At 50.8% G+C, this 57,671-nt stretch carries 52 protein-coding genes, 1 tRNA gene and 1 riboswitch; of the genes, 29 read left to right on the plus strand and 24 right to left on the minus strand.

Annotated features, from left to right (window positions below):
• Positions 1–325 precede the first annotated feature (325 nt).
• From thiH to EYB30_RS13210, 8 genes are all read right to left on the minus strand, one after another.
• On the minus strand, positions 326–1,474 hold the full coding sequence (thiH, locus tag EYB30_RS13175; protein WP_166839380.1) for a 2-iminoacetate synthase ThiH: 1,149 nt from the start codon (positions 1,472–1,474) through the stop codon (positions 326–328).
• Positions 1,471–2,238, minus strand: a complete 768-nt coding sequence (locus EYB30_RS13180; RefSeq protein WP_166839381.1) for a thiazole synthase — start codon at positions 2,236–2,238, stop codon at positions 1,471–1,473. The genes thiH and EYB30_RS13180 overlap by 4 nt, the downstream gene beginning before the upstream one ends.
• A 2-nt stretch (positions 2,239–2,240) precedes the next feature.
• Positions 2,241–2,441 (minus strand): sulfur carrier protein ThiS, encoded by a 201-nt coding sequence (gene thiS / locus EYB30_RS13185; RefSeq protein WP_166839382.1) that lies wholly within the window; start codon positions 2,439–2,441, stop codon positions 2,241–2,243.
• The gene (gene thiE / locus EYB30_RS13190; RefSeq protein WP_166839383.1) at positions 2,425–3,927 is read right to left on the minus strand and encodes a thiamine phosphate synthase; all 1,503 of its coding nucleotides are present in this window, start codon (positions 3,925–3,927) and stop codon (positions 2,425–2,427) included. Before thiE ends, thiS begins: the two co-directional genes overlap by 17 nt.
• A complete protein-coding gene (gene thiC / locus EYB30_RS13195; RefSeq protein ID WP_166839384.1) occupies positions 3,917–5,692 on the minus strand; it encodes a phosphomethylpyrimidine synthase ThiC in 1,776 nt (591 codons plus the stop codon). The genes thiE and thiC overlap by 11 nt, the downstream gene beginning before the upstream one ends.
• A 97-nt stretch (positions 5,693–5,789) precedes the next feature.
• A riboswitch (TPP riboswitch) is annotated at positions 5,790–5,900 on the minus strand.
• Positions 5,901–6,076: 176 nt separating this feature from the next.
• Positions 6,077–7,510 (minus strand): exodeoxyribonuclease I, encoded by a 1,434-nt coding sequence (sbcB, locus tag EYB30_RS13200; protein ID WP_166839385.1) that lies wholly within the window; start codon positions 7,508–7,510, stop codon positions 6,077–6,079.
• 93 nt (positions 7,511–7,603) lie between these two features.
• On the minus strand, positions 7,604–10,111 hold the full coding sequence (locus EYB30_RS13205) for an EAL domain-containing protein (protein ID WP_166839386.1): 2,508 nt from the start codon (positions 10,109–10,111) through the stop codon (positions 7,604–7,606).
• Between the two features lie 105 nt (positions 10,112–10,216).
• The gene (locus tag EYB30_RS13210; protein WP_166839387.1) at positions 10,217–11,050 is read right to left on the minus strand and encodes a LysR family transcriptional regulator; all 834 of its coding nucleotides are present in this window, start codon (positions 11,048–11,050) and stop codon (positions 10,217–10,219) included.
• A gap of 108 nt (positions 11,051–11,158) precedes the next feature.
• On the opposite strand from EYB30_RS13210, the gene EYB30_RS13215 reads away from it, so the two are divergent.
• From EYB30_RS13215 to EYB30_RS13225, 3 genes are all read left to right on the plus strand, one after another.
• Positions 11,159–12,340 (plus strand): acyl-CoA dehydrogenase, encoded by a 1,182-nt coding sequence (locus tag EYB30_RS13215; RefSeq protein ID WP_166839388.1) that lies wholly within the window; start codon positions 11,159–11,161, stop codon positions 12,338–12,340.
• Between the two features lie 67 nt (positions 12,341–12,407).
• The gene (locus tag EYB30_RS13220; protein ID WP_166839389.1) at positions 12,408–14,615 is read left to right on the plus strand and encodes a dehydrogenase E1 component subunit alpha/beta; all 2,208 of its coding nucleotides are present in this window, start codon (positions 12,408–12,410) and stop codon (positions 14,613–14,615) included.
• Positions 14,612–15,634 (plus strand): malonyl CoA-ACP transacylase, encoded by a 1,023-nt coding sequence (locus EYB30_RS13225; RefSeq protein ID WP_166839390.1) that lies wholly within the window; start codon positions 14,612–14,614, stop codon positions 15,632–15,634. Before EYB30_RS13220 ends, EYB30_RS13225 begins: the two co-directional genes overlap by 4 nt.
• Here EYB30_RS13225 and EYB30_RS13230 read toward each other — a convergent pair whose 3' ends face one another.
• Positions 15,635–16,813, minus strand: a complete 1,179-nt coding sequence (locus tag EYB30_RS13230; protein WP_166839391.1) for a tetratricopeptide repeat protein — start codon at positions 16,811–16,813, stop codon at positions 15,635–15,637.
• 163 nt (positions 16,814–16,976) lie between these two features.
• Here EYB30_RS13230 and EYB30_RS13235 point away from each other — a divergent pair, with 163 nt between their 5' ends.
• The 4 genes from EYB30_RS13235 to EYB30_RS13250 all read left to right on the plus strand — a co-directional run bounded on the left by EYB30_RS13235 (position 16,977) and on the right by EYB30_RS13250 (position 22,818).
• Complete coding sequence (locus EYB30_RS13235; RefSeq protein WP_166839392.1) at positions 16,977–17,975, plus strand: isoaspartyl peptidase/L-asparaginase family protein; 999 nt, start codon at positions 16,977–16,979, stop codon at positions 17,973–17,975.
• Positions 17,976–18,050: 75 nt separating this feature from the next.
• Positions 18,051–18,470, plus strand: coding sequence for a CBS domain-containing protein (locus EYB30_RS13240; protein WP_166839393.1), 420 nt, complete (start codon positions 18,051–18,053; stop codon positions 18,468–18,470).
• Between the two features lie 37 nt (positions 18,471–18,507).
• A complete protein-coding gene (hrpA, locus tag EYB30_RS13245; protein WP_166839394.1) occupies positions 18,508–22,425 on the plus strand; it encodes an ATP-dependent RNA helicase HrpA in 3,918 nt (1,305 codons plus the stop codon).
• Between the two features lie 93 nt (positions 22,426–22,518).
• A complete protein-coding gene (locus EYB30_RS13250) occupies positions 22,519–22,818 on the plus strand; it encodes a PilZ domain-containing protein (RefSeq protein WP_166839395.1) in 300 nt (99 codons plus the stop codon).
• Positions 22,819–22,878: 60 nt separating this feature from the next.
• Here the strand turns inward: EYB30_RS13250 and EYB30_RS13255 are convergent, their stop codons facing one another.
• Complete coding sequence (locus EYB30_RS13255; protein WP_166839396.1) at positions 22,879–23,448, minus strand: YceI family protein; 570 nt, start codon at positions 23,446–23,448, stop codon at positions 22,879–22,881.
• A 70-nt stretch (positions 23,449–23,518) separates the two neighbouring features.
• Positions 23,519–24,739, minus strand: coding sequence for a class I SAM-dependent rRNA methyltransferase (locus tag EYB30_RS13260; protein WP_410200354.1), 1,221 nt, complete (start codon positions 24,737–24,739; stop codon positions 23,519–23,521).
• A gap of 117 nt (positions 24,740–24,856) precedes the next feature.
• Between EYB30_RS13260 and EYB30_RS13265 the strand changes: the two genes are divergently transcribed.
• Positions 24,857–25,852 carry an NAD(P)H-quinone oxidoreductase gene (locus EYB30_RS13265; protein ID WP_206674645.1) on the plus strand — a complete coding sequence of 332 codons (996 nt, stop codon included), beginning with the start codon at positions 24,857–24,859 and terminating at the stop codon, positions 25,850–25,852.
• Between the two features lie 56 nt (positions 25,853–25,908).
• Entirely contained in the window at positions 25,909–27,378 is a 1,470-nt protein-coding gene (locus EYB30_RS13270) for an efflux RND transporter periplasmic adaptor subunit (protein WP_166839397.1), read from the plus strand.
• A gap of 38 nt (positions 27,379–27,416) precedes the next feature.
• On the opposite strand, the gene EYB30_RS13275 is transcribed toward EYB30_RS13270, so the two are convergent.
• Positions 27,417–28,835 carry an MFS transporter gene (locus EYB30_RS13275; RefSeq protein WP_166839398.1) on the minus strand — a complete coding sequence of 473 codons (1,419 nt, stop codon included), beginning with the start codon at positions 28,833–28,835 and terminating at the stop codon, positions 27,417–27,419.
• A gap of 46 nt (positions 28,836–28,881) precedes the next feature.
• A complete protein-coding gene (metG, locus tag EYB30_RS13280) occupies positions 28,882–30,939 on the minus strand; it encodes a methionine--tRNA ligase (protein WP_166839399.1) in 2,058 nt (685 codons plus the stop codon).
• A gap of 131 nt (positions 30,940–31,070) precedes the next feature.
• On the opposite strand from metG, the gene apbC reads away from it, so the two are divergent.
• The 4 genes from apbC to EYB30_RS13300 all read left to right on the plus strand — a co-directional run bounded on the left by apbC (position 31,071) and on the right by EYB30_RS13300 (position 34,375).
• Positions 31,071–32,135, plus strand: coding sequence for an iron-sulfur cluster carrier protein ApbC (apbC, locus tag EYB30_RS13285; RefSeq protein WP_206674646.1), 1,065 nt, complete (start codon positions 31,071–31,073; stop codon positions 32,133–32,135).
• 1 nt (position 32,136) lies between these two features.
• Positions 32,137–32,727 carry a dCTP deaminase gene (gene dcd, locus EYB30_RS13290; RefSeq protein WP_166839400.1) on the plus strand — a complete coding sequence of 197 codons (591 nt, stop codon included), beginning with the start codon at positions 32,137–32,139 and terminating at the stop codon, positions 32,725–32,727.
• 182 nt (positions 32,728–32,909) lie between these two features.
• Entirely contained in the window at positions 32,910–33,803 is an 894-nt protein-coding gene (locus EYB30_RS13295) for a DMT family transporter (protein WP_166839401.1), read from the plus strand.
• The gene (locus EYB30_RS13300) at positions 33,800–34,375 is read left to right on the plus strand and encodes a glutathione S-transferase family protein (protein WP_166839402.1); all 576 of its coding nucleotides are present in this window, start codon (positions 33,800–33,802) and stop codon (positions 34,373–34,375) included. Before EYB30_RS13295 ends, EYB30_RS13300 begins: the two co-directional genes overlap by 4 nt.
• A gap of 9 nt (positions 34,376–34,384) precedes the next feature.
• Here the strand turns inward: EYB30_RS13300 and EYB30_RS13305 are convergent, their stop codons facing one another.
• Positions 34,385–34,933: a YaeQ family protein gene (locus EYB30_RS13305; RefSeq protein WP_166839403.1), complete on the minus strand. Its 549-nt coding sequence runs from the start codon at positions 34,931–34,933 to the stop codon at positions 34,385–34,387.
• A 150-nt stretch (positions 34,934–35,083) separates the two neighbouring features.
• Between EYB30_RS13305 and EYB30_RS13310 the strand changes: the two genes are divergently transcribed.
• Positions 35,084–36,364 (plus strand): MgtC/SapB family protein, encoded by a 1,281-nt coding sequence (locus EYB30_RS13310; RefSeq protein ID WP_166839404.1) that lies wholly within the window; start codon positions 35,084–35,086, stop codon positions 36,362–36,364.
• Here the strand turns inward: EYB30_RS13310 and EYB30_RS13315 are convergent.
• A complete protein-coding gene (locus tag EYB30_RS13315) occupies positions 36,361–37,356 on the minus strand; it encodes an extracellular catalytic domain type 2 short-chain-length polyhydroxyalkanoate depolymerase (protein WP_166839405.1) in 996 nt (331 codons plus the stop codon). The two genes, EYB30_RS13310 and EYB30_RS13315, sit on opposite strands and share 4 nt — an antisense overlap.
• 107 nt (positions 37,357–37,463) lie before the next feature.
• Here EYB30_RS13315 and EYB30_RS13320 point away from each other — a divergent pair, with 107 nt between their 5' ends.
• Positions 37,464–37,937: a phosphate-starvation-inducible PsiE family protein gene (locus tag EYB30_RS13320; RefSeq protein WP_166839406.1), complete on the plus strand. Its 474-nt coding sequence runs from the start codon at positions 37,464–37,466 to the stop codon at positions 37,935–37,937.
• A 30-nt stretch (positions 37,938–37,967) separates the two neighbouring features.
• Here the strand turns inward: EYB30_RS13320 and EYB30_RS13325 are convergent, their stop codons facing one another.
• Both EYB30_RS13325 and ggt read right to left on the minus strand, forming a co-directional pair.
• Positions 37,968–38,771 carry a type 2 periplasmic-binding domain-containing protein gene (locus EYB30_RS13325; RefSeq protein WP_166839407.1) on the minus strand — a complete coding sequence of 268 codons (804 nt, stop codon included), beginning with the start codon at positions 38,769–38,771 and terminating at the stop codon, positions 37,968–37,970.
• Positions 38,772–38,783: 12 nt separating this feature from the next.
• Complete coding sequence (ggt, locus tag EYB30_RS13330) at positions 38,784–40,451, minus strand: gamma-glutamyltransferase (protein WP_166839408.1); 1,668 nt, start codon at positions 40,449–40,451, stop codon at positions 38,784–38,786.
• 169 nt (positions 40,452–40,620) lie between these two features.
• Here ggt and EYB30_RS13335 point away from each other — a divergent pair, with 169 nt between their 5' ends.
• Positions 40,621–42,324 carry a methyl-accepting chemotaxis protein gene (locus EYB30_RS13335; RefSeq protein WP_241698042.1) on the plus strand — a complete coding sequence of 568 codons (1,704 nt, stop codon included), beginning with the start codon at positions 40,621–40,623 and terminating at the stop codon, positions 42,322–42,324.
• A gap of 107 nt (positions 42,325–42,431) precedes the next feature.
• Positions 42,432–42,902: a DUF4124 domain-containing protein gene (locus tag EYB30_RS13340; protein ID WP_166839409.1), complete on the plus strand. Its 471-nt coding sequence runs from the start codon at positions 42,432–42,434 to the stop codon at positions 42,900–42,902.
• Positions 42,903–42,996: 94 nt separating this feature from the next.
• Here the strand turns inward: EYB30_RS13340 and EYB30_RS13345 are convergent.
• Positions 42,997–43,073, minus strand: a tRNA-Pro gene (locus EYB30_RS13345).
• 154 nt (positions 43,074–43,227) lie between these two features.
• On the opposite strand from EYB30_RS13345, the gene EYB30_RS13350 reads away from it, so the two are divergent.
• From EYB30_RS13350 to EYB30_RS13370, 5 genes are all read left to right on the plus strand, one after another.
• On the plus strand, positions 43,228–44,193 hold the full coding sequence (locus EYB30_RS13350) for a DUF4382 domain-containing protein (protein ID WP_166839410.1): 966 nt from the start codon (positions 43,228–43,230) through the stop codon (positions 44,191–44,193).
• A gap of 129 nt (positions 44,194–44,322) precedes the next feature.
• Positions 44,323–45,195: an EamA family transporter gene (locus tag EYB30_RS13355; protein WP_166839411.1), complete on the plus strand. Its 873-nt coding sequence runs from the start codon at positions 44,323–44,325 to the stop codon at positions 45,193–45,195.
• Positions 45,196–45,272: 77 nt separating this feature from the next.
• Positions 45,273–46,388, plus strand: a complete 1,116-nt coding sequence (locus EYB30_RS13360) for a 1-acyl-sn-glycerol-3-phosphate acyltransferase (RefSeq protein ID WP_166839412.1) — start codon at positions 45,273–45,275, stop codon at positions 46,386–46,388.
• Positions 46,385–47,254 carry an EamA family transporter gene (locus tag EYB30_RS13365; RefSeq protein WP_166839413.1) on the plus strand — a complete coding sequence of 290 codons (870 nt, stop codon included), beginning with the start codon at positions 46,385–46,387 and terminating at the stop codon, positions 47,252–47,254. Before EYB30_RS13360 ends, EYB30_RS13365 begins: the two co-directional genes overlap by 4 nt.
• Complete coding sequence (locus tag EYB30_RS13370) at positions 47,238–47,486, plus strand: DUF2960 domain-containing protein (protein ID WP_166839414.1); 249 nt, start codon at positions 47,238–47,240, stop codon at positions 47,484–47,486. The genes EYB30_RS13365 and EYB30_RS13370 overlap by 17 nt, the downstream gene beginning before the upstream one ends.
• 105 nt (positions 47,487–47,591) lie before the next feature.
• Here the strand turns inward: EYB30_RS13370 and cspE are convergent, their stop codons facing one another.
• On the minus strand, positions 47,592–47,801 hold the full coding sequence (gene cspE, locus EYB30_RS13375; protein ID WP_027670166.1) for a transcription antiterminator/RNA stability regulator CspE: 210 nt from the start codon (positions 47,799–47,801) through the stop codon (positions 47,592–47,594).
• A gap of 309 nt (positions 47,802–48,110) precedes the next feature.
• On the minus strand, positions 48,111–49,229 hold the full coding sequence (ald, locus tag EYB30_RS13380; RefSeq protein ID WP_166839415.1) for an alanine dehydrogenase: 1,119 nt from the start codon (positions 49,227–49,229) through the stop codon (positions 48,111–48,113).
• A 148-nt stretch (positions 49,230–49,377) separates the two neighbouring features.
• On the opposite strand from ald, the gene lrp reads away from it, so the two are divergent.
• The 7 genes from lrp (at position 49,378) to EYB30_RS13415 (ending at position 56,335) form a co-directional block, all read left to right on the plus strand.
• A complete protein-coding gene (lrp, locus tag EYB30_RS13385) occupies positions 49,378–49,866 on the plus strand; it encodes a leucine-responsive transcriptional regulator Lrp (protein WP_166839416.1) in 489 nt (162 codons plus the stop codon).
• A 137-nt stretch (positions 49,867–50,003) separates the two neighbouring features.
• A complete protein-coding gene (locus tag EYB30_RS13390) occupies positions 50,004–52,457 on the plus strand; it encodes a DNA translocase FtsK (RefSeq protein WP_166839417.1) in 2,454 nt (817 codons plus the stop codon).
• An 11-nt stretch (positions 52,458–52,468) separates the two neighbouring features.
• On the plus strand, positions 52,469–53,080 hold the full coding sequence (lolA, locus tag EYB30_RS13395) for an outer membrane lipoprotein periplasmic chaperone LolA (RefSeq protein ID WP_166839418.1): 612 nt from the start codon (positions 52,469–52,471) through the stop codon (positions 53,078–53,080).
• 5 nt (positions 53,081–53,085) lie between these two features.
• Complete coding sequence (locus tag EYB30_RS13400) at positions 53,086–54,435, plus strand: replication-associated recombination protein A (protein ID WP_166839419.1); 1,350 nt, start codon at positions 53,086–53,088, stop codon at positions 54,433–54,435.
• Positions 54,429–54,803 (plus strand): fluoride efflux transporter CrcB, encoded by a 375-nt coding sequence (gene crcB, locus EYB30_RS13405; RefSeq protein WP_166839420.1) that lies wholly within the window; start codon positions 54,429–54,431, stop codon positions 54,801–54,803. Before EYB30_RS13400 ends, crcB begins: the two co-directional genes overlap by 7 nt.
• A gap of 5 nt (positions 54,804–54,808) precedes the next feature.
• Positions 54,809–56,098, plus strand: coding sequence for a serine--tRNA ligase (serS, locus tag EYB30_RS13410; RefSeq protein ID WP_166839421.1), 1,290 nt, complete (start codon positions 54,809–54,811; stop codon positions 56,096–56,098).
• 87 nt (positions 56,099–56,185) lie between these two features.
• Positions 56,186–56,335 (plus strand): hypothetical protein, encoded by a 150-nt coding sequence (locus tag EYB30_RS13415; RefSeq protein ID WP_166839422.1) that lies wholly within the window; start codon positions 56,186–56,188, stop codon positions 56,333–56,335.
• Between the two features lies 1 nt (position 56,336).
• On the opposite strand, the gene EYB30_RS13420 is transcribed toward EYB30_RS13415, so the two are convergent.
• From EYB30_RS13420 to tusD, 4 genes are read right to left on the minus strand one after another with little or no spacing between them, the layout of a single operon-like run.
• Positions 56,337–56,672 carry a TusE/DsrC/DsvC family sulfur relay protein gene (locus EYB30_RS13420; protein WP_166839423.1) on the minus strand — a complete coding sequence of 112 codons (336 nt, stop codon included), beginning with the start codon at positions 56,670–56,672 and terminating at the stop codon, positions 56,337–56,339.
• The gene (locus EYB30_RS13425) at positions 56,660–56,929 is read right to left on the minus strand and encodes a DsrH/TusB family sulfur metabolism protein (protein ID WP_166839424.1); all 270 of its coding nucleotides are present in this window, start codon (positions 56,927–56,929) and stop codon (positions 56,660–56,662) included. Before EYB30_RS13425 ends, EYB30_RS13420 begins: the two co-directional genes overlap by 13 nt.
• Positions 56,929–57,285, minus strand: a complete 357-nt coding sequence (tusC, locus tag EYB30_RS13430) for a sulfurtransferase complex subunit TusC (RefSeq protein ID WP_166839425.1) — start codon at positions 57,283–57,285, stop codon at positions 56,929–56,931. The genes EYB30_RS13425 and tusC overlap by 1 nt, the downstream gene beginning before the upstream one ends.
• Positions 57,285–57,647, minus strand: a complete 363-nt coding sequence (tusD, locus tag EYB30_RS13435) for a sulfurtransferase complex subunit TusD (RefSeq protein ID WP_166839426.1) — start codon at positions 57,645–57,647, stop codon at positions 57,285–57,287. Before tusD ends, tusC begins: the two co-directional genes overlap by 1 nt.
• Positions 57,648–57,671: the final 24 nt, after the last annotated feature.

A 57,671-nucleotide genomic window follows, 5' to 3' on the forward strand; every position in this document is an offset into this window, starting at 1 on the left:
GCGAGAGTAGTTCACCGCCAGGCTCCTCATTCAAGCAAAAGGCCTACCCTAAACGGTAGGCCTTTTTGCGTTGACGCGCCTCGGGGCAGGCCATCCTGGCGGCGCACTACCGTTACATAACAGCTACAGCGCTGCGCGTGTAGCATGGCGAAACACCTCCTGTGTTTCGTCCTGCGGACCGTTGCGTTGCAACGTCCAAAGGTGTCAGGAACACCTTTGTCGCTATGCGAAGTCAGCACACTAGGCAGTTCACCGCTGGATGGCCATCCCCGCAGCCTCCTCATTCAAGCAAAGCCCGCCTCGTAAGAGTCGGGCTTTTTGCGTTTTATCTTCCTAAAAAGCTTTCCCAATCTTTCCAAACAGGTTGCAGGCCTTGCCGCAACAAGGCCTCTGCTACCTGTTGCGGTGAGCGGTTATCATCAATACTAAATTGCTCGAGGTTTTCCGGTTCGACGCTGTAACCGCCTGGCTGGGTTTTCGAGCCGGCGCTGATGCTGCTGATAGCCAGTGGCACCACATGCTGGCGAAACTGTGCAGACTCACGAGTCGACAGGCTAATTTCCAGCTCTGGCGCAAATAGGCGAAAGGCGCAAATTAATTGGATCAGTTCTTTATCGCTAATGGGGTTAGCAACAGTAGCGCCACCGCTACATGGCCTGATCCTTGGCACAGATAAACTAAAACGGCTCTGCCAATAATGCTTTTGCAGGTAACGGATATGCTGGGCCAGTAAGATAGCATCGGTGCGCCAATCGGTCAGCCCCAGCAATATGCCCAGGCCAATTTTGTCAATGCCTGCACGTCCGACCCGATCCGGGGCATCTATGCGCCAGTGAATATCACTTTTTTTACCTTTTAGATGATATTGTTGATAAGCCAATTGGTTGTAGGTTTCCTGATACAGCATCACCGCATCAACGCCGGCCTGTTTCAGGAGGCGGTATTCATCAGTACTCAACGGCTGAACTTCCAGTTGTACCTGGCTAAAGTGACGTCTGACAACCGGTAGGATCTTACAGAAATAGTCGATACCCACTTTACGTTCATGCTCACCACTGACCAGCAGTACCTGATCAATCCCCATTGCTTTAATAGCGCGGCACTCCTGCTCAACCTCGGCGGTTGTAAGAGTACGACGTTTAACTTTTTGACTTAACGAAAAGCCACAGTAAGTGCATTCATTAGCGCAAAGGTTGGACAGGTAAAGTGGCGCAAATAACTGAACGGTGCGGCCAAAGCGCTGTCGGGTTAAGTACTGCGCTTTATTTGCCAGTTGCGGCAGAAAAGGTGCCGCAGCTGGCGAGAGCAAGGTTTGCAAATCACTGAGATTAAGCTGCTGCTTTTGCAGCGCATGCTGTACCTGTATGGCACTAAAGCTACGGCTATACAGCTGTAGCTGCTGCCAATTCTGATGCTGCCACTGCGCAATAAAGCCACCGTCGCAGGACGTTGTTATGTCGGCTACTGCTATCATAGTGCCGCCAGAAAGTCGGTAAAAGGACTGGAAGCGATCGCCTGGCTGCTGTTATGCGCCAAGCCAGCTGTAAAGGCACTGTGCCCGGCCTCAACTGCCAGAGCAAAGGCGTGCGCCATTGCTACCGGGTTGTCACTGCTGGCAATAGCTGTATTTACCAGTACAGCCGATGCGCCCAGCTCCATTGCCGCTGATGCATGCGAGGGGGCACCAAGGCCGGCGTCTATGATCACCGGCACTGTGGCTTGTTCGATAATAATCTCCAGCATAGCGCGGGTTTGTAAGCCTTGGTTTGAGCCAATAGCAGCGCCAAGCGGCATCACGGCAGCGCAGCCAACTTGTTGCAGCCGTTTACACAGTACCGGGTCGGCACTGCAGTAAGGCAGTACGACAAAACCTAATTTAACCAGTTGCTCTGCCGCCCGTAAGGTTTCGATAGGATCCGGCATTAAATAGCGAGGATCGGGATGAATCTCCAGCTTTAGCCAAGGCGTTTGCAAGGCTTCACGTGCTAATTCTGCGGCAAAAACAGCCTCTTTCGCGCTCTTCGCGCCTGAGGTATTCGGCAGTAGCTGAACATTCATAGCTCTAAGTGGCGATAGTAAGTCATCCTGTGGTTTATCAAGCTCAAGCCGTTTTAACGCTAACGTGACCAGCTGGCAATTACTGGCTGCTACAGCTTGTTGCATCAGTTGTGGGCTGGCAAATTTACCGCTGCCAAGTAGCAGACGGCTGTTAAAGGTTTTATCTGCTATGCGTAGCATTTTCAGCCCCCGGTTACGATGTGAAATAGGTTTACACAGTCATTGTCTCGTAGCTGATGCTGTGGCCATTGCTGTTTTGCAATAACAGTATTATTTATTGCCACTGCCAGCCCTTGTGGTTGTATTTGCTGCTGTATCAGCAACTCTGCTACGGTGCAATTGGCAGTGAGTTGCAGCAACTGGTCATTAAATTTGATGTGCATAGTGTTGCTCCACACGCTGTTTAAGGGCTAAAAAAGCCTGTTCAGGCTGTTGTTGTGCCGTTATGGCAGACACCACAGCGACACCGGCTACACCGCAAGACAGAACCATATCCAGTCGCTCAGCATTAATACCGCCGATGGCCACGGTAGGAATGTCGTTGCACAGGGCGGCATAACGTTTTAAGCGGGTGAGCCCTTGAGGTTGGGATGGCATTTGCTTGGTTTGGGTGGCAAATACATGCCCCAGCGCGATATAAGATGGCTTAATCTGCCTGGCCCGCAGTAGCTCGCTATAGCTATGGGTAGAAACTCCCAGGCGTAGACCGGCGGCTGCAATGGCGACTAAATCAGCTTGTGCTAAATCTTCCTGTCCCAGATGCACGCCGTAAGCACTATATTTAATGGCCAGTTGCCAATGATCGTTAATAAACAGCCTTAGTTTATAGTCGCGGCTTAACAGCACAGCTTCGGCGATCTGTTGTTCAATTTCATCTGCGGTTCCATTTTTGATGCGCAATTGGATAACATCAGGCTCAAGCGGCAATAAACGTTTTAGCCAGGCTACACTGTCAATCACCGGATAAAAGCCAATAGGTGCAGTGATGCCGGCAAAGCTCAGGTTGTCATCTATTGTTTCAGCTGCCTGTTGTAACTGCGGGAAATAGCCGGGTGTAACAGGCCAGCCGTGGTGCTGTAAGCTACCGGCACCTTTACCGGTAGCGTAGCTGCAGCTTAGTGCCTGCTGCAGGTACGCCCTGCCGATAATAGTGCTGTCAGCAAGCGCATAGCCATGAGCGCAGGCTGCAGCTATGGCGCTGGACAGTACGCAACCTGTGCCGTGGTTATGTACTGTGTTAAGCCGGGGCAGCTTCAGCCAAAAGTGCCCAGTTGTCGCAATAAACTGATCGGTGACGGTATTGGACTCTGCACTGTGGCCGCCTTTTACCAGCACAGTCTGACAACCAAAGAGCAGCAGTTGCCGGGCCTGCAGATCGTTACTTTGTTGCGGCGTATTACTTAGCAAGGCCAGTTCCGGCAGATTGGGCGTGAGTAAATCTACCTGCGGCAGCAGCTGTTGCCGCCAGATCTGCAGGGTGCTTTGCCGGACAAAGTTGTAGCCGGTGCTGCTACTGAGCACCGGATCGGCGATAACGACAAACTGATACTCAGCTTTGTGTTGTGCCAGCCAAAGCGCCAGCTTTACCAATAGCTCTGCATCAGGAATAAGGCCGATTTTAATCGCCTTGGGCGGCATATCCTGCAACAGGCAGTTCAGTTGCGTAATAAACAGCGCCGGACTTATGCTTTCATAGCCGACCACCTCAGTGCTGTTTTGCGCTGTCACCGCCGCAATAATGCTGCAGCCATGGCAGCCCAAAGCATTGAAAGTGAGTAAGTCGGCCTGAATGCCAGCGCCACCAGCACTGTCGGAGCTGGCGATGGTCCAGACGATCGGTTTGCTGTCAGATAGCGACTCAGGCATCATTTAATGCCTCTTCCTGCTGAATTTGCTGGTTAAGCCGCATTGAGCAAAATTTTGGCCCGCACATCGAGCAAAATGGTTCGCTGTCGGCACCCTCATGGCTTAGCGTTTCATCGTGATAAGCTTTGGCGGTAAACGGGTCCAGCGCCAGGTTGTACTGATCCTGCCAGCGAAACTCGTAGCGCGCCTTGGATAGGGCATTGTCCCTAAGCTGAGCCGCCGGATGGCCTTTGGCCAGATCTGCGGCATGGGCAGCAATTTTGTAGGCAATAAGGCCTTGTTTAACATCTTCTTTATTTGGCAGGCCTAAATGCTCTTTTGGCGTGACATAACACAGCATGGCGCAGCCAAACCAGCCAATCATCGCTGCACCTATGCCAGAGGTAATATGATCATAACCCGGCGCAATATCCGTAGTTAATGGGCCAAGCGTATAGAACGGGGCTTCGTGGCAGTGTTTTAACTGCTCGGTCATATTCTCTTGAATAAGCTGCATGGGCACATGGCCAGGGCCTTCAATCATAACCTGCACATCATAGCGCCAGGCAATTTTGGTCAGCTCGCCTAAGGTGCGCAGTTCGGCAAACTGCGCCGCATCGTTAGCGTCGGCAATGCTGCCCGGGCGCAAGCCATCACCTAAGGAGAGTGAAATATCGTAGGCCGCACAAAGCTGGCAAATTTGCTCAAAGTGCTGATATAAAAAGCTTTCCTGGTTATATAACCGGGTCCACTGCGCCATAATAGCGCCGCCACGCGAAACGATACCAGTAACGCGATTGGCGGTTAGTGCGACATAGTCTTTTAGTACGCCGGCATGAATAGTAAAGTAATCTACGCCTTGTTCGGCTTGCTCTATCAGGGTGTTGTAAAATACCTGCCAGTTCAGCCGGCTGACATCGCCATTTACTTTTTCCAGCGCCTGATAAATCGGCACTGTGCCAATGGGGACCGGGCTGTTACGTAAAATCCAATCACGGGTTTGATGAATACGCCGGCCGGTGGACAGATCCATTACCGTATCGGCGCCCCAGCGGGTGGCCCATACCAGCTTTTCCACTTCTTCTTCAATGCTTGAGGTCACGGACGAGTTACCGATATTGGCATTTACTTTTACTTTAAAGTTGCGGCCAATAATCATTGGTTCAGCTTCCGGATGATTTATATTGGCCGGAATTATTGCCCGTCCGGCTGCGACTTCCTGCCGCACAAACTCTGCCGTGATCTGTTTAGGAATTGCAGCGCCAAAACTTTCGCCCTTATGGTGTCTTACGCCATCATCTGCTGCGGCCATGTTTTCCCTCAGCGCAATAAAGTGCATTTCCGGTGTAATAATACCGGCACGGGCATAGTGCAATTGGGTCACTGTTTTGCCAGGCTTAGCTTTAAGCGGCTGATGGTCGAATTCGGTTATTTGCTCGTCCAGCGCAATATCTGCAAACGGTAACTCAGGCGAGGGTGTTACATCACCGCGGGCGTGAATCCAGTTTAGCCGTAATTTAGGCAAGCCTTTAAGCACATCTAACGGCTGCATGGGGTCGCCATAAGGGCCTGAGGTGTCATACACCGGCAGGCAAGGATTAGGCAGCTCACGGCCATCGGCTAAACGGCTGGGGCTAAGGTGGATGTCGCGCACCGGCACTTTAACGCCACTTTGCCCGCATTCAAGGTAACGACGGCTGGAGCCGGGAAAGGTTTCGCCTTGCAGCGCCTGAATATAGGCTCGGGCATGGGCGCGTAAATCACGTTTTGATAAAGGTGTAGCAGACATAGCAAGCTCCGGTTAACAAGTTGAGGTTGCTTGTCCGGAGTGGGGGCAGGTTATAACAGTCAGTCAATCCGACGGGCGGATTTGGCTTGGGTTAAATGCTGTATTTCCCCTTGTTTCCCTTCGCAGGTATTAGCCTGATCAGGTTCAACGGATCCCGTTTTCACGGTCTCAGCCCGCTGCAAACAGCTGGGCACTCCGACAAGATGGCGCTAAGTATTCACTTATTACTAACGAAATTCAATAGCGATGTTTAAAAGCTTGAGCCGCTAACACCCGTTGTGCTCGCCACAGCAACTCGCCCTAATGCCTACGGCAGGGCTCAGACACTCTGTGGCTGCGCAAACGGGGTTACCGGCTTCGCTTTGCGCAGCATGATGGATAGCGTTATAAGCCCTGCACATACAGATAAAGTGATTTAAGAATTTTCATCTTATGCTCATCACTGGCATGTTCATGCGCCAAATTTTCCAATGCCAGGCTAAAATCTTCCATAGTTAAATTGGGGTTATCAAGGCCGTGCATGAGTTTATCTGTACGATAGCGCTGCCACTTTTGCTGTTCGCTGTCGGTCAGGCTGTAGGGGTAATTACGGGCACGGTATAAAAACAGCAGGCTATTTAAGCGTTCGTCACTAAATACCGGCGCATCCACCGCTAACTGCTCCGGTGTGAGCTGATGCAGCCGCGCCATTTTTTGTTTATCGCCATCGCTGATAAAACCATTGTACAGCTGATAATCCGGGTTGGTTTCGGCTGGGAACTCATTGAGCTGCTGATACAATTCAATGACTTTGGCCTGGGTAGCACGATGCTGGCGTAAAAAATCCAGATGTTTCAGGCATTGGGTACGGTCAATACCAAACTGGGCGGCGCGCTCTTCAGTTAAGGTTTTTGCCGGTGCCAATACCGGGCATTTATTCAAATGTATTAGCTTTAAACCCAGCCTGTGCTCGCCATCGGCCAGATCGGCTGTTTTGGTGTAAAGCTTTTGCTGCAAGGTGGCGATATCGTCTTCCAGCAGCGGTGTCGGATCAGCCTGTAAGTTGTAGCAAATCAACGCGTTTTTATTACTTGGGTGAAACGCCAGCGGCACTATCCAGCTAACACAGCCTTGGGTAGCAGGAAATTTAGACGACACGTGCACCAGCGGCGTCATACCTGCGACATCAATCAGCTCGGCCACTTTGGCTTTTTTACGTAGTTCAAATAAATAACCAAATAGTTTCGGCTGCTTTTGTTTGATCAGTTTTGCCATAGCAATGGTGGCATACACATCGGATAACGCATCATGGGCGTTTTCATGCGCTAAGCCGTTCGCGCGGGTTAACTCTTCCAGTTTAAAGCTGGGGCTGCCGTCCTCGCGCAGTGGCCAGTTGATGCCGTCCGGGCGCAGCGCATAGCAGGCGCGAACCATGTCGATTAAGTCCCAGCGGCTGTTGCCGTTTTGCCACTCGCGGCCGTAGGGTTCGTAAAAGTTGCGGTACAGGCTGTAACGGGTCACTTCATCGTCAAAGCGCAGGTTGTTGTAACCCAGCACACAGCTGTTTGGCGCACTGAAGCGTGAGAGAATGCGCTGCATAAAGTCAGTTTCGCTTAGGCCTTTTTTATTGCACAGCTGTGGTGTTAGGCCGGTGATCAGTGCCGCCTGCGGGTGCGGCAGATAATCATTGGCCAGCTGGCAATACCAGACGTCGGGCTCGCCGATAATATTAAGGTCTAAGTCGGTGCGAATGCCGGCAAACTGCGCCGGGCGGTCGCGTTTGGGATCGGCACCCCAGGTTTCATAGTCGTGAAAGTAAAAACTGGCGTGTTGAGTCATGTGTTTTTATACGTAAGTTGACGCTGCAGACATGTCGCCAGTGTAGCAGCATCTGCTTGGATACTCACGGTTTTCGCTATGACAGCCAGGCGATTAGCGGCTTAACAAAGCTGTTATTTGTGCAGCGGGTAGCGGCGCAGATACCAGATAACCTTGCCCTTGATCGCAGCCTGCGTTGAGTAAAAAGCCCCGTTGTTGCGGGGTTTCTATACCTTCGGCTATCACATTTAAGCCCAGCGCTTTGGCCATGGCAATAATAGCACTGGCGATTTGGCAGGCTCCGGTATTGCCGGGTAAATCGCGGACAAAACTCTGGTCAATTTTTAAGGTATCCAGCGGTAGCCGACGTAAATAAGACAATGACGAATAGCCGGTGCCAAAATCGTCAATTGACAGGCTAAACCCCAGCGCTTTTAAAGCGGTAAGCTGGGCTAACGTTTGCTCGGCTTGCGCTGGAATTAAGCAGCTTTCGGTAAGTTCAAGTTCAAGCAACTCGGGTGCTATGCCGGCTTGCTGCACTATATGCTGCAAGCGCGAGACAAAGTCAGTATCGGCCAGTTGCAGGGCTGAGATATTGACCGACACCGGCAGTGCCAAATGCTGCCATTGTTGTTGCTGCTGGCATACCTGCTGCAATACTTGCTCCCCCAGCGCAGAAATTAAGCCCAGCTTCTCTGCCAGTGGAATAAAACGGGCAGGCGAGACCTGGCCCAACTGAGGGTGCTGCCACCGTACGAGCGCTTCAAACCCTACTATGTGGTTACTGGCCAGGGCGAATTTTGGCTGATAATGCACTTGCAACTGCTGTAGTTTTAATGCTTCACGCAGGGCCTGCTCTAGTTTTAGTTCATCGGCATTTTGCTGACCGGCACTGGCCTGGTAAAAACAAAACTGGTTACGACCACTGCTTTTGGCCTGATACATTGCCACATCAGCGTGTTTTACCAGTTGTTCGGCACTTTCGCCATCTTGTGGATAAATTGCGATACCAATGCTGGTGGTAAGAAAAAATTCCTGGCCAAGCAAATTAACCGGTTGCTCAATCTGCGCAATGATGCGTCTGGCCAGTTGCGCTAGGGAGGTGTGTTCATCCAGTTCAGGCAATAAAATGGTGAACTCGTCGCCGCCCAGCCTGGCGACAGATTCACCTTCGCGTACTGTTGCACAAATGCGCCTGGCAACTTCTTTTAACGCCTGATCGCCGGCCAAATGGCCCAGGGTGTCATTAATACGCTTAAATAAATCCAGATCAAGAAACATCACCGCTAGCTTATGCTGATGGCGGTGAGCATTGGCCAGGCTGAGCTGCAGGCGGTCAAAAAACATCCGCCGGTTGGCTAGGCCGGTAAGCTCATCAATATACGCCAGCTGGTGAATTTTCTGCTCTTGCTGCTTGCGCGTGGTGATATCACTGAAAATGGCAGCAAACTGACTGATTTGCTGCTGTTCGTCGCGAATAGCGGTAATGGTTAACCACTGCGGATAAATATCGCCGTTTTTACGCCGGTTCCAGATCTCACCTTGCCAGCGCCCCTGCTGCAGCAATACCCGCCACATTTGCTGATAGAATTCAGCCTGATGCCGGCCCGAGCTAAGCAGCCGTGGGCTCTGACCGATAACCTCATGAGGGCTGTAGCCGGTGATTTGGCTAAAGCTGGGGTTAACTGACTGAATAACGCCTTTGCTGTCGGTAATCATAATACCGTCCAGGGAGGCATCAATCACTTTATGGGCTAAGCGTAAATAATCTGCCGAGGTACGCAGCGCGGCGTCGCGCGCAACTAAGGCTGTTCGCAGCTGATCCACATAGGCGTGTTCAACATTTCGCAGAATATCGGTAAAGGACAAAATGCCTTGCAGCGCCGAGCCTTGTTTTACCGCTATATGCCTTAGCTGGTGCTCGGTTAATAATTTTACCGCCTGCACCAAGGTAGTGGTGTTATCTACCGTGAGTACAGACCGGCTGGCCAGCTCGCCGACAGTGTGACAATTTTTTTGCTGAGCCAGATAATGGATCAGATCATGCTCAGTCACAATGCCCTGACTGCCGTCAGCAAAGATCACGACAGCAGCATCGACATCCTGTTGTTGCATTTGCTTTACGGCGTCGCCCAGAGATAACTGAGCGCTCAGTTGCAGTGGCGCCACGTTCAGGCAAGAGCCAACATCACGAAATTGCAGATAAAATTCAATTTTTTGCTGGCGAATAATATCTGTTTGTGTCACCAGGCCTACAGCGCGGTTGTGTTTATCGGTTACCAGCAAGCGGCGTATACCGTATTGCAACATGGTGCTGGTGGCACTGCTTAGCCTGGTGGTGTCGCTAATACTGCGTACCGGCGAGCTCATTACCCGGCTAAGTGGTGTCTCTGCCGTATCCGGTTGGTTGAAATCCAGCTTACGGGCATCGGCAGCTGTCCAGATGCCACATACAGTACCGTCATCTTCGGTAATCAAAATACAGCTGATAGCGTATTGCCGCATCAGCCTTGAGGCATCACGCACACTCTGTCTGGCACTGCAACACACCGGCTTTTTACCCAGAATAGCCGCAACGATCGGATCGTTATCATCATGGCTTAATTGTGATACTGCAGACATAGCGCACCTGACACGAAAAATAAAGCCGCGACTATAACCGTTAGCCGCTCAGCGTATTTTGTGTCAGATCAAGATGAGATTAAATGGGTACGCCAAGAGTAATAATTATCGGGCTGGCTGGCAAAGTTGCCGCAGTATGGCCAGAGACGCAGAATCCTGATTTTTTGCATAGGCCAGGCCAATTTCACGTTGCAGCCTTAGCTGTGCTACCGGGCGTAATACGATATCCTGACGCTGCAGCAATGAATCAAAATTAGGCACCAAAGCACAGCCAACACCAGCAGAAACTAAGCCCAGCGCATATTCAATGGTTTGAATATCAGCGCGGATATCCGCTTTAATGCCCCGGCGCACTAATTCCGGATACAAGGTATTCCAGGCGTCACAGGGCGTACGTTTAATCAGCGGCAGCTGCTCAAAATCCTCTAAAGCTATCTGTTGTTGCAAACTCAGGGGCGCGCCGGGTGGCAGCGCCAGCAGGTAGTTGTCATGCCATATGGGGGCAAAGGCTTCACCGGCTTTGAGCAATTGCGGCGTAATAATGCGTGCATCACATGGCTCATCCGGCTCGACCAAATGCAGCTCTAACCCAGGCAGGCTGTTACTGAACTCTCGTAACAGTTGGCTCATCCGCTCTACACCTAAAGCTCTGATCAGACCCAAGCGGAACTTTACCCGTGCCACCGGCTCGGTAAAGGAGGCTTTAAGCGATTGCAACTGGCTGAGTAAGCGCCCGGCGTGGCCGTACAGTTTTTCACCATCCTCCGTTGGAGTTACCCCTTTGGGCAGGCGGATAAACAAGGTGACGCCCAGTTCCTGCTCCAGTTGGCGCAGTGCCGCTGACAGCGATGGCTGGGCAACGCAGCATTGGCGCGCTGCAGCGCTGACGCTGCCTTGTTCATATACGGCAACGAAGTAACTTAGTTGGCGAATATCCATAGTTATAAACTATACCTGATACAGAATTATTATATTTTAACTGTACATTAAAGCAGGCTAATCTGGCGATAACTAAAATATTTCGCTGGTTTTATTGAGGAATTTGCTATGGCACGTGCACATTTTGATTGGCAGGACCCTTTTGCATTTAGCAACATGCTAAGCGAGGAAGAACGGATGATCCGCGATACCGCTCACCAGTATTGTCAGGAAAAGCTGCAGCCGCGGGTGTTAATGGCCAACCGCGAAGAGCATTTTCATCGCGAAATTATGAACGAGCTGGGCGAGCTTGGCCTGCTGGGGGCCACCTTACCGGAAAAATACGGTTGCTCGGCGGTCAATTATGTCTGTTATGGCTTAGTGGCACGCGAAGTAGAGCGGGTAGACAGCGGTTATCGCAGCGCCATGAGTGTGCAGTCATCCTTAGTGATGCATCCTATTCATGAATACGGCAGCGAAGCACAGCGGCTGAAATATTTACCTAAACTGGCCAGCGGCGAGTGGGTGGGCTGCTTTGGTTTAACTGAGCCGGATGCCGGTTCAGATCCGGCCGGTATGCGCACTACCGCAAAGAAAACCGCCAGCGGTTACGTGTTAAACGGCAGCAAAATGTGGATCACCAATTCACCGATTGCCGATGTATTTGTGGTGTGGGCTAAGTTAGACGGTGAAATTCGCGGCTTTGTGCTGGAAAAAGGCATGAAGGGTTTATCGGCACCAAAAATTGAAGGCAAATTTTCGCTGCGCGCCTCTATTACCGGCGAAATTGTAATGGATAACGTTGAGGTACCTGAAGACGCCTTATTGCCGAATGTCAGCGGCTTAAAAGGCCCGTTTGGCTGCTTAAATAAAGCCCGTTACGGCATTGCCTGGGGCGCGCTGGGCGCGGCGGAGTTTTGCTGGCATGCGGCACGGCAGTATACGCTGGACAGGCTGCAATTTGGCCGGCCGCTGGCGGCTAATCAGCTTATCCAGAAAAAATTAGCGGATATGCAAACGGAGATCAGCATAGGCTTACTGTCTTGTCTGCAGGCCGGGCGTTTGATGGATCAAAATCTATTGGCGCCGGAGACGATTTCGCTGATTAAGCGTAACTCTTGTGGCAAGGCGCTGGATATTGCCCGGCTTGCCCGTGATATGCACGGCGGCAATGGTATCGCTGACGAATACCACGTAATACGCCATGTGATGAACCTGGAAGCGGTCAACACCTACGAGGGCACCCACGATGTGCATGCGCTGATTTTAGGCCGGGCGCAAACCGGTTTACAGGCGTTTAGCGGCGCTTAGAGCGCCGTTTGTTAACAGCCAGCCGCTTTTAAGCAACATCAGCAGCAATAGCAACGGAGTCAGCCTAATGTCAGAAGCCGTACATCCTTGGGTTAATGAATACCGGGCGCGGTTAAGCAGTGGCAAGCTGCCGGCGCATAGCAGCAGTCACAGTATTGATTTTTCAACGCTTTACCAGCTATGGCATAGTCAGCTGTGCAGCCGGCTGCTGGACTTGCAGTCGCGCTTACTGCAAGCCAAAGGCCAGAGTTTTTACACCATCGGCAGCGCCGGGCATGAGGGCAATGCAGCTGTGGCGGCGGCGTTAAGGCTTACTGATCCGGCGTTTTTGCATTATCGCAGTGGTGCTTTTTTTATTGAGCGCAGTAAGCAACTGCCTGGCAGTACCCCGCTGTACGATATGTTGCTGTCGTTTTGTGCCAGTAGCGACGACCCGATCTCCGGAGGCCGGCATAAAGTGCTGGGCAGTCTGGCGCTGAACATACCGCCGCAAACCAGCACTATAGCATCACAGTTACCCAAAGCAGTGGGGGCGGCTTTTGCGGTCGATTTAGCTAAACGGCTGGGGCTGGATGGTCAGTGGCCGGCCGATGCCATAGTGCTGTGCAGCTTTGGCGATGCCTCGGCCAACCATTCTACGGCACAAGGGGCAATTAATTCTGCCTGCTGGGCCGCTTATCAGCAAGTGCCGGTGCCGGTGTTGTTTGTCTGTGAAGATAATGGCCTGGGTATTTCCACGCCTACGCCCAGCGGCTGGATAGAACAGGATTTAGCCGACAGACCGGCGCTGAAATACTTTGCCGCTGACAGCCGTGATTTAGCGCAAACCTATCATGTTGCCCGCCGTGCGGCCGACTATGTGCGCAGCAAGCGTAAACCGGCGGTATTGCATTTATCGACCGTACGGTTATTTGGCCATGCCGGCGCTGATGCGGAAGTGGCGTATCGCACCAAAACGCAAATTGAAGCCGAGCTGGAGCTGGACCCCTTGCTTAGCAGCACGGCAGCACTGCTTGCCAGCGGTGACATTACCGCAGAGCAGTTGTTGGCGCAGTTAAACGCGCTGGTAGCGCAAATTGCCCGGGTGGCTGCGGTAGCCAGCAACCAGCCCAAGCTGACCACGGCGGCGCAGGTGATGGCGTCTATCGCGCCACAGCGTGCTGCGGTGCCGGTACCACTGCTGCCGGATGTTGAAGCACGCCAGCAACTGTTTGCTTTTGATCAGCATAACATCGGCAAAAAACAACACCTGGCGAAATTACTGAACTGGGCACTGCATGATGTGCTGGCACAATATAAAAATACTGTGGTGTTTGGCGAAGATGTCGGCAAAAAGGGCGGTGTTTATGGTGTTACCCAGCACTTAGTCCATGCTTTTGGCAGTAACAGGGTGATTAATACCCTGCTGGATGAGCAAAGTATTCTCGGCATGGCGATAGGCCTGTCGCAGCAGGGCTTTATTTCGATACCGGAAATTCAGTTTCTGGCCTATGTGCACAATGCTGAAGATCAAATTCGCGGCGAAGCAGCGACCTTGCCGTTTTTCTCTAACGGCCAGTATCACAATGCGATGGTGATCCGTATTGCCGGTCTGGCCTATCAGCGCGGCTTTGGCGGCCATTTTCATAATGACAACTCCTTTGCTGTGTTTCGCGATATTCCCGGTGTGATCCTGTTTTGTCCATCTAACGGTTATGACGCGGCCTTGTTATTGCGTCAGGCCGTTGCGCTTGCGCATCAGCAAAAACGGCTGGTTATTTTCCTGGAGCCGATAGCGCTTTATATGACGCGTGATTTAGCCGCAGGCGATGGCTTATGGTTACACGATTACCCTACACCCGATACGCCGCTACCAGAGCTTGGTGAACCGGCTGTGTATGGCAATGGTGATGAGCTGGCCATTATCAGCTACGGCAATGGTTATTACTTAAGCCGCCAGGCCGAGCAAGAGCTGGCAGCGCAGGGCTATCAGATCCGGCTGCTGGATTTACGCACCTTAGTGCCGCTGCACACTGAACTGATTGTCAAAGCGCTTAGGGGGTGTCGCAAGGTACTGATTGTCGATGAATGCCGCCGTCGAGGCTCGTTAAGTGAAGAGCTGTTTACTGCCTTACATGAGGCTAAACCAGGGCATTTTAGCATTTCGCGGTTGTGCGCTGAAGACAGCTTTATTCCGTTAGGGGCGGCGGCTTATGCCGTATTGCCATCGAAGCAGCAAATTGTGCAACAGGCACTTAGCCTGCTAACGGTTTCAACTGAACAGGTGATGTTATGAAGAAGACGGCGTTGGTGGTGTGTCCGGGACGGGGCACTTACAATAAAGCCGAGCTGGGTTACATCAGCCAACATGCTAAAGACCGTGCTTTGCTGGCGCAGTTTGACGCAGTAAGGGCTGATGCCGGTTTAGCAACAGTCACTGAACTTGATAGCCAGACCCTATTTAGCCGCAGTACGCATTTAAAAGCAGAAAATGCCGCCGCCCTGATATTTGCCGCCGGCATGGTGGATTATCGCAGTATTAACCCTGAGCAGTTTGACGTGGTGGCGGTAACCGGCAATTCGATGGGCTGGTATACCGCGCTGGGTTGCGCCGGGGTATTGGCTGCGGATAGCGGTATGCAGTTAGTTACTGACATGGCGCTGTTAACGGCCACTGGTGCCGGTGCACAGTTTATTTATCCGGTTATTGATGAAAACTGGTGTCCGGATCCGACGCGGTCTGCTTTAGTGCAGCAACAACTGACTAAACATCATGGCGATCTGTTTATGTCGATTGTCTATGGTGGCTATGCCGTGCTGGCTGGTAGTGAAGCGGCGGTAAAGGCCGCCATGGCAGCATTACCCCCTTGCGATGATCGCTTTCCGCTGCTGTTGCCGAGCCATGCTGCTTTTCATACCCGCTTTATGCAGGCGGCATCAGATAACGCTCTGGCGCTTTGGCCGGCAACACGCTTTAACCAGCCACAACTGCCAATGATTGATGGGCGCGGCCAGGTCTGGCCAAATTTTGGCAGTGATTTAGCGGCGCTGCAGCGTTATACACTGCAACATCAGGTATGTCAGACCTATGATTTTAGTAAAGCGCTGCAAGTGGCGGTAAAAGAATTTGCGCCCGAGCATATTATTTTGTTGGGCCCGGGGGCCAGTCTGGGCGGCGCTGTGGCACAAAGCCTGATTCAAATTGGCTGGCAGGGGCTTAAATCCAAACAAGATTTTGTGACCGCGCAGCAAAGTGATCGGCCCTATGTGTTGAGTATGGGGCTGCCAGAGCAGCGACATCACGAGGTCTGTTAATTAATGCACCCTCGCCAATTGATTTAAAATAGAAAGCTTATGTTCATAGCGTTGCTGGTCTTCATTTGAAGGCGCGTTGCGGCGAGCTTTCTTCATATATTTTACGGCTTGCTCATTTTCGTTCAGCACATAATAAGTTCTGGCTAACCCAAAATAGGCCTCATGGTTTTTGTTATCCAGCGAGACGGCATTCTTATATTTTTCGATTGCATCAATATAGTCATGATGACTAAATGCTTCATTACCGAGCATCAGGAAGTAGTATGGATTACGGCTTCGTTTGGCCAAGACTGTTTGCTCCAGCCTTTGTGCCTCTGTCGGCCTGCCGGTTTGCCGGTATAACACAGCTAAATTGGCCAGGGTATTAGTTGCATCCGGTTTAAGTGCCAAACTGTGTTGATAGCTTAGTTCTGCCAGATCGTACATGCCATTTACCCGATATAGCACACCAAGGTTAGACCAGGTTACAGCATAGTTCGGTGCAACTTTCGCCGCAGCTTTATAATAGGAATATGCCGCGGCATAATTGTCTATGGCAAATGCCAGTGCCGCTTTATTGTTGTAAAACATCGCAACTACGGTATCTGTATCAATTGAACGTTCAGGAAACTGTTGTTTAAGGCTGTAGGGGTCAAAATCAACGACAAAATCACTGCCTAATATCACCATGCCAGAAAAATCTCGCGAGACCCGATGTTGCTGCAACCGGACATTAATATGTCCATTTAACCAGGTTTGACTCAGAGCGCTTGTCCAGTATTCCGGAATTTGAATATCCTGAAACGTTGCGCTCATGCCAAGCTCTTTTGCCATGCTATAAGCGAGAATAGACAGGCTTAAACAATTAGCCTTACCCGATGCAATCGTTTCGCTCGCTGTTTTGGTTGCCGCATTGTCATACAATAATCCATCTTTGGCGTAAGAAAAAATCAGTTTAAGTGCTGACTTGGTCCGTTCTTCGACAGATTGAGTGTTTGTAAGGATGCGCGCTAACTCAACTTTAGTTTGTTCAGGCAATGCAAAAATTTGCTCGGGGGTTTCAGGTTGTTGGACGGTGCCGTTAAAAGTGATGTCGGGTAGAAGACCTTCAGGCGTAGACACGGAAGTCTGGTGCATCGTTTGACATGCACTGAGCGTTATAACGGTTAGAAAAGCATATGCCAACAGCCTTAACTTCATATCAACCTCAATGGTACTGCTACTTATTAAATATAGTCTACAGCTTTGAATAAGCATTTTTTTAGCACGCAGAGTTGTCGGGGCGATGCGTGAATGTGACAGCCGGTTGTGATTTTGTGGTGGATCAAGTACAAAGAAGTGTCCAACAGCACAGGAACTTACGATGAAAACAATAATATTTGCTGCTGTAATAAGCGTTTTTTCTGCTACCGCGCTGGCGAAAGCGCCTATTGGTATAGTGATCCATGGCGGTGCCGGCACCATAAGCCGTGATAGCATGAACCCGGCGCAAGAGCAGGCTTATCACGCCATGCTGGCACATGCGGTGAACCAGGGGTACAAGGTACTGGAACGTGGCGGTAACAGTTTAGATGCGGTTACCGCAGCCGTTACAGTGCTGGAAGACTCACCGTTATTTAATGCGGGTAAAGGTGCCGTTTATACCTTTGATGAAAGCCATGAACTGGATGCCTCTATTATGGATGGCCGCAACCGCGCCGCCGGGGCTGTGGCCGGTGTTACTAATGTAAAGAATCCGATACTGTTAGCGCGGGCGGTGATGGAAAAATCAGTGCATGTGATGTTAGCAGGCAAGGGAGCTGAACAGTTTGCCAAAGAGCAGCAACTGGAACTGGTTGACAACAACTATTTTAATACCGAATTTCGCTATGAGGCATTAAAGCGCGCCAAACAAGCGATAGCACCACAGCCGCATCAGGCGGCATTGCCTTATGATCCGGCATGGAAAATGGGCACCGTTGGCGCGGTAGCGATTGATCGCAACGGCAATTTGGCGGCGGCCACCTCAACCGGCGGTATGACGGCCAAACGTTATGGCCGTATTGGTGATGCACCGGTAATCGGCGCGGGTAATTTTGCTGATCAGCAATGTGCGGTGTCAGCAACCGGCCATGGTGAGTTTTTTATCCGTTACCAGGTGGCCAGTGATATCTGTGCCCGCGTTAAATATCAGCAAAAATCCGCTCAGGCTGCAGCAACAGAGGTGTTAGCTGAGTTAAAAGCTGTCGGTGGTGATGGCGGTGTTATTGTTGTCGATAGTAAAGGCCAGCTTAGCTGGGTATTTAACACCGAAGGCATGTATCGTGCACGCAAAACCGAAGGTGGTGAAGTGCTTAGCGAAATCTTTGCCAGTAGTCATTGATTTTGCAGCAAAGCGGCTAAATTCAGCTAACCTTAACAAGAGCCTTAAGCTCAGAACGACAGTGCAGGGGGAAGCATGGATTTACTCAAAGTGGCAGATTATATGAACCGGCATCCGGTAACCTTTACCGCCGACATGCCGGTTGAGATGGCAGTTGATCGGCTGATTAAAGGCCGCCAGACCGGTGGCCCTGTTATTGATAACCATAAAAAAATTATTGGTTTTCTTTCCGAGCAGGACTGCTTACAACGGATGTTAATGTCGACTTACCACGACCAGCAGGCCGCCAGAGTAGCGGATGTGATGAACCCTGCGGTGCTAACGGTAAAAGGTTATGACGGTATTATCGATTTAGCGCAAATTATGCTTAAAGCCAAGCCCAAGTTGTACCCGGTAGTAGATGATGATGGTTATTTGCTCGGTATTATTACCCGCTCTGATGTGCTGGGAGCGATAGATAAAGAGCTGCATTCGCACTACGGCAAAGTAGGTTAGCGTTAACGCTGGATCTTTACCTGTTGCTCTTGGTAGCATGGCGCCCTCTGTTAATGAGGGCGTTGTTTTGTCTGAAGCTGTTATCTCTGTATCTGAACTGCATTCCCGTATTACGCATTGTCTGTTAAAAGACCAGTTTCGCCTGCGCCGGCGCTTGCACAATTGCAAAACGTTAGCCGATGATGCCAAAACTACCCAGTTGCAGCGTATCGCTGCCGATATCCAGCGCTCTGAGGCATTGCGTGCGCAACGGGCACAAGGGTTACCTAACGTCAGTTATCCGCCGCAACTGCCGGTATCTGAGAAAAAAGAGGATATAAAAGCTGCCATTGCTGCCAATCAGGTCGTGATCATTGCCGGTGAAACCGGCTCGGGTAAAACCACGCAAATTCCGAAAATCTGCCTGGAGTTAGGTCGTGGCGTAGCCGGAATGATAGGCCATACCCAACCACGGCGCTTAGCCGCGCGTAGTGTCTGTGACCGTATCGCCGAAGAGCTGCAATGTCAGGTGGGCAATCAGGTGGGTTATAAAATCCGCTTTGGCGATCACACCGGTGATAATACCTTTGTCAAGCTGATGACCGACGGTATCCTGCTGGCTGAAATTCAGCAGGACAGGTTTTTAAACCAGTATGACACTTTAATTATCGATGAAGCGCATGAGCGCAGTTTGAATATCGACTTTCTGCTGGGGTATTTAAAGCAGCTACTGCCAAAACGGCCCGATTTAAAACTGATTATTACCTCGGCCACCATCGATCCACAGCGCTTTTCGCGGCACTTTTTTAATGCGCCGGTGATTGAAGTGTCCGGCCGTACTTTTCCGGTTGAAACCCGTTACCGGCCTGTATCAGAGCAGGACGATAAAGATGCCGATCAGCTGCAGGGCATTTTTGATGCGGTAGAAGAGCTATACCGTGAGCCTGCGGGTGATATTCTGATCTTTTTAAACGGCGAACGCGAAATACGCGACACTGCCGATGCGCTGGAAAAACTCAAGTTGCCGCATACCGAAGTGCTGCCGTTGTATGCCCGTTTAAGTGCAGCTGAGCAAAACCGTATCTTCCAAAGCCATGCCGGCCGGCGCATCGTACTGGCAACTAATGTCGCCGAAACGTCGCTAACGGTACCGGGCATTCGTTATGTTATTGACCCCGGCACTGCACGGTTATCACGCTACAGTTATCGCTCAAAGGTGCAGCAACTGCCGATAGAAGCGATTAGTCAGGCCAGTGCCAACCAGCGTAAAGGCCGTTGTGGCCGGGTGGCAGCCGGTATCTGTATTCGCTTGTACAGCGAAGAAGATTTTAACAGCCGGCCAGAGTTTACCGATCCGGAAATCCTGCGCACTAACTTAGCCTCGGTCATTATGCAAATGCTGGCACTGGGACTGGGCGATATTGCCGCTTTTCCGTTTTTGCAAAAGCCGGATAGCCGCTTTATAAACGACGGTATTAAATTGCTCGAAGAGCTTGGCGCCATACCGCTTAAGCGCGATAAAAGCGGCTTGAAACTCACTGAACTGGGCAAAAAGCTGGCGCGCTTGCCAATAGATCCGCGCCTGGCCCGCATGGTGTTGTTTGCCGCAGACAATGGCAGTTTGGCTGATGTGCTGGTGTTGGCAGCGGCGTTATCCATTCAGGACCCGCGCGAGCGGCCGTTAGATAAGCAGCAAAAAGCCGATCAGTGTCACAGTCGTTTTGCCGATCCGGACTCTGACTTTGCCAGTTGGCTAAAACTCTGGCAGTACTTGCAGGAGCAGCAAGAGCAGCTGAGCAATAACCAGTTTCGTCGTTTATGCCGGCAGGAGTTTTTAAACTACCTGCGGGTGCGCGAATGGCAGGACTTAACCGGCCAATTAACGCAATTAATTCAAGAGCAAGGCTACCGCTTAACCAGCCAGCCTGCCGGTTATCAAGCCATTCATCAGGCGGTGCTGAGCGGTTTGCTGGGCCAGGTTGGCTTTAAAGACAGTGAGGCCGATTATTTAGGCCCACGGCAAACACGGTTTTATGTGTTCCCCGGCAGCCATCTGTTTAAACGTAAACCCAAGTGGGTGGCGGCAGCAGAATGGGTTGAAACCAGTAAGTTGTACGCCCGCACTCTGGCCAAAATTGAGCCGGAGTGGATAGAGCCTTTAGCAGAGCATTTGGTTACGCGCAGCTACAGTGAGCCACACTGGGAGAAAAAACGTGGTGCTGTCATTGCCTACGAGCAGGTAAGCTTATACGGGCTGGTGATCGTGCCCAAACGCGCTGTGCTGTACAGCAAAATTGATCCGGCAGTATGCCATACGCTGTTTGTGCGTGAGGCGTTGGTTAATCAGGAACTCGGTAGCAAAGAGGCGTTTTTACAGCATAATCAACAGCTGATTGACAATATTACCGCACTGGAAGAAAAGTCCCGCCGGCGCGATATTCTGGTCGATGAAGATACGCTGGCGGCGTTTTACGCAGAGCGGGTGCCGCAGTGGGCGAATAATCGTATTGATTTTGCCAAGTGGTGGAAGAAAAAACGCAGCGAAGATGCCAGCTACCTGAATTTTGACCCAAGTAGCCTGTTTAACCGTGATGCCAGTGATATTACCGCCGATAAATTCCCTGAAAGTTGGCGTCAGGGCAATTTAACCCTGCCACTGGAATATCACTTTGCCCCCGGCGAAGTGGATGATGGCGTAAGCCTCATCATACCGCTGGCGCTGTTAAACCAACTGGACGACAATGGTTTTGACTGGCTGATCCCGGCGCTGCGGCACGAATTGCTGGTGGCACTGATTAAATCGTTACCTAAGCAATACCGGCGTAACTTTGTGCCGGCGCCCAACTATGCTGATGCGTTAATGCAAACCATTAGCCCGGACGAGGGCAAATTACTTGATGTCATCAGTAACCGGTTAAAACGGATGTCTGGCGTCACCATACCAGAAGATGCCTGGGATCTGGCCAGCATACCGGCACATTTAAAAATGAACTTTAAAGTGGTGGATGATAAAGGCACCACCTTACAGCAAAGCCGCTCGTTAAGTGTGTTGCAGCAAGGCCTGCAGGGGGAAGTGCAACAAAGCTTGAGTCAGGTAGCCGAGCAGGGCATAGAGCAGGATAAGCTTACGCAATGGAGCTTTGGTGTGCTGCCGCGTGAATACGTCAAATTGCAGGCCGGTTACGAAATTAAAGCCTTCCCGGCGTTAGTTGACGAGCGTGATTCAGTAGCCATCAAACTGCTGGATAACCCGCAACAGGCGCTAGATACCACTAAACAAGGGCTGCGACGCCTATTGCTGCTGAATATACCGTCACCGGTTAAGTACCTGCAGGAGTCCTTACCCAATAAAGCTAAGCTTGGCTTGTACTTTAACCCCTTTGGCCGGGTATTGGAGCTGATTGATGACTGCATTGCTGCTGGTGTAGATGTGCTGATTAATCAGGGGCAACTGCCACAGAATGAGCAGGATTTTACGGTGCTGCGGGAAAAAGTGCGCTCTGAGCTTGGTGATACAGTGCTGGCCATAGCGCTGAAAGTCGAGCAAATTTTAACCCTGTGCCATGACATTCAAAAACGTTTAAAAGGCAAGGTCGATTTAGCCCATGTCCAATCACAGGGTGATATTAAGCAGCAACTGAATGAGCTGATTTTTAAAGGCTTTGTCAGCAGTCACGGCGCAAACAGGCTGGATGATTTGCTGCGCTATTTACAGGCGATGCAAAAACGGTTGGAAAAATTGCCGGTCGACCCACAACGTGATCGTTTATTGATGCACGAGTATCAAAAAGCGTTTGATGCCTATCACAAGTTGTTAGGTAAATTTGCCGGTAGCAAAATACTACCCGAACCGGTGCAGGCGATTTATTGGATGCTGCAGGAGCTGAAAGTTTCACTGCACGCACAGCAACTGGGTACGCCTTATCCGATCTCGGTAAAAAGAATACTGCATGCGGTGCAGGAGATAAAAGCCTAGCGCAGGTTTAAGCGCTGCGGTAAAGGTTACCGGGCTTTACAGCAACAGCGGAAAGTTCTATAACTTAAGCCTGATGTAGCTAGGGGAGGCGTTATGTTAACTAAAGGAGATAACCGGCATTATTTCAGGATGATGGTTAATGCAGATGTTAAGCTGATGATTAACGATCCTGAAGCAGGGCGCACTATTGACGGCATTTGCCGTGACTTAAGTGCCACTGGCATGGCGGTTGAAATAGATGAACCACTGGAAATGGGCACACTGATCCGGGTAAGACTGGATTCCGCTAACGCCAGCATTCCACCGCTGGACGCCAGCGCTAAAGTCATGCGCTGTGCACAGGAAAGCGAAGAGATTTATCAGTTAGGGTTAGCTTTTATGGAGCTAAACTAGTTAAACAAATAAAAAAGCAGCTTAGGCTGCTTTTTTATTTCGAGTAGAGCAAAACGGCGTTTACTGCTGCGTAAATTGCACGCTAAAGCTAACCGGCAGCAAAGGGTCGATACGTTTTAAACCGGCTAATTCCTGCAACTTAGCTACGCCAGCGCTGAGCTTATAGCTATTTGTATTTAACATTAACGGCGTCTCACTGCTGGCTGCAATAATGCTGTCGCTTAGTTTTGTCAGACGTACCTTAGCATTTAGCTCGGAGGTTTCGGCGCCGATAGTCACGTTAAGCGGCAGTGTGATGACTTTGGACTGACCTATTGACAGTGTTGCGGTTTCTGCTTCGGCAAGCGCTGCTGTTACGCTAATTGCGGCGAATTTATCTGCCTGTAACACGTATTGCCAAATACGCTCGTTGCGAATAGGAATGTTGGTTTCCAGGCTGTTAACGGCAATGCTGATAACGGCGCTGTTACCATCCCAGCTACCGGATAACTGCTTAAACTGGTGGGTTTCTGCCACGACATCATTTTTTACTGAGACAAAATGCAAGCTTGACTGGTTGCTATCCAGTTGCCACTGGGAGGCAGACGCCATGGTGCTGGTTAAGGCCAAAGCCAGAGCAAATACTTTCACGTGATTTCTCCGTTAGTTACAAAGTAGTGCCAGCATAGCGCAATGCGCTGTCAGCACCAAATTTACGTTGTTAATAAATTTTACACACCAGGCCTTTCAGATAGCTACCTTCCGGATAAAAGCTGGCCACTGGGTGGTCACTGTCCTGACTGAGCTTTTCAACAAATAAACAATCCCGTTTGGCATCCAGCGCCGCATCGGCAACGATTTTCTGAAACAGGCTGTCTTCCATCAAGCCGGAGCAGGAGAACGTTAGCAGCAAACCACCGGGTTTAACAATCTGCATTGCCACCATATTAATATCTTTGTAGCCACGGCAGGCACCCATCAGCTGTGCTTTGCTTTCAGCAAACTTTGGCGGGTCTAAAATCACCATATCAAATTGCTTACCTTGCTCGCGGTACTGGCGTAGCAATTTGAATACGTCAAATTTTACGTTATCGATCTTGGTTAAATCTAACTGATTGAGTTCAGCATTTTTCAGCGCTGTGGCCAGTGCCAGTTCAGATAAATCGGCATTCGTGACCGACAAGGCTCCACCTTGCAGTGCCGCCACGCCAAAGGTACCGGTATAACTAAAGCAGTTCAGCACGGTTTTATCTTTAGCATAACGTTTGGCCGCAGCGCGGCTGGCGCGCTGGTCGAGATAAAAACCGGTTTTGTGCCCCTGTATTACGTCTACCAACAGTGACATACCGTGCTCTTTGATAACCACTTCACCATTATCACGCGGTAAATGCAGCCAGCCGGTGGTGGGCTGTAAGCCTTCTTTTTTACGCACATCAACATCGGAGCGCTCATAAATACTGTGGCCGGGGAAAACTGCCTTCAACGCCTGCACTATTGCATCGCGCCAGAGCTCGGCACCGGCCGATAACAGCTGGCATACCAGAATGTCGTCGTATTTGTCGATAGTGACGCCGGGTAAGCCGTCAGATTCTGCCGCGACCACGCGCAGGCCGGTCGTTAGGTTTAAATCGTATAACTCAGTACGTAGTTGCCAGGCACGGGCAATGCGGCGCTGAAAAAACGCCTGATCAATATTTTCGCTCTGCTGAAAACTCCAGGCGCGGGCCCGAATTTGTGACTGGCCAGAGTAGGCGGCATAGCACAACCATTCGCCTTTGCTGCTGACGATCGAAACGGTCTGACCGTTTTCAGGCTTACCGCTGACATGTTTCACCGCTTTGGAAAACACCCACGGATGGTGCCGTTTCAACGATTTTTCGCGGCTGTCCTGCAGCGTGATAATGGGTAAAGCGTGATTGATGTCAGGTTGGTTCATGGTCATTTTTACACTGTGCTAGACTAAAGGCCGCATTGTAGTGAAGCAGTGCCTAAAGCTAAAGCAGAATTTCAGCCAACGCTCAGCTTCTGCTGTTTAGTGTGCTTGATAAAGGAGCAACCTTTGGCGACCATTCCCGATATGATGCAGGCGATAACCGTTGTAAATGCCGGCAAAGACAGTAAGTTACAGCTGACACAGTGCCAGATGCCACAGCCAGGGCCAGATCAGTTGTTAGTTAAAGTGGCCGCAGCGGGCATCAACCGTGCTGACTTAATGCAGCGCCGCGGTTTGTACCCGCCGCCGCCGGGCGATAGCGATATTCTCGGCCTGGAAGTGGCGGGCATGGTGGTAGCGGCCGGGCCACAGCACAAACACTGGCTGGGTAAAGCGGTGTTTGGTCTGGTAAACGGCGGAGGTTATGCCGAATACGCGCTGATGCAGGCTGGTCACGCTATGGCGGTGCCAAATGGTTATGCGATGGCAGAGGCAGCGGCGGTGGCCGAAGTGTTTTTAACCGCCTACCAGTTACTGTGTAGTATCGGAAATTTACAGACCGGCCAGCGAGTGCTGATCCATGCCGGCGCCAGTGGTGTCGGTACTGCCGCTATTCAACTGGCGTGCGCTTTAGGTGCAGAGGTAGCCGTCACGGCCAGTAGCGAAGAAAAGCTTAGCGCCTGTCGTAAGCTTGGTGCCGGGCTTACTATTAATTACACCACGACTGACTTTGCGCAAGTTCTGGCGCAGCAGTGGCCGGAGGGCATTAATCTGATACTCGATCCGGTAGCAGGTGATTATATTAGCCGGGAAATACCGCTGCTGGCGATGGACGCTAAAGTGGTCATTTATGCCATGATGGGCGGGCGCGACATACCCAGCCTGGATTTAGCGGCGCTGTTTAAACGGCGTGGCCAGCTAATTTGTTCTACCTTGCGTAATCGTAGCAATCGGTATAAAACTAATCTGACACAGGCATTTAGCCATGCTTTTGGCAAAGCGTTGGCGCAGCGGCAACTGCAACCGGTACTGCAGCAACAATTTTACTGGCAGCAGGCAGAGCAGGCACATCAGTTGATGGCCTCTAATGCGACAGTTGGCAAGCTTGTGTTAACATTCTGACCTTATGGCAGAATCCCGCCAGCGCGGTATCATTTTATGCAGGACAACAGGCCCGAATGACATTAGGTAGTATTGGTAAATCCACATACAGCAAAGCGGTTAGCGCTTTGGTTAACCGTATTTATGATTCGACTGCGGTGGCCGACTCGGTTTACGAGCAGGCGACGGCGTATTTTCAGCAAGCGATAGCGCAGCAAGACGAAAAAATAGAGCTGGCGCAGCAGGTGATGCTGTTTGAAAACCGCCAGCAACAAGTAAGCCAGCGGGATATGGCGCTGGTAGAGCGTAATTTAAAGCAGGCGCAGGGCGAGCAACAGAGTTTTCAGCAAGCGCGAGATGATGAAGCCAATATCCGAATTAGCGCATTAAAACGGCTATGCCGGGATATTTTAGATTTATGTCAGGGCGACACTGTCGACGAAACCAATCTGCTCAGTGCCAAATTGCTTGGCACCATTCAGCTATTGTCGCCGACCGAAGGCAAAAATGTTGCTGCCAGCAATCAAAAAAGTAAACACTTGTACAAAGCGGTGTTATCGCTGCGTTTGCTGGACAAACTGCTGGCGGATGGCGAGCTGAATAATGCCTATGTACAGCAGCGCTTTGCTGCCAGTAAGGGGAAAAAGGCAGCAAAAGATGAGTACGATCCCTTTCGTGATGATGTGCAGATCCCGCTGTTAATGGCGGCCATATTGCAAGACATTGGTAGTTGCCATCCCGATGCGCAGTTAATTTTAAAAGGCGCAGATGGCGACGCGGATGAGTTTAGGGTGCTGGACAACGATGAGCGGATGGCATTACTGCAAATTAGCTATCGGGAAAGCCTGAAATACGTCGTTCAGGGATTAGGGCTGGAAAAATATAGCGGTAACTCTAAACAAGAACGAGATAACTTTAAGCAGCAGGAAACCGAGCGGCAAAATTTTGTCGTTATGCTACTTAAAAATGCGGTAAAGCCAGAGCATGGTATAGGTAACTTACTGAAAATTCCTCAAATTTACACCTCTGTAGTGTTATCAACCAAAAGCAGCTTTGCCTATGATACCTTGCCCAAGGTGGCGCTGGTGTTAGAGAAGGGCGTAGAAAAGGGCGTATACAGTAAAGTGGCCGTTGATGCGTTGCTCTGCATTACCGGTGTCTTTCCGCAGGGCTTTGGTGTCACTTACATTCCAAAAGACTCAGATCGGCAAGATCTTGACCGCTATGAATATGCCATTGTCACCGGCTTGTATCCTGCCGATATTCGTCAGCCTATCTGTCGTATGGTCACACGCAACTTAACCTATAACGTATCGGCTCAGGGCTGTGTTATTAGTGTGGAAAATAATCTGTATTATGCGCCGGCCCGGAAAAAACTGGAAAAAATCAGCGAAGAGCGTTTGCTGGAAATTCTCAGTAAGTTGGTATCAAACTTTGAAGAGCGCAAAAATATGCCGCTGTTGCCCAGGTGCTGGCACCCGGATGAATATTTCTCTTATGTGAAAAACCAAAACCTGTGGAATAAAGTGGTGATGCACAGCAACTAGCTGCTCAGCTGGCAGGGCGCTGGCGTCATTACAACGCCCTAGGTCTGCTGTTTCACATCGGTGGCAGGGGCGTTTTCAGGCTCTGCTACTGGTGCTACATCGAAGCCGTCATCCGCTTTGTCCCACTCTACATCTTCGTCATAGCCTGGGGGCACCTGTTGCCGGGCGGTCTGAAATTCCTCATCGCGCATCTGGGACAACACGGTTTCTTCATCGACCCGAGGATCAAGTGCGGCACCTAGCGGCGATGATACCAAATCGCCAGAGCCCATTTTAAACTGGGCATTTTGCTGTTCGTCCATCATGCGTTTGACGTGTTTTTGCGTGTAATTCACCCGTAATAAGCGTAAAAACAGCGCCAGAGCACAGCAACTGATAAAGGCATATAACATGGCCGGGCCGACAAGCTGCATTAACGCCGAGGCGATGAGCGGGCCGAAGCAGGCGCCCAAACCAAAAGTCAGCAGCACAGTCGCTGACAGTGCTACCCGGTCGTTTTGTTCGACATTTTGGTTGGCAAAGGCAGACGCAATAGGGTAAAGCGTAAAGGCGAGAATGCCATAGCAAAACGTCGCCAGCAGGAGTAACAACCCGTTTAACGGCAACAAGGCAATGAGTAAGGTTAATACGGTCAGTACAGCTGCGTTAAAACGCAAAATACGGCTACGTGGAATGCGATCCGAGATTTTTCCCATCGGCCACTGCGCCAGCAAACCGGCCAGTATCGTGACTGACATAAACAGCGTAACCTGTCCGGTATCCATACCTTTACTGGCAGCATAAGCCGGAGCCAGGCCGTAGAAGGAGCCCGCCATCATACCCGCTACGGTAATGGCAGTCAGCGACTGCGGCACCTGTTTCCAGAATGCCAGGATCTTTAACGGTGCCGGTTGTAGCGGCGCCGGGTGAATACGGCGGGTCAGCGCTATTGGCACGATACATAACGAATAGCACATGCTGATAATCAGTAACGGCGCTGTGCCAAGCTCAGGGAATTGGCTAAGCATAGCCTGGCCACCAATCATGCCCAGGTAAGAGGTAATCATATAAAAAGCAAACACAGTGCCGCGCTGTGTGCTTTCGGTTTGCTCATTCAGCCAGCTTTCGAGCACCATGTATTGACACATCATGCCCATACCGACGATGACCCGCAGTACTAACCAAATTGCTAACTCATCAATCAGCACATGGCTCATGGCACAAGCGCTGACAATGGCGGCGCTGGCGACAAAGGCGCGGATATGGCCCACCCGGGCGATGACTTTATGCCCGAGTTTAGACCCCAGCACCAGCCCCAGGTAATAGCACGACATCAGTGCGCCTATCCAGGTGGAGTCGACACTTTGCTGCGCCAGCGACAAGCCCAAATAGGTCGATAACGACCCCTGGGCCACCAGCATTAATAAAGTGGTTAAAAACAGCGCACTAAAACTACGATAGGGGTGTTTGCCGGACATCCGTTGCCTTTTTAAAAAAATACAGGCAGCCAAGGCTGCCTGCGTACTATTTTACCCGCATACCTGGTGTAGCACCGTCATCCGGTGACAGGATAAAAATATCACTGCCGCCAGGGCCAGCTGCCAGCACCATGCCTTCAGACAGGCCAAAGCGCATTTTACGCGGCGCTAAATTAGCCACCATCACCGTTAAGCGGCCTTCAAGTTGCTCTGGCGCATAGGCGGCTTTAATACCGGCAAACACCTGACGCACTTCGCCACCGCCAATATCCAGCTGCAGCTGCACCAGTTTATCGGCACCTTCAACGGCACTGGCTTTAATAATTTTCGCTACCCGCAAATCGATTTTAGCAAAATCATCGATGCTGATGGTGTCACTAATCGGCTCGCGTTCGTTGTCAGCGGCTTTGACCTCAGCTTTACTAACTTTTTCAGCTGTCGGTTTGCTGTCGGCCTGCGGTTGTAAATTCTCTTTCGACGCCGCCAGCATTGCCGTAACTTTTAGCGGGTCAACCCGCTGCATCAGCGCTTTAAACGGGTTTATCGCATGGTTAAGCAGCGGCTGCTGATAGTTGCTCCAGCTTAGCTCACTGTTTAAAAAGGCTTCTGTCTCACTGGCCATCAGCGGCAGCACCGGCTTTAAGTAGTGCATTAATACGCGAAACAGGTTGATGCCCATTGAGCAGACATCGTGCGCCTCTTGCTGTTTGTTGTCATCTTTTACCAGCACCCAGGGCGCTTTGGCATCGATATACTGGTTAGCTTTATCGGCCAGCGCCATAATATCGCGGATAGCACGGGCAAATTCACGTTTTTCAAAGCTGTCGGCAATGCTCTCGCCCATAGCCACAAATTCAGCTAACAGTGCAGGTTCAGCGACGGTTGCCGCCAGCTTGCCGTCAAAGCGTTTGGTTATAAAGCTGGCGCAGCGGCTGGCAATGTTGACCACTTTACCGACTAAATCGGCGTTTACCTTCTGGCTGAAATCATCCAGGTTAAGATCCAGATCGATAATGCTGCTGCTGAGCTTAGAGGCAAAGTAATAGCGCAGGTATTCCGGGTTTAAATGCTCAAGATAAGTGCTGGCTTTAATAAAGGTACCGCGTGACTTGGACATCTTGGCGCCGTTAACCGTGACAAAACCATGGGCAAAGATAGCATTAGGTTTTCTAAAACCGGCGCCGTGCAGCATGGCCGGCCAAAACAGGCTGTGAAAATAAATAATATCTTTGCCGATAAAGTGATACACCTCGGCATCGGAGTCTAAACGCCAGAAGTCATCAAAGTTGATACCGGTTTTATCACAGAAGTTTTTAAAGCTAGCCAGATAGCCAATAGGGGCATCTAACCAAACATAAAAGAATTTTCCCGGTGCATCCGGTATTTCAAAGCCGAAGTAGGGCGCATCACGGCTGATATCCCACATTTGCAGGCCGTCTTTAAACCATTCCTGCAGTTTGTTAGCCATCTCGTCCTGTAAGCTACCGCTACGGGTCCAGTCTTGCAGCATCTGGCCAAAGGCGGGTAAATCAAAGAAGTAATGCTCTGAGTCTTTAAGTACCGGCGTGGCGCCTGATACCACAGAGCGGGCGTTTTTTACTTCGGTCGGGCTGTAAGTGGCACCACAGACATCACAGCTGTCACCGTTTTGATCCAGCGCGCCGCATTTAGGACAGTCACCTTTAACAAAACGATCTGGCAAAAACATCTGTTTTTGCGGGTCAAACAGCTGGCTGATGGTTTTACGCTTAATGTAGCCGCCTGCATTGAGTTTGTTATAAATCTGGCTGGCAAACTGGCGGTTTTCTTCGCTGTGAGTCGAATAGTAATTGTCAAAGCCAATGCCGAAACCGGCAAAATCAGCCTGGTGTTCAATATTGGTTTTGGCAATCATTTGCTCGGGGGTAATGCCCTGTTCCTGCGCCTTTAACATAATGGGCGTGCCGTGGGCGTCATCAGCACACACGTAGTAACACTGATGGCCGCGCCCTTTTTGAAAGCGGGCCCAGATATCGGTTTGAATATATTCCAGTAAGTGGCCTAAATGGATAGGGCCATTGGCATAGGGTAAAGCGCTGGTTACCAGTATTTTTCGTGTCGACATTAAGCGGTGCTCTTTTGCATAAATAACTGAAAAAATTTCGCTAAATGATACACTAGCCGCCATCGTTGCGCACCCGCCAAGCGGCGGATTGGGCAAAAAAACGCATTTAATACTGAAATGGAAATTTGCTGATGTTTAACTGGTTTAAATCAAACCAATTGCAGCCGCTGCCAGAGACGCTACAGCAGTTTTTACAGCAGTGGCAATTACCGGACAGCGGTGCGCCGTTGTCCTTGCTGTTACACAGCGCCAGCCTGCAGAAAGACACCCTGCAGGTGAGCCTGCAGCTGCCGTTGTTATCCATAAAACCAGCATTGCAGCAGGCACTGACCGATGCCGGTTTTGATTACAGCTTGCTGCTGGATTATCAGTTAACCGCAGCGCCGGTGTTTAACAATATTAAGCAGATTATTTTGATCGCCTCAGGCAAAGGGGGCGTGGGTAAGTCGACAACGGCGGTTAATATTGCTGCTGCGCTGGCGCTGGAAGGCGCTAAAGTCGGTCTGCTAGATGCCGATATTTACGGCCCGTCTATTCCGACCATGCTGGGGCTAAATGGCGAGAAAATCAGTTCGCCGGATAATAAACTGATGCAGCCGAAAGTCGCCCACGGCGTGTATTTGCAATCAATTGGCTTTTTAGTGGATCCGCAGCAGGCGTCGGTGTGGCGTGGTCCGATGGCCAGCCAGGCACTGCTACAGCTGTTGAAAGAAACCCTGTGGCCAGAGCTGGACTATCTGATTGTTGATATGCCACCCGGTACCGGCGATATTCAGCTGACGATGGCGCAAAAACTGCCGGTAACCGGTGCCGTTGTCGTTACCACGCCGCAGGATGTGGCACTGGCCGATGCGCAAAAGGCGATAAGTATGTTTCGCCAGGTGAATATTCCCTTACTGGGGCTGGTGGAGAATATGAGCTTTTATCAGTGCAGCCACTGCGGTGCAGAAGATGATATTTTTGGCAGCGACGGAGGCGTTGAGCTGGCCGCGCGCTATCAGGTGCCGGTGCTGGGGCAGCTGCCGCTGCAAAAACAAATCCGCGAGCAAGCCGATGCCGGTGTTCCTGTGGTATTAAAACAGCAGCCAGTGGCACAAATTTACCGTACAATCAGCCGGCAAATGATGCTGGCGCTGCACTGGCAAGCCAGTGCGCAGCAGGCAAGCCAACCTGAAATTATCATAACGGACGATTGAGATGAGATTGTGTGACCGCGATATAGAGCGCTACTTAGCCGAAGGCAAAATAAACATTACACCGCAGCCTGACACCGACATGATTAGCGGTGTCAGTGTCGATATTCGGCTGGGCAATAAATTCCGCGTGTTTCAGGCGCATGCCGCGGCTTACATTGATTTAAGTGGGCCTCGTGCGGAAACGGACAAGGCATTAAACAGCGTGATGAGTGATGAAATTTTTATTGCTGATGGCGATAAGTTTATTCTGCATCCGGGGGAGTTGGCACTGGCGATGACGCTGGAGTCGGTAACCTTGCCGGACGATATTGTCGGCTGGTTAGATGGGCGCTCGTCACTGGCGCGTTTAGGGTTGATGGTGCATGTCACGGCTCATCGTATCGACCCGGGCTGGTCGGGTAATATCGTGCTGGAATTTTATAACAGCGGTAAATTGCCGTTGGCGCTGCGGCCAAAGATGAAAATTGGTGCGCTGAACTTTGAGTTAATGACGGGCCCGGCCGCGCGGCCTTATAACAAAAGAACTGATGCGAAGTATCAGCAGCAAACCGGTGCCGTTGCTAGCCGTATTGGCCATGATGATAAAAGCTAAGGGCTTTGCAGCTGATAAAAATTAAAAAGCCCACGCAGAGCGTGGGCCAAAAGCTATAAAGCAAAAATGAAGCGGGATGATTATGCAATAAAGCTGCATAGCTTGGCAATATCAAACTGTTACATTTTTGCTCATTTTTTGCAGCGCGTTAACCTTATTCGCGCCAACCACAGGAGCTCGGCGTGTCAGCTGGCAGTATTGTCCGTTTGTTAAGTTTGGCCGCCATCTGGGGCGCGTCGTTTTTATTTATGCGCCTTGGGGTGCCAGAGCTGGGGCCAGCCTGGTTAATGTTTGGCCGGGTGTTTACTGCTGCGCTGTTTTTAGCGCTGGCGGCGCTGGCGTTTAAACGTCAGCTACCGCTGCGCCAGTATGCCGGTCATTTTATGCTGCTAAGCTTTTTTAATACTGCGTTGCCGTTTTTACTGTTTGCTTATGCCGCCCAAACTCTTACCGCATCCTTGTTGGCCGTCCTTAATGCTACGGCACCGCTATGGGGTGCATTGATTGGCTGGGTGTTTTTTCGCCAGCCGATGTCAGGGAAGCTGGCGCTGGGTTTACTGCTCGGTGTTAGCGGTGTGGCGATATTAGTGGGTTTTGATGCGATGCTGGCCGATAGCGCCGCACTGGTAGCCATTGCAGCGGCTGCCGCTGCCGCATGTTGTTATGGTATTGCTACCTGGTATACCCGGCTGGCTAAGCCGGTACCGGCGTTTATTAATGCGCATGGCAGTATGTGGGCGGCCAGTTTATGGCTAATGCCGTTACTGTGGATTATACCGTTACCTGTGTCAGCACCCTCGACAGCCAGCTTGCTTGCCGTACTGACGCTGGGGATAATTTGTACCGGCGTCGCCTATCTGTTGTATTTTCGTTTGGTGCAGGACCTGGGCGCAACGCCAACCCTAACGGTCACCTTTTTGATCCCGGTGTTTGGGGTGCTGTGGGGCCATTTGTTTTTGCAGGAAACTGTCGGCTGGCATACGTTGTTTGGTGCTGCCATCGTTATCGCCGGTACCATGCTGGTTACCGGTTTTAGTGTTAGTGCGCTGCGTGCGCCGGTTAAGGAGCAAGTATGAAACTTTATGGATCACAAACCTCACCCTATGTCCGTCGCATTCGTTTATTGCTGGCTAATACGGCACATGACTTTATTAACCTGGATATTTTCTCTGCCGCGGGCCGCGATACGCTGGCGGCGCTAAACCCCACCTTACGCATTCCAATGCTGGATGATAACGGCGAGGTCATTTTCGACTCTGGTGTGATCTACCGCTATCTGGCGGTGAAACAGGGCTTGCCGGCGCTGAGTTGGTATCAGGAAAATCAGCTGACGGTGATCAATGCCGTGAACGACTCGCTGGTGATGCTATTGCAGTGCAGTCGTAGTGGTTTTGACACCAATGACGATAAGCTGTTTTTTAACCTGCAAAAAGAGCGCATAGCCACCTGTTTGTATGTGCTGGAGCAACAAGCGGCCAATGGTGAATTTAAGCAGTGGAATTACATTACGATGGCGCTTTACAGCCTGATTGACTGGACCTTGTTTCGCCAGTTGATTGAACTGGATGACTATCCGGCGCTGCTGGCATGTGTTACGGCTAATGCCAGCCAGGGCGCGGTAGCATTAAGCGATCCGCGTCTGGCATAAGCGGCTGAATTACTGCGCCGTTTTTAGCAGCACAGGTTCAATTAATACGCTGTGCTGCGCATCAGACAGCCACACCTGGCCTTCGCTGATATTGCATTGCAGGTTCATAGTGCGGTCAACCAGTTTCGCCATCTCTGCCACGGCGCTGTCGTTTATTTCCACAACACTCAGGTTTTGATAGCGCTGCAGCGCTTGTTCATTTTGCTTCCACCATACAGGTACACTGCGCCCGCCGTAGCAAAACAGCTGCACCTGCTTAGCGCGGCCTGCGGCTTTGCGTAACCACTTTTCATCGCTTTGGCCAAACTCTACCCAAAGGTTGATCTCGCCGCCCAGGCTTTTGTCCCACAGTTCAGGCTCATCATCGTCGGCACTTAAACCTTTGGTAAAGGCTAAGGTGTCGCTGGCGTTCAGTGCAAATGCCAGTAAACGTACCATCATACGTTGATCATTCTCTGATGGGTGCTGCGCCAGGGTAAGGCTATGGTTGTGGTAATAATGCCGGTCCATGTCGGCAATGTGTAACTGTACTTTAAACACGGTGGCTTTTAATGCCATAACAATACCTGCTGGAAAATTTGAAGCGCGAAGTGTAGCGCGAAGCGGGGTCAGGCTCAATTTTACTGTTTACAGCTGTTGTCGCTGCCATCTGCTAATAAACTGCGCTATGCTGAGGAAAGTCGGCTTAAGTAATTGAGTTTACATAATATGTCTGAGTTTGATTTTGCCATGGTGCAAAACTTTTTAATTGCGCTGTTGCTGGGGGCTTTAGTTGGCATTGAGCGGGAAAAGCACCGCCGTGACGAACACCCCAACAGCTTTGGCGGGCTGCGCACCTATATTCTGTTTGCGCAGGCCGGTGCGGTATCAGCCTGGCTGTCGTTGCATCTGCAAGCGCCGTGGTTATTTGTCGTGACGGTGCTGGTGATAGCCCTGGCGGTATTAACTGCCTATGTGCTGGAAAACCGTAACAGCCCAAGCTCATTGGGGTTAACCAGCGAAGTTAGTGCCATTACAGTATGTCTGCTTGGTGGCGCGGTAATGTTTGGCCACGCTGAGCTTGCCGTGATGCTGGGTATTCTGACCTCGGCTGTGCTGACGTTTAAACAGCCGTTGCATGGCCTGGTCAGTAAAATGGGTATGGATGATTTGTATGCCGGCTTAAAATTGCTGATAGCAAGCTTTATCGTACTGCCGCTGCTGCCCGATGCACCTATTGACCCCTGGCAGGCGCTTAACCCTTATAAACTCTGGCTGCTGGTGATCCTGATCTCGTCTATGTCGTTGCTTGGCTATGTGGCGGTGCGTTGGCTGGGGGCGGCACATGGTGCGGTGATCACCGGGATCGCAGGTGGGCTGGCGTCGTCAACGGCAGTTACCTTAAGTTTTGCCCGTAGCAGTAAAGTAGAAAGCGACCCGTTGGCGGCCGACACCCAGGCCTGTGGTGTGCTGCTTGCCTGGCTGGTGATGTTTATCCGGGTGCTGGTAACGGTGGCTATTGTATTTAAGCCGTTAATCGCATCACTTTTGTTGCCCTTTACTGTGATGGCGCTAACCACTGCCGTTGTGGCGGCAATATTTTACTGGCGCGGCAGCCGGCGTTATCAGGCACCGCAGCAAAGCAGTGTAAAAGTGACTAACCCTTTTAGTTTGCTGGCAGCGATCAAGTTTGGCGCTTTGTTCGCGGCGATTTTATTGCTGGTAAAACTGACCGGGCATTATGCTGCCGAGGAGGGCTTGTATTTGCTGGCCGCAGTGGCCGGGTTAACCGATGTCGATGCAATTACGTTGTCGATGGCCGAGTATGCGCAGCAGTCAAAAGACGCCTTAACAACGGCGGCAGTGGCGATCAGTATCGCGGCGCTGAGTAATACGCTAGTCAAATGTGCGCTGGTGTATACGCTGGGTGCGCGTGCGCTGGCAAATAAAGTATTGCTGGGCACGGCGGCGATCCTTGCCGCCGGCATTATCAGTATTATGCTGGTTTAGCGCTGGCGCAGGGCATTAACCAGTTGTTGCACGGCCTGCAGCTGGCGGCCGTTTCGGGTTGCATAGTCCGGTCCGGTATAGCCCCACCAATCCCAGCAGGCATTGGGGTTAAACGGGTTGATACTGCTGGCGCTGGTTTGCGGGTAAAACACCACCAGCTGATTAGTGTCGGCATAATTATTCAATCCGGTACCGCTAACAAAGGCTTCGCCAACGCTGTCGGCATTTTGCTTGCAGCCATGAAAACTAACGTGCAGGCGACAGCTTTGGCCGTTCGTACAGCTTTGTGGCACATATAAATAGCCGGTTTGCGCCAGGGTATCTGCTGCCGCTGGTGCTAACTGGTGCTGATTTATGGCCAGTAATTGCCCGGTGGTATGGCCCGTTTTCGGTTTAACCTCACCTAACAAATGCTGTAGCAATGCACCGGCCGCATCATAGCCGCAGCTGGCCAGATAGGGCGCTTCAGATACGTCGCAACGGCCTAAATCGGTGCGATCGGTAGGAAAGGTATGACCAAAAGCGTGGTCGTTAACCAGCACTATATTGTCAGCGTTAAGCCATTGCTGGTATTGCTGATGCAGGGTCGCCGACAACGCCGGATAGACGGTGGCGTCTTTTGTGCCATGAAATATCCACACTTTATCACCGGCCAGGGCTTCCGCCGGTGCCAGGGTGCCAAGGCTTTGCTGCTGCTTAATGTAAGCATTAATGCTGGCCATATCCGGTGCACTGGTCGCTTTATTAAAGCAATGTTCTAATGCCAGCCCCAGGCTATTTTGCGCGCAATAAACCGGCCCGGCAGCCAGCATTGCTACGCCATTTACCTGCTCGGCAAACGCCAGATGATACTGGCCTGCCATATAGCCGCCGCTGGATAAGCCCGACAGGGTGATAGCGTCGTCCAGTTTAAGTGAAGGTAAGGCTTCAGCGGCCTGAAGTGGCAGGCTAAGCACTGCGGTTGTCAGATAAGCTAATCTAGATAGGCGCATGGCAACTCCCGGCAAAAATGATAGTCTGCTATACCATGACAAAATAATAGTGTTGCGACAATAAGGCTTTAGTACAGCTGATAACAGTGCCAAAAAAGGAGAGTTTAATGACTGAGCGTAATAACGGGCAACACAAAGAATTGCCTGAAGAGCACATAGATCCGCTCATTAAGCATTTGCACAGTGTAATACGCCAATGCGTGCGCGTTTTAGCCGTATTAATGGTAGCGGTCATTATCTGGGGGATTGGCGATGTTCTCTATGTGTTGTATCAGCGGCTCATTACACCGCCAGTGTTTTTGCTCAATATCAATGATATTTTTTATACCTTTGGCGCTTTTATGGCGGTGTTGATTGCCATTGAAATCTTTATCAATATTCGTTTGTATCTGGAGTCTAATGATTTTCCGGTAAAACTGGTGGTGGCTACCGCCTTAATGGCAATTGCACGAAAAGTTATAGTGCTGGATGTGGAAAAAATGACGCCGGATTATATTTTGGCCATTGCGGCAACAGTGCTGGCGCTTGGTGTGACCTACTGGCTGTTACACAAAGAGCAAAAAAAACTCAGTAACCGCTAACAATGGCTGTATCCGCAGGGGGTATCGGCGTTATTCAAAAGGCGGCGTTAAATAATACAAGTAACGGGATTTATCCAGCGTTGCCGGTAGAGCTTGCCATAAACGCGCTGAGAGTTGTGGATACTGCTGATAAAATTGCTTACTTAGCATCAGATAGCCATCGCTTTGATACAGTGGTGGGTAAAGCAGCAACACCGGGATACGGTTCAGGTGTTGCTCTTTGGCATCGACACCATTCAATTGACACAACACGGTAGTGGCATCGACACGGCCGGAAACCACCAGCTCTAAGGCTTGGTCAGGGGAGTGTGCCGGCACCAATGCGGTATGCGGCGGAAACGGGATAGGTCGGTAACCCAAAGGCCTGGATACCGTGATAGGCCGGTTGTCCTGTAGCTTTTGTGGCAAAGCATTGTCGTAGCGGTAGGCCAGACACAGGCCCAGCTGGTTGATGGCCCGAGCCGGGTCTGGCGTACCATCGGCTGTTGCCGGAAAGCGGGTGTAATGGGCACGGCTTTCGTCATAAGCGGCTACCAGAGCATCAACGCTGTTGTCCTGCAGCTGCTGCAAACAGCGCAGCCAGGGCAGTCTGATTAGTTCAAGCTCAATACCCACTGCGGTGGTAGCGCGGGTTAAGTGCTCAATTGTCGCTCCCGGTTGTTCAGGCACTGTCGCACTGTTACCAACATAGTAGGGCAGAAGTTGTTTGTCCTCGTAGCAAAACCTGAGACTTACTGGCGTAGGGCCAGCTAAACCCGCTTTGGTCTGAAGAACATCGGCAATTGCAACCGTACTTAACAGGCTTAAGCTAAGCAGAGCGGGTAAAACCGGCATGATGTTCACTCTTTAATAACGAAAAACACGGGCAACACCCCGGGAGCGCGGGTCGGCTACGGCTTCGACGTTGTCGCCGATAATCCGGATCGCCTGTATATCCCCTAAGTTCCAGCTTTGCGTGTAAAGCGTATAGCCTTTTTGCTGCAGTTGCTGTTGTACGGTCACTGGCAAGGGCGCATAAGGCTCCATGGTGATCTGATCTTTGGGCAATAACTGATGATGAAAGCGCGGTGCGGCGACCGCATCTGCTAACGACAGTTGATAATCATACAGGTTGGAAATTACCTGAAAAATAGACGTAAAAATGGTTGAACCGCCCGGTGTGCCAATGATCAGTTCTACTTTGTTGTCCTTGAGCAAAATACTGGGGGTCATCGATGACAGCATCCGTTTGCCTGGCGCTATCGCATTGGCAGCACTGCCTACTACGCCAAAGGCATTTGGCACACCCGCTTTGGCAGAGAAATCATCCATTTCGTTATTCAGTAAAAAACCTGCGCCTTCTACCACCACACCACTGCCAAAATCCAGGTTCAAGGTGTAGGTATTTGATACCGCATTGCCGTGTTTATCTAAAATAGAAAAATGGGTGGTGTGATAACCTTCCAGCCCCGGTTTAACCGCCGCTGTATCCGAAATGGCGCTGGGGTTAATTTCTTTGGCCCTTTTATCCAGATAGCCGCTGTCCAGCAATTGCTGCTGGGGCACAGTGGTAAAGTCGGGATCGCCTAAATAATCAGCGCGGTCGGCATAAACCCGCTTTTCAATTTCGGCCATTAAATGCACATATTGCGCACTGTTCAGTGCAACTGCGTCAAAGTCTGCCGCGCGACGCTGTTTTAACCCTAACAGTTGGCTCAATGCGATACCACCAGAGCTGGGTGGGGCTGTTGTTAGCAGCTGTTTATCCCGCCAGGGGGTAATAACCGGTTCACGCCAGCCGGCTTTATAACCGGCTAAATCGTCCAGGGTGATCAGGCCACCGCCACGCTGCATTTGCGCGACCAGTAATTTTGCCGTCTCGCCCTGATAAAAATCGCTTGGCCCTTGCGCGGCAATGCGTTCAAGCGTGGCGGCCAGTTCAGCCTGTACAAAGTTTTTACCTGGCTGCATCGGCGCAAAATAGCGGGCAAAATTGGTTTTGCCTTCAAGCTGCTGCAATAAGTCGGCGCGATATTGGTACTGATTTTCGGCTACGGTAAAACCGGTTTTGGCATAGAGAATGGCAGGCTTTAACAGCTCAGCCCAGGGCAGGGTGCCAAAACGCTGATGCGCCTGCCACAGGCCCATCACTGTGCCTGGCACGCCGCTGGCTTTGTGGCCAATCAGGCTTAAATTCTCAATAAGCTGCTGATCTTCATCCAGATACATATCGCGGTGCGCTTTGCCCGGCGCGGTTTCACGGTAATCCAGAAAGTACGGTTTACCAGCAAACCAGAGTGTCATAAAGCCACCACCACCTATATTGCCGGCCTCAGGGTAGGTGACGGCCAGCGTAAACGCTGTGGCTACAGCGGCATCAACGGCATTACCGCCTTTGCGCAGTATCAGCTCTGCCGTTGCCGCCCCGTACTGATCGGGTGAGGCGACAGCGCCAGTGCCTTCGGGCGCGGCACTGGCCAGGCAACTTAGCGACAACAGTAAGACAAATAATGCGGTGACTTTCTGACAAGACATAAGGCTCTCCATTTAAACCAGATACCTGTTCTACCGCGACCGAAGCGCAATTACAAGATGTGACAACACTGTCACGGCCAACTATGCTGTTGATGTTACTGATAACACTTTGCTTGAGCTTAGGTTTTATCAGGTGGTCGTAAAAACAATAACTAAAATAGGTGACATCATGGCATTATGGAAAACGGTAGGCGGACGTTTGCTCAGTATCCCTTTGCTGGCATTAACCGGCTTTATTATATTGGCGGTAGTGGCGTTAAATGCGTTACAGCACAGTCTGATTGAAGGGCGGGAGAACCGCGTGGTGGCGGTAATCGATAGTGCGCTCAGTGTAGTGAAGCACTATCAACAATTGCAGCAAAGTGGCCAGTTAAGCCAACAGCAGGCACAACAGCAGGCGATGGCAGCCATTAAGGCCATTCGTTATGATGGCACTGAGTACATTTGGATCAACGATACCGGCCGGCCTATTCCGACCATGATCATGCACCCGACAGTGCCGGCATTGGATGGCACTGTGCTGGACAGGCCCAACTTTAATCACGCTACCCTGATGCGTAACCGCGATGGCAGCGCGCAGCAACAGCTTGAAAACGCCAACCTGTTTGTTAGCTTTGTCGATGTTATCACGCGCTACGGCAGCGGTTTTGTTGAGTATCAATGGCCGAAACCGCTAAAAGGCGGCGGTGTTACCGAGCAGCGCTTCACCAAGCTGTCTTATGTGGCCAAAGATGATAACTGGGGCTGGGTGCTCGGTTCAGGTATTTATATTGACGATGTCAAAGCCGCGTTTTGGGCGGTCGCAACCCAAATTAGTGTGGTTGTGTTACTTGTCATTTTGCTTACCGTGGGCATGTCGTTGTATATCCGCCGCTGGTTATTGCGAGCCCTTGGCGGCGAAGTGGCCTCAACCAAAGCCTTGGTGCAACAAGTGGCTGCCGGTGACTTTTCTGTGCGCTTTGAACTGGCAGCAAATGACAATGACAGCTTATTGGCTGCCCTCAGTGGTTTAGTCAGCCAGTTAAGGACCATTATTCGCCAGCAATCTGCGATGGCAGAGCAGTTAGCGCTGCAATCTGAAGCATTAGACGACACCAGCCAGCATACGCAGCATATTTTGCAAAACGTTACCGATCAGACTGCGCAGGTCGCAACGGCAGTAAATGAAATGACAGCGACCTGTGAGGATATGGCGCGCAGCGCCACCACCGCAGCCAAAGCCGCCCGGGAGGCTGATCAGGAAACCCAAAGCGGGGTGACCTCAGTGCAGCAAACGATCAGTGCAATAGATGCGCTGAAACTGAAGTTGGAGCAAGTGTCCGAGGTCATTGCCCAGTTATCGAAGCGTGGAGAGGAGGTCGGTGCGGTAACTGATGTGATTGGTGCTATCGCCGAGCAAACCAACCTGCTTGCGCTTAATGCGGCAATAGAAGCGGCCCGCGCCGGCGAAATGGGCCGTGGTTTTGCGGTGGTCGCTGACGAAGTCCGTACTCTGGCCAGCCGCTCTCAGGCCTCTACGCAGGATATTAATCAGCGTATTCAGGGGATACAGCAAGACTCGGCCAATGCTGTTGAGTCGATGGCGCAAAGTAAAACGGAAACCGAGCAAACCATTCAATGCTCACAGCAGGCCAATGCAGCGCTAAGCCGGATTAACGCTGCCGTATCCAGCATCACCGATGTTAATGATCAATTGGCCAGTGCCACCGAAGAGCTGGCTGTGGTATCCGGCACTATCAACGAGAATATGGAGAATATTGCCAATGCCGTAGAAAGCACTACGGTAAAATCCGCAGAGTTATCTACCGCCAGCCAGCAACTGCGGCAGATGGCCAGCGAAATGAAAACATCACTTAGTGGCTTTAAGTTGTAAGCCGTAAAAATAACCAGACATTGAAAAACGATGGATTCCATGTTTTAGGATGCAATTTTGTACCTAATTATCTATTATGGCTTTACGTTAATGTTAAGGAAATTAAGATGAAGCCGGTGTTAATTGTTTTGTTGCTGCCGTTTTTCGTATCAGCAAAGGTGTATAAATGTGAAGTTGACGGCGTTGTTACCTACAGTCAGCTACCGTGCAGCGAAGATGCGGAAGTGACCGCTTATGCAACAGAGCCGCCTCAGTCGTCATTGCCGGCAGCAGAGGCTAAACAAGCCAACAGTGCTAGCGCCACTATCGACAGGCTGAGCGAGTCAATTAAAAAGCGTGATATGCAAATAGCCATCAACCGGCTGAAATCGGATAAAACCAATAAACAGGCGGAGCGTGATGAAAAGCTAGCCGAGCTGAAAAACTCGAAGCAGCTTTCGGCCAACAATCTGGCTGGTGCGGTACGGCAAGAAAGCCTGTCAGAAGAGATGGCCGCTGTGGCCTCCCAATATGATACTGATATCAGATCAATAGACGTAGAGATAGACCGGCTAACCGAGCAGTTAAATAGCTTTTAATGGTGTCATGCCCCTAGCAAAACTATCGTTCTGCTTAGCAAGCGCTGAAATAACAAAGCCTCGCGTTTGCGAGGCTTTATTTTAGGGAATTTAATGGTCGGTACGAGAGGATTTGAACCTCCGACCCCTGACACCCCATGACAGTGCGCTACCAAGCTGCGCTACGTACCGACGTAGGGCGTATCATAATGATTCCCGGCCAGAATGCAATGCTGTAATACCTGACTGTTGCAATTTTCGCCAACCTTAGCCGGCGGCTAATGAATTAAGTCGCGGTTCAGGCTGGCTTGTTATAACTTAAGGGGAGTTTACGGAGGGTAACATAATGAAAAAAGCACTCTTAGCCAGCGCAGTGGTTGCGTCGGTATCGGTTTTAACCGCTTGTGGCGGTTCGTCTGACAGTGAACCTATGTTTGCCAAGTTTAGCCTGGGCGTAAGCGATGCGCCGGTAAATGGCGCTAAAGTGGTGATGGTTTGCTTTAATGAAATTGAGCTTAGCGGCAATGGTGTCGGTAGTCAGAGCTTTACCATCGGCGATGACGATGTTGCCGCCGAGGCGAATGATAATTGCCGTGATGGCCAGGGCAATGTGATCCCCAATACCCGCGGTATCGATTTACTGCTGCTGGATGGTGCTAAATCGGAAGCCCTGGTGACCGGCGCCGAATTTGAAGCCGGTAATTATGGCCAGCTGCGGCTGGAAATTGCTGAAGGCAGCTATGTTGAGCTGGAAGATGGCATGCGCGAGCCGCTGCGGGTGCCGTCTAATGAGCTGAAACTGGGCGGAGTAACTTTATCTGCCGGTGGCACGTTTAACTACACCCTGGAGTTTGACCTGCGTAAAGCCATGGTCGATCCTGTTGGGCAAGACGGTTATCTGCTAAAACCAACTGGCTTGCGTCTGGTCAATAACAGTGAAATTGGTCATTTAAACGGCCAGGTTGATGAAGGCTTACTGATTAACAACAACTGCACTGTAGCGCCAGCCGATGCTACAGTGCCGGTTGCAACCGTGTATTTATACCAAGGTGCAGACCGGCCAATTGACGAGCTATCAGATAACGGCGGTGATAATACCTACCAGCCTTATGCCAGCACCAATGTGTATTTTGACGGTGTTAGTGAGTACAACTACAGCATTGGCTATATAGATGCTGACAGTTATACCGCAGCGTTAAGCTGTGATATTAGCGACGACCCTGAAGCGGCTGATGCTATTGAATTTTTGCAAACGCAAAATGTTGAGATCCCCGCCAGCAACACTGCAGTAGAGCTTAACTTTACTGAGTAACACTACGTAAAAATACAGAGGGCTAGCGCTAATTAGCCCTCTGTATACTCACTATCGCTTTTAGCCGCTATCTACTTTTTCGCTGCCTTGATATCCTAGCCATCTTTACGTCTTTCAGAGTTAATTATTGTGCTGTGGATCCCCTTTACCTTGCTGGCTGCGTTTATGCAGGCCTGGCGCAATGCGTTTCAAAAACAACTGAGCAAAGATGTTAGCGTCGCGGGTGTGACATTGGCGCGGTTTTTATGGGCATCGCCGCTGGCTGCCATTTATCTGTTTAGTTTGTATCAGTGGCAGCCGGTGGTATGGCCTGAATTCAGCTTAGCGTTTACCGGTTTTATTATCGCGGCGGCACTGGCACAAATACTGGCCACAGCGCTGATGGTGAAGCTGTTTAAACTACGAAACTATGCTATTGGCGCAGGCCTGGCGAAAAGTGAAGCCATCTTAGCCGCGGTACTTGGGGTGGCGTTTTTTAGTGAGTCGTTAAGTTTGCTGGCCTGGTGTGGGGTGGGGCTTGGCGCGGTGGCGGTATTTTTGCTCAGTGGTGCCAGCTGGCGTCAGTTATCCTGGCCGGTATTACTACTTGGCTTGTTAAGTGGTTTGGCGTTTGCGCTGACATCATTGTGGGTACGTCAGGCCAGCCTGGTACTGGGGTTGCCTTTCCCTCATGGCGCTGCCTGGGTATTGCTGCTGGTCATTCTGCTGCAAACGCTGATCTTAACCGTTTATATATTAGTATCTGAGCGGCCGACATTAGCCGCGCTTTGGCAGCGACCCAAACTGACGCTGGCGGTGAGTGTCTGCAGCTGTGTTGGCTCTGTCGGCTGGTTCACCGCGATGAGTCTGGAATCGGTGGCGCTGGTAAAAACTCTGGGGCAAATAGAAGTGTTGTTTATGCTACTGATTTCAGCGCTGGTGTTTAAAGAAAGGCTACAACGCGCTGACCATTGGGGCTTACTGCTAATTGTACTGGCTGCGATAGCGGTAATCTGGGCCTGATAAGCAAAGGTGCTGGTGAAATTCTGTTATCTCAGTAAAATAGGCCGCTCTTTAAAACAGCAAGCGTAGTGGTTTTTGTGTCAGACCAAGATATTTATGCCGATATCCGGCCCTATAATGATGACGAAGTGGCACCGGCCATTGCCCGTTTAATTGCTGATGACGAATTTATTCAGGCAATTTTGCATTATCGTTTTCCGCATTTATCCGGTCCCTTTGGCTGGTTACTGTCGCCTCTGGTGAAATTTGCCTTAAAACGGCGCTGGTCTAAGTTAAATACGGTATTGGCCGTGCAACAGCAGGTGGCCGGTTTTATGGATCGGATGATAGACAGCACAACCGATACTATAAGCGTGTCGGGTCTTGAGCATTTAACGCCAGGTAAAGCCTATTTATTTGTGTCTAACCATCGCGATATTGCTATGGACCCGGCGCTGGTAAACTGGTGTTTGCACCATCACGGCTTTGATACAGTGCGTATTGCAATTGGGGATAATTTGCTGCGTAAGCCCTGTGCAACTGAGCTGATGAAATTAAACAAAAGCTTTATTGTAAAACGCGGTGCTAAAGGGCCGCGTGAAATGCTGAAAAACTTCTCACAATTGTCTGGCTATATTAAGCATTCGTTGTCTGAGCAGCACTCGGTTTGGATTGCGCAAAAAGAAGGCCGGGCTAAAGACGGCAATGACGAGACTGATCCGGCCATTTTAAAAATGTTTTATATGGAAGGTAAAAAGCGTGGTGAAGATTTTGCCAGCTATATGGCCGGTCTGAATATCGTGCCGGTATGCTTATCCTACGAGTATGACCCTTGTGACATCGATAAAATTAACGAGCTGTGGCAAAAGCAAACCCAGGGCAGCTATCAAAAAGGCGAGTTTGAGGATATCGACAGCATTATCAAAGGTATTGTTGGCTATAAAGGCCGGGTGCATGTTGCTTTTGCTAAACCCTTAACAGAGATCCCGGCTGAACCGGAACAGCTTGCCGCGTTAATTGACCAGCAGATCTGGCAGCAATACCGGTTATATCCGGTGAATTATCTTGCGGCTGGCCAGCAACAGGCGCAAGTGGATGTCAAAGTGGCTGAACTGTGGCAACAAAGACTGCAAGCGCTACCGGCATCAGCGGCGCCTATGTTGTCGGGGTTGTATGCCGCCCCCTTAATTAAACAGCAGGATAACGCTGGTTGAAGTATCTGATAGCGGTAACCATACTGTGGGCGTTCTCATTTAGTTTAATTGGCGTCTATCTGGCCGGGCAGGTAGATGCGTATTTTGCTGTGTTGCTGCGGGTAGCTCTGGCATTATTGCTGTTTTTACCTTTTCTGCGGCCGCAACCGCTGGCACTAGCCTTAAAACTGATTGCACTGGGGGCCGTGCAGTTAGGATTAATGTATCTGTTTTACTATCAGTCGTTTTTACTGCTTAGCGTGCCCGAGGTGCTGGTGTTTACCATTTTTACGCCGGTGTATATCACCTTGCTGTACGATCTGTTGCAGCGGCGCTTTCATTACCGGTATTTACTGGCGGCTATAGTCGCGGTGCTGGCCGCCGCCATCATGCGTTATCAGGGCTTAACGTCAGACTACTGGTTGGGGTTTGCCGTTGTGCAGGGGGCTAACTTGTGTTTCGCTGTCGGTCAGGTCGGTTACAAGCTGTTGCTGGCGCGGCAACCGGCAACGCTGCCACAACATCAGATTTTTGCCTGGTTTTATCTGGGGGCGCTGCTTGTTGCGTTGCCGGCCTGGTGGTTGCTGGGGGCTCCACAATACCCGCAGTCAGCGCTGCAATGGGGTGTTTTGCTATGGCTGGCGTTGGTGGCGTCTGGCGGTGGCTATTACTGGTGGAATAAAGGCGCAACACAAGTAAGCAGTGGTGTGCTGGCGGTGATGAATAACATGCTTATTCCAGCTGGCCTGGTGGTCAACATTCTGCTGTGGAACCGGCAGGAAAACCTGACTATGCTGGCATTGGGTTCAGTACTGCTCGTATTATCCTGTAAACTGTGTAGCAACACAGCGCAACAACGTGGAGAGGCTGATGGCCAGACAAGTTAGCTATACCTTTAACAAGCAGCGTAAAGTGATTAACTTTAGCTATGACAAGCACCGTGATATGTACGAAGCTGTTGCGGCGGCAGAGGGGATAGATTTAAGCCGCTTTTTGGCGATGGAGCAACAGGTGGCTATGACAGCCAAGCGAGGCGCTGCGGTAAAGAACTACCGCCAGCAAGAATTTGCCCGCATGGGCTTTGCCGATATCGCTTTTGTCAGAGAAGAAAAAGGCTGATCCTGAGTTGTGGCAAGGGGGAGGCTACTGATTAAATACGCCGGCGCTAAATTGCAGGCAATAAAAAAGGACACCGCGGTGTCCTTTTTTTAGCAAGTGCTTAAATTACAGAACTGTAACGTTAGCAGCTTGTGGGCCTTTTTGGCCTTGTTCGATTTCGAAAGCAACGCGTTGGCCTTCGTTTAAGGTTTTGTAACCTTCAGTTTGGATAGCACGGAAGTGAACGAATGCGTCAGCGCCGCCGTTATCCTGAGTAATGAAACCGAAACCTTTATCAGCGTTGAACCACTTAACTACACCAGTTACTTTAGCCATGAATGACTCCTAAAAATTTTAATAAACTAATTGACGCTTAATTGCGCTTTTAGCCTGACTGTTACCTTACTTATGCGGCCAAACGTGCGTGAATCTTCAGGACATGACTTACAATGAAGCTGTGTAGCGAAGTTTTCATAAACATTTTGTTACATAGGTCTGCTTTACAGGCCGGAGAGCACTATAACAGGTCTGGCACGAATGTATATAGTAAAATGCAAATAAACCGTTGTCAGACAATAAAAAAGCACAAAAATTAAAAAAGGCCGCAGAAGCGGCCTTAATACGGTGTTGCTTATTTATTGAACACTAAGCGTTTAATGCCACTTCAGGGGCAACGAAAGCAAACCCCAGGGCTTCTGCCACGCTTTCATTGGTGACCTGGCCATTAATTACGTTTAAACCATTCATTAAGTGTTTATCATCCAGTAAGGCCTGTTTATAGCCTTTGTTCGCTAAGCGGATAATAAACGGCAGTGTCGCGTTGTTCAGCGCAAACGTAGAGGTGCGCGGCACAGCGCCTGGCATATTAGCAACGCAGTAGTGCACCACATCATCAACAATATAGGTTGGATCGGCGTGGGTCGTTGGCTTAGAGGTTTCCACACAGCCGCCCTGGTCAATCGCAACGTCAACAATGGCAGAGCCCGGCTTCATCCGCTTGATATGCTCTTTAGTGACCAGTTTAGGTGCTGCAGCGCCTGGCACCAGTACACCGCCGATAACCAAGTCTGCCGCCAGTACTTCCTGCTCCAAGGCATCTGCAGTGGAGTAAATTGCTTTAACGGCACCGTTAAACTGAGCGTTGATACGGCGCAGCACATCGACGCTGCGATCCAGCACGGTTACATCAGCGCCTAAGCCCAGCGCCATTTGTGCCGCATTGGTGCCAACCATGCCGCCACCAATCACCACCACTTTAGCCGGTGCCACACCCGGCACACCGCCTAACAGCATGCCACGGCCGGCACAGGATTTCTCCAATGCGCGCGCACCAGCCTGAATTGACATCCGGCCGGCCACTTCCGACATCGGCGCCAGCAGCGGTAAACCACCGCGGGCATCGGTAACGGTTTCATAGGCGATACAAATTGCTTTTGATTTAATTAAGTCTTCAGTTTGTGGCAGATCCGGTGCCAGGTGCAGGTAAGTAAATAACACCTGGCCTTCGCGCAGCATAGCGCGCTCAACGGCCTGCGGCTCTTTTACCTTCACAATCATGTCGGCCTGGGCAAATACTTCAGCAGCGCTGGCCAATACTGTAGCACCTGCAGCGATGTAGTCTTCATCGGTAAAGCCAATGCCAATACCGGCGTTGGTTTCTACCACTACGCTATGCTTGTGGTTTACCAGCTCACGCACGCTGGCCGGAGTCATACCTACACGGTACTCGTGGTTTTTAATCTCTTTTGGTACGCCAATTATCATCGTTTTATGCCCTTTTATCAGGTTTTAGTCGGCTTGAGTAAAATTTGTGCGCAGTATACTGCTAATTATCTAGAATTAATGCTTGTTTTAACTTGGTTTGGTAGTGCAAAATTCTGTTTAAATATTAAAAAGCGATTTTTTGCCTGCTATGTATTCTTTAAGTAAAAGTATCAAGAAGTTAGATAGAATAGACCGCAAAATTCTGGCTGAACTACAGCGTGACGGCCGTTTGGCCAATGTCGAACTGGCGCGCCGGGTGGGGTTAAGCCCGACACCTTGCCTGGAGCGGGTACGCAAGTTGGAGGCCGAGGGGGTTATCTTAGGCTATACCGCGCAGGTCGACCCGCACAAAGTGGGCGCTGCTTTGCTGGTGTTTGTCGAAATTACCTTAAGTAAAACCTCGCCGGAAGATTTCGACGAGTTTAGTAAGGCGGTACAAAAGCTGGAAGAAATTCAGGAGTGTCATTTAGTCTCCGGTAGCTTTGACTTCTTGCTGAAAACCCGGGTGGCCAATATGGCGGCGTATCGCGAGTTGCTGGGCGAAACCTTATTGCGTTTGCCCAGTGTGCGTGAAAGCCGCACCTATGTCGTGATGGAAGAAGTAAAACAAACCACCTTTGTCACAATTAGCAGTTAAACACGGCTTTAACTGCTAATTACCGGTTCAGCCAAGCTTCACGGATGCACTTTTACAGTGTCTCTGGTATCTTAACCGCAATAGCATGGCCTGAAGTGCTTGAACAAAAACGATGATAAATAGGTAGGGCTTTTCATTTGCAGAACAGAGTGTATTTTCCGCTAAACGGTGTGCAGCGTTTGCTGGAGGTCGGTTTAATCGTCTTTTCTGGCTTCGCGTTATTTTTGCTGTTGGCGTTATTGTCGTTTGACCCGGCTGACCCCAGCTGGTCGCAGACCGGTTACCAAACCAGCATACATAATTATGCCGGGCCGATCGGCGCCTGGCTGGCCGATTTATTGCTATTTAGTTTTGGCTGGATAGCCTATCTGCTGCCGTTTTTAGTCGCGTTGGCTGGCTATCTGTTATTTAAACGCTTTCATGATCTGCTGCAGTTGGATTATCTGATACTGGGGCTGCGCCTTATTGGCCTGGTGTTAACCTTGCTGACGGCCACAGCAATCAGCAGTATGAATTTTAATGATATTTTTTATTTTTCATCCGGCGGGGTGATTGGCGATGTCGTCAGCAGTAGTTTACTGCCGTATTTTAATTTTATTGGCACTATTTTGCTTTTGCTGTGCGGTTTTGCGACCGGCCTGACCCTGATGACAGGTATTTCCTGGTTAACCGTGGCCGATGCACTGGGCGCCGCTTGCTTTAATGGCTTTCAATATTTGCTAACTGTGCCGCAGCGTTTAAAAGCGCGCAATAACGATGATTATGATCCTTTCGCGCAAGAAACCGCAGTAGACGAGCCAGAAACGAGTGCCGCGGCGATAGAAAAGCCGCGCAAACCAGCCCAGCTGAGTAAGCCTGCAGCTGACAACCTGCCAATAACCCCCTTGGATGTTAAAACGCAGGCCAAGGCATTTTACAGTGTCGACACCCTGGCCGATGAGCAGTTGTCGTTCAGTGCTATTGATGACAGTGATAACGAGCGTTGGGCCGATACCCTCAAACAGCTGGATTTACCGCCACAGGATAGCTTTGAAGCGGAAATAACAACGCCCGAAGACGAAGAGGATGATGGCGAAGAAGTGTGCCATCAACTGGAAGAACTGCCGTCACTGGCGCTACTGGACCGGCCGGATAAAGCAATAAACCCGATAGACCCTGCCGATTTAGAACGGGTATCGCGCCTGGTTGAAGCCAAACTGCTGGATTTTAATGTAGAAGCTAAAGTGGTGGGGGTGCATCCCGGGCCGGTTGTTACGCGGTTTGAACTGGATTTAGCGCCTGGGGTTAAAGTCAGTAAAATTACCGGCTTGTCAAAAGATTTAGCCCGTTCGTTATCGGCCATTAGCGTCAGGGTAGTGGAGGTTATTCCGGGTAAATCTTTTATCGGTTTAGAACTGCCGAATCAGCACCGTGAAATTGTGCGTTTATCGGAAGTGATTGGGGATGAGGTGTTCGACAACTCAAAATCACCGCTGACGATGGTGTTGGGTAAAGATATTGCCGGTAAGTCGGTGGTGGCCGATTTAGCTAAAATGCCCCACTTGCTGGTGGCCGGTACCACCGGCTCTGGTAAGTCGGTTGGTGTTAACGTGATGATCTGCAGCCTGCTGTATAAGTCGACACCGGATGATGTGCGCTTTTTAATGATTGACCCGAAAATGCTGGAGCTGTCTATTTACGAAGGCATACCGCATTTGCTAACCGAAGTGGTTACCGATATGAAAGACGCCGCCAACGGCCTGCGTTGGTGTGTCGGTGAGATGGAGCGCCGGTACAAGCTGATGTCGGCGCTCGGCGTGCGTAATTTAAAAGGCTACAATGCCAAGGTAAAAGAAGCGATAGCCGATGGCACACCGCTAAAAGACCCGCTATGGCGGCCATCTGATGATATGCGCACTGAGCCGCCACTGCTGGAAAAACTGCCGTCTATCGTTGTGGTCATCGACGAATTTGCCGATATGATGATGATTGTCGGTAAAAAGGTAGAAGAGCTGATCGCCCGTATCGCGCAAAAAGCCCGGGCGGCGGGGATCCACCTGATTTTAGCTACCCAGCGGCCGTCAGTCGATGTAATAACCGGCTTGATTAAAGCTAATATTCCCACCCGGATTGCCTTTCAGGTGTCATCGAAAATTGACTCACGCACGATTTTAGATCAACAAGGTGCAGAGAGCCTGTTAGGGCAGGGTGATATGCTGTATCTGCCACCGGGCTCTGGTGTCCCTAACCGGGTGCACGGTGCCTTTGTCGACGATCATGAAGTGCATGCCGTGGTTGCTGACTGGAAAAAGCGCGGCCGGCCCAATTATATTCCGGAAATTTTAAGCGGTGAAACCACAGAGGAAAACCTGTTACCCGGTGAGACCATGGAAGGCGAGGATGGTGAGGCCGACCCATTGTACGACCAGGCGGTCGCCTTTGTTACCGAGAGCCGCCGGGCATCAGTGTCCGGCGTTCAGCGCAAGTTTCGGATTGGTTACAACCGTGCGGCCCGTTTGGTAGAGCAAATGGAGCATAGTGGTATTGTCAGTGGACCCGGTCACAACGGTAACCGGGAAGTGATGGCGCCACCGCCACCGAAAAACTATTAAAAGGATGCTAAATGTTACGTAGTTTGTATGCCGTAGTGCTGATGTGTTGTGTTGGCACTGCGTGGGCGCAAAACGCTGAGCAAAGCTTGCAGCGTAAACTGGCAACCATTAAAACTTTTGCTGCCAGTTTTGAGCAACAGGTGTTCGATGCTAACCAACAGCTGTTGCAACAAGGTAAGGGCGAGCTGATGATCAAGCAGCCGGCATTGTTTCGTTTTGAAACCACCGAGCCGGAAGCCAACTTGTTTATTGGTGATGGCGACAGCTTGTGGTTTTACAATGAAGCTCTTGAGCAGCTCACCATTTATGATGCTGCCAATGAGGTAAATCGTACGCCTTTTGTACTGCTAACCTCAACCAAAGCTGAGCTGTGGGCGCAGTATGAAGTGACGCAACAGGGAGAGCAATTTATTATCCGCTCTAAACAGCCTGACAGCCCGGTGAAGCAGCTGACACTGCGTTTTTCCGGCGATGCGTTATCTCAGATGCAGGTGCTGGATATTAACCAGCAGCACAGCGAATTTAACTTTACCTTGATGCAGCTAAATGTGCAGTTGGCGGACAGCTTATTTCGTTTCACACCGCCTGAGCACACCGACATTGACGACCAACGCCAGCGATAACCACTGTGACTTCTTTGCCACTTGATTTTAATGATGATTTTCGCCCGCTGGCCGCGCGGATGCGGCCGCGCACCTTAGCCGAGTATGCCGGCCAACAACATCTTATTGGGGCGGGTAGTGCGCTGAGAAAAGCCATTGAAGCCGGCAGGGTGTATTCATTGATTTTGTGGGGGCCGCCCGGTACCGGTAAAACCACGCTGGCTGAAGTGATAGCCAAACACGCGGATGCTGCGATCAGCAAATTGTCAGCAGTAACCTGTGGCATTAAAGATATTCGTGAGGCCATTACGCAGGCGCAGCAGCGCCAGCAACAGTATCAGCAGCGTACCTTGTTATTTGTTGATGAGGTACATCGTTTTAACAAAAGCCAGCAGGATGCATTTTTACCTTTTATTGAGGATGGCACCATTATTTTTATCGGCGCCACCACCGAAAACCCTTCCTTTGCGCTGAACAACGCCATTTTATCGCGCGCCCGGGTGTGTGTGCTCAAAGCGCTGAGCGATGCCGATTTGCAACAGGTATTAGCGCAAGCGCTGGCCGATAACGAACGTGGCCTCGGCCGTGAGGCCATTAGCCTGGCGGACGATGCACAGCAGTTGTTGCTGCAGCTGGCCGCCGGCGATGCCCGTAAGCTGTTAAATTTGCTGGAGCAAGCGGCGGAGCTGACCGATGCAGATAGCAATGGCGCTAAACTGATCCGGTTTGACACCCTGAAAAACCTGGTACCTAAGCAGTTGCCGGGCTTTGATAATCAGGGCGATATGTTTTACGACCTGATTTCTGCTTTGCATAAGTCGGTGCGCGGTTCAGATCCTGATGCTGCGCTGTACTGGTACTGTCGTATCTTAGCCGGGGGCGGAGACCCTTTATACGTCGCCAGACGCTTGCTGGCAATTGCCAGTGAAGATATCGGCAATGCCGATCCGCGTGCGCTGACATTGGCACTAAATGCCTGGGATACGTTTGAACGGGTCGGGCCGGCTGAGGGCGAACGGGCTATCGCCCAGGCGGCAGTTTATCTGGCGCTGGCACCGAAAAGTAATGCCGTGTACAGCGCTTTTAACCAGCTAAAGCAGCTGGTGGCAGAGCAGCCTGCCTATGAGGTGCCGCTGCATTTGCGTAATGCACCAACAAAATTAATGCAGCAGTTGGGTATGGGCAAAGGGTACCGTTATGCACACGATGAACCGGGCGCTTACGCTGCTGGCGAGCGTTATTTGCCGGCAGAGCTTGCCGGGCAGCAGTTTTATCAACCGGCTGAACGCGGCATGGAGAAACAGCTGGCTGAAAAGCTGCGCTACCTGCGCGCGCTTGATGCGCAAAGCCCAAACAAAAGAGACAAGCCATGTTAAGCTATTTGGCTGTTGCACTTGGCGGCGCAGTCGGCGCTTGTTTGCGTTATGGCGTGAACGAGATAGCATTGAATGTTTTTGGTAAATCATTCCCTTTTGCTACTTTGCTGGTTAATATTCTCGGCTCATTTGTATTGGGGCTGTTATATGGCCTGTTTAGTACGGGTGTGCTGGCGGCATCGCCATGGCGGGCACTTATTGCTATCGGCCTGATTGGTGCCTTCACCACCTTTTCTACTTTTTCGCTGGACACCGTTTTGCTGTTGCAGCAAGGCGACTGGCTAAAAGCAATCGCCAACGTATTATTAAATGTGTTGTTATGTTTAACGCTTGCCTGGTTAGGGCTTAAACTGGGTTCAATGAAGTAACTACTATGCTAGATGCGAAATTTTTACGTACCGAATTAACTGAAACTGCTGCGCGCTTAGCAACACGCGGCTTTGTATTAGACGTCGCCCGCTTAACCGAGCTGGAAACACAGCGTCGCCAATTGCAGGTTGATACGCAGGAGCTGCAAAATCTGCGTAACACCAAATCAAAAGCCATCGGACAGGCGAAAGCCCGTGGTGAAGACATCGCCCCTTTGCTGGCCGAGGTCGACGGCCTGGGCGCACAGCTGGATGCGGCGAAACAGCAGCTGGATGCCGTGCTGTCTGACGTTGAGCAACTGGCGCTGACCATACCCAATTTACCGGATCAGTCTGTGCCTGAAGGTAAAGATGAAACGCAGAATGTAGAAGTGCGCCGTTTTGGTCAGCCACGCCAGTTTGAGTTTGAGATACAAGACCATGTTGCGCTGGGCGAAGCGTTGGACAAGGGGTTGGATTTTGAAAGTGCAGTTAAGGTAGCCGGCTCGCGCTTTGTGGTTATGCGTGGTCAGGTAGCGAAATTGCACCGGGCTCTCACCCAGTTTATGCTGGATTTACATACCAGCGAGCATGGTTACACTGAGCTGTATGTGCCTTATCTGGTAAACCATGCCAGCCTGTATGGTACCGGGCAGTTACCGAAGTTTGGTGCCGATTTATTCCACACTCAACCGGCAACGGAAGAGGGGCAGGGAATGGCGCTCATTCCAACCGCTGAGGTGCCGGTAACCAATTTAGCCCGCGATACTATCTTTGACGCTGCTGAATTACCGCTGAAATATACCGCACACACACCGTGTTTCAGAAGTGAAGCCGGTTCTTATGGTCGCGATACCCGAGGGTTAATTCGTCAGCATCAGTTTGATAAAGTTGAACTGGTGCAGTTAGTTAAGCCTGAACACTCCATGCAGGCACTGGAAGAGTTAACCAGCCATGCTGAAAAAGTGCTGCAGCTACTGGGTTTACCGTACCGGGTCATGCTACTGTGCACCGGCGATATGGGTTTTGGTTCCAGTAAAACCTATGATTTAGAAGTCTGGCTACCCGCACAACAGACTTACCGGGAAATCTCATCGTGCAGTAACATGGGCGATTTCCAGGCGCGGCGAATGCAGGCCCGTTATCGTAGCCCGGAGATGAAAAAGCCAGAGCTTATTCATACCCTGAATGGTTCGGCATTAGCCGTAGGCCGTACTTTGGTGGCAATCCTGGAAAACTATCAACAGGCTGATGGCAGTATAGAGGTGCCTGAAGTACTGCGCAGCTATATGGGTGGCTTGAACAAGCTTGGCTAAGCTACGTTGGTGGTGCGCCACGTTGTCCCTATATAACGTGGCGCTATACTTGATAAAGCGCGTTATACACAGCACAAGGACAGTGAAATGGCACAGAAGCCGCCTAAGCGTAGTAAGCATGCCAACCCGGCGTTAATGCGGGCCATTTACTGGGCCATTATTATTGGTATTGTCGCCATATTTGCTATCGTCACCCTTGAAGCCATTATTGGCATCGTCAAAGAGGCGTTTGCTTAGTTTACAAACACTTAGCCGGTTTCGGTAAGCCAGCAATACGGGTGGCTTGTTTAGCCGGGCCCTGTGGGAACAGCATAAACAGGTATTTACTGTTGCCTTTTTCCGGTCCGAGTTGTTGTGCCATTGCTTTAACCAGAATACGCATGGCCGGTGAGGTGTTAAATTCCAGATAAAACTGCCGGACAAAATAGACCACTTCCCAGTGAGCTGACGTTAGGCTGATGTTTTCCAAACGGGCAAACTCCGCGGCAACCTGCTCGTTCCAGTCAGACAGCTGTGCCAGGTAGCCATGCTTATCCAGCGCCAGACACTGGCCATTCAGTGTTAGCTTTGCCATAGCAAACTCACCTTAGCGGCTATTGCCAGCTCCACCCAGCGCTCAGCGCTAATCAGTTCAAAACCCGAAGGCATAGTAAGCTGTCTTACCTGTGCATCCATCTGCAACACGTACACTTTTGCCGTTGGCCAGGTAATAGTGTTATTTAAACACAGCAGCACAGCGTCCTGGCGCAGCAAAATGGCATCTTCTGGCTGACACAAAGCACGCAGCTCGCTGAAGTTAATGTTGGGGGCTACCAGATTAATCAGTTTCATTAGCTGTTTATCACCTGATCTTGCTGCGATAACAATGTTGCCTGTTGTGTCGTATCGAGTAACTGTACGTCGATTGTCAGTGTCGAAGGGGCAATACCACGCTCTGTTAATGCCTGCCGGCAGACATAAAGCTGTTCAATGTCGTACAACGTAAACAGCTTAAAACTGCGTGGATAGGCTTTAAGGTTAAAATCGGCATGCTGCTCAGTGGCCAGCAGCTGATAGACGGCATCGCCGCGAAATAACACGCTGACGTTGTGCTCCACGGCGGCCAGTGCCAATATCATGTCCAGCGCTTCACGGCCATGGCTGCTACTAAAGGGGCTATGTTGTTGTATCACTAAAATGTTACGCATCAGAACTGTACCAGCCTATCAATATTGGCCTGGCGCATGGCAAACTCGGCCAGGCCAGCTGCGACATAACCTGATTTTGCAGGCTGGGCGGCACTTATTACACCGCGTTTTTCTGCCGCCGTGACGCAGAATAACAAATCTATCTGATGTTGCTGACAAAACTGTGCCAGCGCTGTACTTAAGTCAGGTTCATCTGCGGGTAAATCGGTATTGGCGGCCACACTGTACACGGCGTCCTGATACAGGAAAATATGATCAATAGCGTGTCCGCTGTTAATGGCGGCTTTTGCAAACACTAGCACACTGGCCAGAGTCTGGTTGCAAAAGGCGGCGCTGGTGATCAGTAATGCAAAACGAGTCATTTGCTGTTCCATATAAAAAATGCC

The organism is Rheinheimera pleomorphica (assembly GCF_011634895.1).
GTDB classification, from domain to species: Bacteria; Pseudomonadota; Gammaproteobacteria; order Enterobacterales; family Alteromonadaceae; genus Alishewanella; species Alishewanella pleomorphica.

Bases quoted from the DNA above. Each gene is read 5' to 3' on its own strand.
- thiH (WP_166839380.1), bottom strand. From the start codon at position 1,474: ATGATAGCAGTAGCCGACATAACAACGTCCTGCGACGGTGGCTTTATT.
- EYB30_RS13180 (WP_166839381.1), bottom strand. From the start codon at position 2,238: ATGCTACGCATAGCAGATAAAACCTTTAACAGCCGTCTGCTACTTGGC.
- thiS (WP_166839382.1), bottom strand. From the start codon at position 2,441: ATGCACATCAAATTTAATGACCAGTTGCTGCAACTCACTGCCAATTGC.
- thiE (WP_166839383.1), bottom strand. From the start codon at position 3,927: ATGATGCCTGAGTCGCTATCTGACAGCAAACCGATCGTCTGGACCATC.
- thiC (WP_166839384.1), bottom strand. From the start codon at position 5,692: ATGTCTGCTACACCTTTATCAAAACGTGATTTACGCGCCCATGCCCGA.
- sbcB (WP_166839385.1), bottom strand. From the start codon at position 7,510: ATGACTCAACACGCCAGTTTTTACTTTCACGACTATGAAACCTGGGGT.
- EYB30_RS13205 (WP_166839386.1), bottom strand. From the start codon at position 10,111: ATGTCTGCAGTATCACAATTAAGCCATGATGATAACGATCCGATCGTT.
- EYB30_RS13210 (WP_166839387.1), bottom strand. From the start codon at position 11,050: ATGGATATTCGCCAACTAAGTTACTTCGTTGCCGTATATGAACAAGGC.
- EYB30_RS13215 (WP_166839388.1), top strand. From the start codon at position 11,159: ATGGCACGTGCACATTTTGATTGGCAGGACCCTTTTGCATTTAGCAAC.
- EYB30_RS13220 (WP_166839389.1), top strand. From the start codon at position 12,408: ATGTCAGAAGCCGTACATCCTTGGGTTAATGAATACCGGGCGCGGTTA.
- EYB30_RS13225 (WP_166839390.1), top strand. From the start codon at position 14,612: ATGAAGAAGACGGCGTTGGTGGTGTGTCCGGGACGGGGCACTTACAAT.
- EYB30_RS13230 (WP_166839391.1), bottom strand. From the start codon at position 16,813: ATGAAGTTAAGGCTGTTGGCATATGCTTTTCTAACCGTTATAACGCTC.
- EYB30_RS13235 (WP_166839392.1), top strand. From the start codon at position 16,977: ATGAAAACAATAATATTTGCTGCTGTAATAAGCGTTTTTTCTGCTACC.
- EYB30_RS13240 (WP_166839393.1), top strand. From the start codon at position 18,051: ATGGATTTACTCAAAGTGGCAGATTATATGAACCGGCATCCGGTAACC.
- hrpA (WP_166839394.1), top strand. From the start codon at position 18,508: ATGGCGCCCTCTGTTAATGAGGGCGTTGTTTTGTCTGAAGCTGTTATC.
- EYB30_RS13250 (WP_166839395.1), top strand. From the start codon at position 22,519: ATGTTAACTAAAGGAGATAACCGGCATTATTTCAGGATGATGGTTAAT.
- EYB30_RS13260 (WP_410200354.1), bottom strand. From the start codon at position 24,739: ATGACCATGAACCAACCTGACATCAATCACGCTTTACCCATTATCACG.
- EYB30_RS13270 (WP_166839397.1), top strand. From the start codon at position 25,909: ATGACATTAGGTAGTATTGGTAAATCCACATACAGCAAAGCGGTTAGC.
- EYB30_RS13275 (WP_166839398.1), bottom strand. From the start codon at position 28,835: ATGTCCGGCAAACACCCCTATCGTAGTTTTAGTGCGCTGTTTTTAACC.
- metG (WP_166839399.1), bottom strand. From the start codon at position 30,939: ATGTCGACACGAAAAATACTGGTAACCAGCGCTTTACCCTATGCCAAT.
- apbC (WP_206674646.1), top strand. From the start codon at position 31,071: ATGTTTAACTGGTTTAAATCAAACCAATTGCAGCCGCTGCCAGAGACG.
- dcd (WP_166839400.1), top strand. From the start codon at position 32,137: ATGAGATTGTGTGACCGCGATATAGAGCGCTACTTAGCCGAAGGCAAA.
- EYB30_RS13300 (WP_166839402.1), top strand. From the start codon at position 33,800: ATGAAACTTTATGGATCACAAACCTCACCCTATGTCCGTCGCATTCGT.
- EYB30_RS13305 (WP_166839403.1), bottom strand. From the start codon at position 34,933: ATGGCATTAAAAGCCACCGTGTTTAAAGTACAGTTACACATTGCCGAC.
- EYB30_RS13310 (WP_166839404.1), top strand. From the start codon at position 35,084: ATGTCTGAGTTTGATTTTGCCATGGTGCAAAACTTTTTAATTGCGCTG.
- EYB30_RS13315 (WP_166839405.1), bottom strand. From the start codon at position 37,356: ATGCGCCTATCTAGATTAGCTTATCTGACAACCGCAGTGCTTAGCCTG.
- EYB30_RS13320 (WP_166839406.1), top strand. From the start codon at position 37,464: ATGACTGAGCGTAATAACGGGCAACACAAAGAATTGCCTGAAGAGCAC.
- EYB30_RS13325 (WP_166839407.1), bottom strand. From the start codon at position 38,771: ATGCCGGTTTTACCCGCTCTGCTTAGCTTAAGCCTGTTAAGTACGGTT.
- ggt (WP_166839408.1), bottom strand. From the start codon at position 40,451: ATGTCTTGTCAGAAAGTCACCGCATTATTTGTCTTACTGTTGTCGCTA.
- EYB30_RS13335 (WP_241698042.1), top strand. From the start codon at position 40,621: ATGGCATTATGGAAAACGGTAGGCGGACGTTTGCTCAGTATCCCTTTG.
- EYB30_RS13340 (WP_166839409.1), top strand. From the start codon at position 42,432: ATGAAGCCGGTGTTAATTGTTTTGTTGCTGCCGTTTTTCGTATCAGCA.
- EYB30_RS13350 (WP_166839410.1), top strand. From the start codon at position 43,228: ATGAAAAAAGCACTCTTAGCCAGCGCAGTGGTTGCGTCGGTATCGGTT.
- EYB30_RS13370 (WP_166839414.1), top strand. From the start codon at position 47,238: ATGGCCAGACAAGTTAGCTATACCTTTAACAAGCAGCGTAAAGTGATT.
- cspE (WP_027670166.1), bottom strand. From the start codon at position 47,801: ATGGCTAAAGTAACTGGTGTAGTTAAGTGGTTCAACGCTGATAAAGGT.
- ald (WP_166839415.1), bottom strand. From the start codon at position 49,229: ATGATAATTGGCGTACCAAAAGAGATTAAAAACCACGAGTACCGTGTA.
- lrp (WP_166839416.1), top strand. From the start codon at position 49,378: ATGTATTCTTTAAGTAAAAGTATCAAGAAGTTAGATAGAATAGACCGC.
- lolA (WP_166839418.1), top strand. From the start codon at position 52,469: ATGTTACGTAGTTTGTATGCCGTAGTGCTGATGTGTTGTGTTGGCACT.
- crcB (WP_166839420.1), top strand. From the start codon at position 54,429: ATGTTAAGCTATTTGGCTGTTGCACTTGGCGGCGCAGTCGGCGCTTGT.
- serS (WP_166839421.1), top strand. From the start codon at position 54,809: ATGCTAGATGCGAAATTTTTACGTACCGAATTAACTGAAACTGCTGCG.
- EYB30_RS13415 (WP_166839422.1), top strand. From the start codon at position 56,186: ATGGCACAGAAGCCGCCTAAGCGTAGTAAGCATGCCAACCCGGCGTTA.
- EYB30_RS13420 (WP_166839423.1), bottom strand. From the start codon at position 56,672: ATGGCAAAGCTAACACTGAATGGCCAGTGTCTGGCGCTGGATAAGCAT.
- EYB30_RS13425 (WP_166839424.1), bottom strand. From the start codon at position 56,929: ATGAAACTGATTAATCTGGTAGCCCCCAACATTAACTTCAGCGAGCTG.
- tusC (WP_166839425.1), bottom strand. From the start codon at position 57,285: ATGCGTAACATTTTAGTGATACAACAACATAGCCCCTTTAGTAGCAGC.
- tusD (WP_166839426.1), bottom strand. From the start codon at position 57,647: ATGACTCGTTTTGCATTACTGATCACCAGCGCCGCCTTTTGCAACCAG.